41 protein-coding genes, 1 tRNA gene, 2 rRNA genes, 2 pseudogenes and 1 other annotated feature (2 of these 47 running past the window's edge) are annotated in these 57671 nt (G+C 50.5%); of the genes and pseudogenes, 21 read left to right on the plus strand and 25 right to left on the minus strand.

The genetic code is table 11. The features are described from left to right. From FCN51_RS25105 to FCN51_RS25130, 6 genes and pseudogenes are all read left to right on the plus strand, one after another. Nucleotides 1-1711, plus strand: a 23S ribosomal RNA gene (locus tag FCN51_RS25105) (it extends 1032 nt beyond the left edge of the window). A gap of 108 nt (nt 1712-1819) precedes the next feature. Further along, nucleotides 1820-1935: ribosomal RNA gene (rrf, locus tag FCN51_RS25110) — 5S ribosomal RNA — on the plus strand. Between the two features lie 55 nt (nt 1936-1990). After that, nucleotides 1991-2067 (plus strand) — tRNA-Met (locus FCN51_RS25115). A 61-nt stretch (nt 2068-2128) separates the two neighbouring features. Continuing rightward, a complete protein-coding gene (locus FCN51_RS27155) occupies nt 2129-2449 on the plus strand; it encodes a hypothetical protein (RefSeq protein WP_029336036.1) in 321 nt (106 codons plus the stop codon). A gap of 346 nt (nt 2450-2795) precedes the next feature. After that, nucleotides 2796-4006, plus strand: a protein-coding gene (locus FCN51_RS25125; protein ID WP_096884248.1) for an IS3 family transposase whose coding sequence is annotated in 2 segments (ribosomal slippage) — nt 2796-3081 and nt 3081-4006 — 1212 coding nt in all. Because the reading frame shifts where the segments join, the coding sequence is not laid out codon by codon here. Then, nucleotides 3074-3190, plus strand: a sequence feature (AL1L pseudoknot). It overlaps the preceding gene by 117 nt. A gap of 42 nt (nt 4007-4048) precedes the next feature. Continuing rightward, nucleotides 4049-4189, plus strand: a pseudogene (locus tag FCN51_RS25130) (transmembrane phosphoesterase); the annotation flags it as partial. Between the two features lie 69 nt (nt 4190-4258). Here the strand turns inward: FCN51_RS25130 and FCN51_RS25135 are convergent. After that, nucleotides 4259-5173 (minus strand): helix-turn-helix domain-containing protein, encoded by a 915-nt coding sequence (locus tag FCN51_RS25135; RefSeq protein ID WP_310256615.1) that lies wholly within the window; start codon nt 5171-5173, stop codon nt 4259-4261. A gap of 141 nt (nt 5174-5314) precedes the next feature. On the opposite strand from FCN51_RS25135, the pseudogene FCN51_RS25140 reads away from it, so the two are divergent. The 4 genes and pseudogenes from FCN51_RS25140 (at nt 5315) to FCN51_RS25160 (ending at nt 9497) form a co-directional block, all read left to right on the plus strand. After that, a pseudogene (locus tag FCN51_RS25140) lies at nt 5315-6073 on the plus strand (SDR family oxidoreductase). Nucleotides 6074-6167: 94 nt separating this feature from the next. Further along, the gene (locus tag FCN51_RS25145; protein WP_310256618.1) at nt 6168-7241 is read left to right on the plus strand and encodes an alkene reductase; all 1074 of its coding nucleotides are present in this window, start codon (nt 6168-6170) and stop codon (nt 7239-7241) included. A 698-nt stretch (nt 7242-7939) separates the two neighbouring features. Then, nucleotides 7940-9172 carry a GTP-binding protein gene (locus tag FCN51_RS25155; protein ID WP_310256622.1) on the plus strand — a complete coding sequence of 411 codons (1233 nt, stop codon included), beginning with the start codon at nt 7940-7942 and terminating at the stop codon, nt 9170-9172. Next, the gene (locus tag FCN51_RS25160) at nt 9165-9497 is read left to right on the plus strand and encodes a DUF6525 family protein (protein ID WP_310256626.1); all 333 of its coding nucleotides are present in this window, start codon (nt 9165-9167) and stop codon (nt 9495-9497) included. The genes FCN51_RS25155 and FCN51_RS25160 overlap by 8 nt, the downstream gene beginning before the upstream one ends. Before the next feature lie 8 nt (nt 9498-9505). On the opposite strand, the gene FCN51_RS25165 is transcribed toward FCN51_RS25160, so the two are convergent. Continuing rightward, the gene (locus FCN51_RS25165) at nt 9506-10567 is read right to left on the minus strand and encodes an AraC family transcriptional regulator (RefSeq protein ID WP_310256629.1); all 1062 of its coding nucleotides are present in this window, start codon (nt 10565-10567) and stop codon (nt 9506-9508) included. Nucleotides 10568-10734: 167 nt separating this feature from the next. Between FCN51_RS25165 and FCN51_RS25170 the strand changes: the two genes are divergently transcribed. Continuing rightward, nucleotides 10735-12687, plus strand: a complete 1953-nt coding sequence (locus FCN51_RS25170; protein WP_310256631.1) for a primary-amine oxidase — start codon at nt 10735-10737, stop codon at nt 12685-12687. Nucleotides 12688-13053: 366 nt separating this feature from the next. Continuing rightward, entirely contained in the window at nt 13054-14355 is a 1302-nt protein-coding gene (locus FCN51_RS25175; protein ID WP_310256633.1) for an ammonium transporter, read from the plus strand. A 52-nt stretch (nt 14356-14407) separates the two neighbouring features. On the opposite strand, the gene FCN51_RS25180 is transcribed toward FCN51_RS25175, so the two are convergent. The 3 genes from FCN51_RS25180 to FCN51_RS25190 form a co-directional block, all read right to left on the minus strand. After that, nucleotides 14408-15436 carry an alpha/beta fold hydrolase gene (locus FCN51_RS25180; RefSeq protein WP_310256636.1) on the minus strand — a complete coding sequence of 343 codons (1029 nt, stop codon included), beginning with the start codon at nt 15434-15436 and terminating at the stop codon, nt 14408-14410. Further along, complete coding sequence (locus tag FCN51_RS25185; RefSeq protein WP_310256638.1) at nt 15433-16575, minus strand: SMP-30/gluconolactonase/LRE family protein; 1143 nt, start codon at nt 16573-16575, stop codon at nt 15433-15435. Before FCN51_RS25185 ends, FCN51_RS25180 begins: the two co-directional genes overlap by 4 nt. Nucleotides 16576-17117: 542 nt before the next feature. Then, a complete protein-coding gene (locus FCN51_RS25190) occupies nt 17118-17663 on the minus strand; it encodes a DUF4142 domain-containing protein (RefSeq protein ID WP_310256641.1) in 546 nt (181 codons plus the stop codon). Between the two features lie 419 nt (nt 17664-18082). Here FCN51_RS25190 and FCN51_RS25195 point away from each other — a divergent pair, with 419 nt between their 5' ends. Continuing rightward, on the plus strand, nt 18083-18577 hold the full coding sequence (locus FCN51_RS25195; RefSeq protein ID WP_004449792.1) for a hypothetical protein: 495 nt from the start codon (nt 18083-18085) through the stop codon (nt 18575-18577). Nucleotides 18578-18634: 57 nt separating this feature from the next. Here FCN51_RS25195 and FCN51_RS25200 read toward each other — a convergent pair whose 3' ends face one another. Together FCN51_RS25200 and FCN51_RS25205 are read right to left on the minus strand one after the other, a co-directional pair. Next, nucleotides 18635-19015, minus strand: a complete 381-nt coding sequence (locus FCN51_RS25200) for a hypothetical protein (RefSeq protein WP_259330869.1) — start codon at nt 19013-19015, stop codon at nt 18635-18637. Between the two features lie 43 nt (nt 19016-19058). Continuing rightward, nucleotides 19059-20432, minus strand: coding sequence for an Nramp family divalent metal transporter (locus FCN51_RS25205; RefSeq protein ID WP_310256645.1), 1374 nt, complete (start codon nt 20430-20432; stop codon nt 19059-19061). Nucleotides 20433-20624: 192 nt separating this feature from the next. Here FCN51_RS25205 and mntR point away from each other — a divergent pair, with 192 nt between their 5' ends. The 6 genes from mntR (at nt 20625) to FCN51_RS25235 (ending at nt 24843) form a co-directional block, all read left to right on the plus strand. Beyond that, a complete protein-coding gene (mntR, locus tag FCN51_RS25210) occupies nt 20625-21101 on the plus strand; it encodes a manganese-binding transcriptional regulator MntR (RefSeq protein ID WP_310256648.1) in 477 nt (158 codons plus the stop codon). Nucleotides 21102-21286: 185 nt separating this feature from the next. Next, on the plus strand, nt 21287-21655 hold the full coding sequence (locus FCN51_RS25215; protein ID WP_310256650.1) for an antibiotic biosynthesis monooxygenase family protein: 369 nt from the start codon (nt 21287-21289) through the stop codon (nt 21653-21655). Between the two features lie 80 nt (nt 21656-21735). Further along, a complete protein-coding gene (locus tag FCN51_RS25220; RefSeq protein ID WP_374727187.1) occupies nt 21736-22641 on the plus strand; it encodes a heme/hemin ABC transporter substrate-binding protein in 906 nt (301 codons plus the stop codon). Next, on the plus strand, nt 22638-23693 hold the full coding sequence (locus FCN51_RS25225; protein ID WP_310256656.1) for a FecCD family ABC transporter permease: 1056 nt from the start codon (nt 22638-22640) through the stop codon (nt 23691-23693). The genes FCN51_RS25220 and FCN51_RS25225 overlap by 4 nt, the downstream gene beginning before the upstream one ends. Then, nucleotides 23690-24499, plus strand: a complete 810-nt coding sequence (locus FCN51_RS25230; RefSeq protein WP_124306092.1) for an ATP-binding cassette domain-containing protein — start codon at nt 23690-23692, stop codon at nt 24497-24499. Before FCN51_RS25225 ends, FCN51_RS25230 begins: the two co-directional genes overlap by 4 nt. Before the next feature lie 23 nt (nt 24500-24522). Then, nucleotides 24523-24843, plus strand: a complete 321-nt coding sequence (locus FCN51_RS25235; RefSeq protein WP_035365983.1) for an antibiotic biosynthesis monooxygenase family protein — start codon at nt 24523-24525, stop codon at nt 24841-24843. Nucleotides 24844-24915: 72 nt separating this feature from the next. Here FCN51_RS25235 and FCN51_RS25240 read toward each other — a convergent pair whose 3' ends face one another. Continuing rightward, on the minus strand, nt 24916-25482 hold the full coding sequence (locus FCN51_RS25240; protein WP_310256664.1) for a biliverdin-producing heme oxygenase: 567 nt from the start codon (nt 25480-25482) through the stop codon (nt 24916-24918). A 159-nt stretch (nt 25483-25641) separates the two neighbouring features. Here FCN51_RS25240 and FCN51_RS25245 point away from each other — a divergent pair, with 159 nt between their 5' ends. Continuing rightward, nucleotides 25642-27963, plus strand: a complete 2322-nt coding sequence (locus tag FCN51_RS25245; RefSeq protein WP_310256666.1) for a TonB-dependent hemoglobin/transferrin/lactoferrin family receptor — start codon at nt 25642-25644, stop codon at nt 27961-27963. 190 nt (nt 27964-28153) lie between these two features. Here FCN51_RS25245 and FCN51_RS25250 read toward each other — a convergent pair whose 3' ends face one another. The 14 genes from FCN51_RS25250 to FCN51_RS25315 form a co-directional block, all read right to left on the minus strand. Next, nucleotides 28154-29305 (minus strand): acyl-CoA dehydrogenase family protein, encoded by a 1152-nt coding sequence (locus FCN51_RS25250; protein ID WP_310256668.1) that lies wholly within the window; start codon nt 29303-29305, stop codon nt 28154-28156. 337 nt (nt 29306-29642) lie between these two features. Then, complete coding sequence (locus FCN51_RS25255) at nt 29643-35669, minus strand: DUF3320 domain-containing protein (RefSeq protein ID WP_310256669.1); 6027 nt, start codon at nt 35667-35669, stop codon at nt 29643-29645. Between the two features lie 303 nt (nt 35670-35972). Next, nucleotides 35973-36917 carry an alpha/beta hydrolase gene (locus FCN51_RS25260; protein WP_310256672.1) on the minus strand — a complete coding sequence of 315 codons (945 nt, stop codon included), beginning with the start codon at nt 36915-36917 and terminating at the stop codon, nt 35973-35975. 235 nt (nt 36918-37152) lie between these two features. Continuing rightward, complete coding sequence (atzF, locus tag FCN51_RS25265) at nt 37153-38955, minus strand: allophanate hydrolase (protein WP_310256676.1); 1803 nt, start codon at nt 38953-38955, stop codon at nt 37153-37155. Between the two features lie 39 nt (nt 38956-38994). Further along, on the minus strand, nt 38995-42534 hold the full coding sequence (locus tag FCN51_RS25270) for a 5-oxoprolinase/urea amidolyase family protein (RefSeq protein ID WP_310256679.1): 3540 nt from the start codon (nt 42532-42534) through the stop codon (nt 38995-38997). Nucleotides 42535-42552: 18 nt separating this feature from the next. Beyond that, entirely contained in the window at nt 42553-43197 is a 645-nt protein-coding gene (locus FCN51_RS25275; RefSeq protein WP_310256683.1) for an urea amidolyase associated protein UAAP2, read from the minus strand. A 16-nt stretch (nt 43198-43213) separates the two neighbouring features. After that, nucleotides 43214-44017 (minus strand): urea amidolyase associated protein UAAP1, encoded by an 804-nt coding sequence (locus FCN51_RS25280; protein ID WP_310256687.1) that lies wholly within the window; start codon nt 44015-44017, stop codon nt 43214-43216. Nucleotides 44018-44058: 41 nt separating this feature from the next. Beyond that, nucleotides 44059-44538, minus strand: a complete 480-nt coding sequence (locus tag FCN51_RS25285; protein WP_310256691.1) for a CopG family ribbon-helix-helix protein — start codon at nt 44536-44538, stop codon at nt 44059-44061. Between the two features lie 11 nt (nt 44539-44549). Further along, complete coding sequence (locus FCN51_RS25290; RefSeq protein ID WP_310256694.1) at nt 44550-45464, minus strand: ABC transporter ATP-binding protein; 915 nt, start codon at nt 45462-45464, stop codon at nt 44550-44552. Next, the gene (locus FCN51_RS25295; protein WP_310256697.1) at nt 45464-46426 is read right to left on the minus strand and encodes an ABC transporter permease; all 963 of its coding nucleotides are present in this window, start codon (nt 46424-46426) and stop codon (nt 45464-45466) included. Before FCN51_RS25295 ends, FCN51_RS25290 begins: the two co-directional genes overlap by 1 nt. A gap of 20 nt (nt 46427-46446) precedes the next feature. Then, the gene (locus FCN51_RS25300; RefSeq protein WP_003630179.1) at nt 46447-47439 is read right to left on the minus strand and encodes an ABC transporter substrate-binding protein; all 993 of its coding nucleotides are present in this window, start codon (nt 47437-47439) and stop codon (nt 46447-46449) included. Between the two features lie 304 nt (nt 47440-47743). Continuing rightward, nucleotides 47744-49237, minus strand: coding sequence for a CoA-acylating methylmalonate-semialdehyde dehydrogenase (locus tag FCN51_RS25305; protein WP_310256702.1), 1494 nt, complete (start codon nt 49235-49237; stop codon nt 47744-47746). 26 nt (nt 49238-49263) lie between these two features. Further along, on the minus strand, nt 49264-50625 hold the full coding sequence (locus tag FCN51_RS25310) for an MFS transporter (RefSeq protein WP_310256705.1): 1362 nt from the start codon (nt 50623-50625) through the stop codon (nt 49264-49266). Between the two features lie 45 nt (nt 50626-50670). Continuing rightward, nucleotides 50671-51828, minus strand: a complete 1158-nt coding sequence (locus FCN51_RS25315; RefSeq protein ID WP_310256708.1) for an iron-containing alcohol dehydrogenase — start codon at nt 51826-51828, stop codon at nt 50671-50673. A gap of 164 nt (nt 51829-51992) precedes the next feature. Between FCN51_RS25315 and FCN51_RS25320 the strand changes: the two genes are divergently transcribed. Further along, nucleotides 51993-52889: a LysR family transcriptional regulator gene (locus FCN51_RS25320; RefSeq protein WP_310256711.1), complete on the plus strand. Its 897-nt coding sequence runs from the start codon at nt 51993-51995 to the stop codon at nt 52887-52889. 5 nt (nt 52890-52894) lie between these two features. On the opposite strand, the gene FCN51_RS25325 is transcribed toward FCN51_RS25320, so the two are convergent. The 3 genes from FCN51_RS25325 to araD all read right to left on the minus strand — a co-directional run. After that, nucleotides 52895-54784 carry an N-acyl-D-amino-acid deacylase family protein gene (locus FCN51_RS25325; RefSeq protein WP_310256714.1) on the minus strand — a complete coding sequence of 630 codons (1890 nt, stop codon included), beginning with the start codon at nt 54782-54784 and terminating at the stop codon, nt 52895-52897. Between the two features lie 229 nt (nt 54785-55013). Continuing rightward, on the minus strand, nt 55014-55838 hold the full coding sequence (locus tag FCN51_RS25330; protein WP_310256716.1) for an HpcH/HpaI aldolase family protein: 825 nt from the start codon (nt 55836-55838) through the stop codon (nt 55014-55016). Between the two features lie 52 nt (nt 55839-55890). Further along, nucleotides 55891-57671: the 3' portion of an L-arabinonate dehydratase gene (araD, locus tag FCN51_RS25335; RefSeq protein ID WP_310256719.1), read on the minus strand. It continues 7 nt past the right edge of the window; the window shows 1781 of its 1788 coding nt (coding positions 8-1788); its start codon lies beyond the right edge, outside the window; it ends in the stop codon at nt 55891-55893.

A 57671-nucleotide genomic window follows, 5' to 3' on the forward strand; every position in this document is an offset into this window, starting at 1 on the left:
ACCAGGAGGTTGGCTTAGAAGCAGCCATCCTTTAAAGAAAGCGTAATAGCTCACTGGTCTAATAGAAACCCTGCGCCGAAAATGTAACGGGGCTCAAGCCACGTGCCGAAGCTGTGGGTGCATATCTATGATATGCGCGGTAGCGGAGCGTTCCGTAAGTCAGTGAAGGAGACGGGGTGACCCTCTCTGGAGATATCGGAAGTGCGAATGCTGACATGAGTAGCGACAAACAGTGCGAGAAACACTGTCGCCGAAAGTCCAAGGGTTCCTGCGCAAGGTTAATCCACGCAGGGTTAGTCGGCCCCTAAGGCGAGGGCGAGAGCCGTAGTCGATGGGAAACAGGTGAATATTCCTGTACCTGCCAGAAGTGACGAATGCGATATGTTGTCAGGTCTTAACGGATTGATCTGGCTTTTGGAGCATTCCAGGAAATAGCTCTGGCGTATAGACCGTACCCGAAACCGACACAGGTGGACTGGTAGAGAATACCAAGGCGCTTGAGAGAACGATGCTGAAGGAACTAGGCAAATTGCTCGTGTAACTTCGGGATAAGCGAGACCCGTTGGTGGGCAACCATTGGCGGGTGGCACAGACCAGGGGGTAGCGACTGTTTATTAAAAACACAGGACTCTGCGAAGTCGAAAGACGACGTATAGGGTCTGACGCCTGCCCGGTGCCGGAAGGTTAAGAGGAGGTGTGAGAGCACTGAATTGAAGCCCCGGTAAACGGCGGCCGTAACTATAACGGTCCTAAGGTAGCGAAATTCCTTGTCGGGTAAGTTCCGACCTGCACGAATGGCGTAACGACTTCCCCGCTGTCTCCAGCATCGGCTCAGCGAAATTGAATTCCCCGTGAAGATGCGGGGTATCCGCGGTCAGACGGAAAGACCCTATGAACCTTTACTGCAGCTTTACAGTGGCATCAGAGACATTCTGTGTAGGATAGGTGGGAGGCTTTGAAGCAGGGGCGCCAGTTCCTGTGGAGCCATCCTTGAAATACCACCCTGAATTTTTCTGATGTCTAACCGTGGTCAGTTAGCCTGATCCGGGACCCTGTATGGTGGGCAGTTTGACTGGGGCGGTCGCCTCCCAAAGTGTAACGGAGGCGCGCGATGGTGGGCTCAGGCCGGTCGGAAACCGGCTGTTGAGTGCAATGGCATAAGCCCGCCTGACTGCGAGAGTGACAGCTCGAGCAGAGACGAAAGTCGGCCATAGTGATCCGGTGGTCCCGCGTGGAAGGGCCATCGCTCAACGGATAAAAGGTACTCTAGGGATAACAGGCTGATCTCCCCCAAGAGTCCACATCGACGGGGAGGTTTGGCACCTCGATGTCGGCTCATCACATCCTGGGGCTGGAGCAGGTCCCAAGGGTTCGGCTGTTCGCCGATTAAAGTGGTACGTGAGCTGGGTTTAGAACGTCGTGAGACAGTTCGGTCCCTATCTGCCGTGGATGTTGGAGACTTGAGAGGATTTGTCCCTAGTACGAGAGGACCGGGATGAACATACCTCTGGTGCACCGGTTGTCGCGCCAGCGGCACCGCCGGGTAGCTAAGTATGGAAGGGATAACCGCTGAAAGCATCTAAGCGGGAAACCCACCTCAAAACTAGGTCTCCCTGAGGGTCGTGGTAGACCACCACGTTAATAGGCCAGGTGTGAAAGCGCGGTAACGCGTGCAGCTAACTGGTCCTAATCACCCAATAGGCTCACTCTCTTACTGTCCCCTTAAAAGGACAGCCCGTGCACAGAAATCATCCATATATCGCCTACTTCTTCATAACCAACCGTCCTCCACACACCCCTTACAGGGTGGACTGGATGACCTGGTGGCCATGGCGGGGAGAGATCCACCCGATCCCATCCCGAACTCGGCCGTGAAAACCCCCAGCGCCTATGATACTGTGGCTTAAGCCACGGGAAAGTCGGTCGCCGCCAGGTCTTCCAATCCACCCTACCCAAATCTTACCCATACAAATTTCAACACACTTACAACCGCGGGGTGGAGCAGCCCGGTAGCTCGTCAGGCTCATAACCTGAAGGCCGCAGGTTCAAATCCTGCCCCCGCAACCATCTGAACTTGCGATGCGAACGCATCACGAACCCCAGCCCGGAAACGGGCTGGGGTTTTCGTTTGTCCGCTGCCCGACGCCACCGTCAGGATGCCAGCCAGATCGCCCCGGACATCGATCTGGAGGCCTTTGTCGGATGGCGTGAGGATGATGGCCTCGATCAGCGAGCGGATCACCTCGGCCGCCTCCTGGCGTTTCTCGTCCAGCTCGGAATGCAGCATGTCGTGCAGCCGTGCGAGCTGCCGGTGGTAGAACTCCGCCATCTGTGGATGGAGCAGGGGCGGGGGCGCTTCGGCGTTCGCGAGGAAGTCCCTGAGTTCCGCCTTGCGGGCTTCGAGCTTCGATCCGCGCTCTTTGACCGTCTCGATGGAAATCGCTTCTGAAAGGTAGAGATCCATCAGGCGCTGGATGTCGCGCTCGACGCGCTTCAGTTCTGATTCAGCCGCGCCGATGTCGGCGGAAGCCTCCATGCGCAGCCGGTTCATCTCGGTGGTGAAGGCCGTGCAGAACTCGGCGAACAGGTCCGGATCCATCAGGTGGTGACGCAGGGCGTCGAGGACGCGCCGCTCCAGTTCCTCGCGGCGCATATTGGTCCGGTTGTCGCAGGTGCCCTTGTTGCACGCCGTCGAGCAGCCCAGAAGCGCGCCGGAGATCATGGAATAGCCGCCACCACAGTGAATTGCCCCGGGTTTTGTGGAGACAGAAAGACCCGTGAGGTAAGAAGAATTCATGAGCAATAAATCGAAGCGTTTTCCGCCTGAGTTTCGTGACCGTGCAGCCCGCATGGTTCTGGAGGAAGAGAAGAACCATCCTTCGCGGTGGTCTGCAGTGATGATGATAGCGCCAAAGCTGGATATTCATCCTGACACGCTGTCAAAATGGACCCGTCTGCATGAACGTGCCAATGCGCCTGCGGTGAGTGACCTGCCTGATCGAGAGAAGATCAGGCAACTGGAGCGAGAGAACCGCGAATTGCGGCAGGCCAATGAAATCCTGCGTAAGGCGTCGGCATATTTTGCCCAGGCGGAGCTCGACCGCATCTTCAAGCCATGACACGCTTCATTGAGGAGCACCGGCAGACATATGGTGTCGGGTCAATCTGCAGGGTTCTGTCGATTGCACCATCTGCCTATTATGCAACTGTTGCCAGACAGAAAAATCCGTGTGTGCGCAGCCAGAAAGACAAAGAACTGTGCGATGACATCCGTAGAGTGTGGAATAATAATTTCTGCGTCTATGGAGCGCGCAAGGTCTGGCATCAGCTCAGACGTGAAGGCGTGGATGTCGCCCGCTGCACGGTAGAGCGGCTGATGCGCCGGATGGGGCTGAAAGGCGTCATTCGTGGCAAGGGGGTCAGAACCACACGGCCTGATCCGCAACGTCCGTGTCCGCAGGATCTGGTGCAGCGCCAGTTTCATGCTCCTGCCCCCAACAGACTGTGGGTTTCGGATTTCACGTATGTTTCCACTTGGCAGGGCTTTGTTTATGTGGCCTTCATCATTGACGTCTTTGCACGGGTTATTGTGGGTTGGCGTGTCTCCTCAACGGCTCATACCGACTTCGTACTGGATGCCCTTGAGCAGGCTCTGTGCCAGAGGCAGCCTGAGGGAAAAGTGACCCACCATTCCGACCGCGGCTGTCAATATGTGTCCATTCGCTACACGCAAAGACTGGCTGAAGCGGGGCTCGTTGCTTCTGTCGGCAGTGTTGGGGATTCCTATGATAACGCCTTGGCAGAGACCATTAACGGACTTTACAAAACCGAACTCATCTATCGGCAGGGGCCATGGAAAAACAGGGAAGCTGTTGAACTGGCAACACTTAAATGGGTCGACTGGTTCAATAATCGGCGGCTCCTGTCCTCCATTGGAAACATCCCGCCAGCAGAAGCTGAGGCACGCTTTTATGCACAACAGAAATCACATGCATTAGCCGCTTAAATCAGATAAAAAACGTCTCCACAAAACCCGGGGCAATTCAGGAATAACGGATTTGTATCCGGGCGCTACGATGTGAATGGCATGACGCTTTACGTCAGTAACGGTACCGGGCTGTGGCCAGGCTTTGCGCTTCGGCTGGGCATACCGCCTGAGATCACCTGCTTTAGTTTGCGTGCAGGATAATACTGGGGTTTTATCAAGTGTTTCTTATAGCACATCTCGCCGCAACCGTGTTCCTTCTCATTTCTTGAGTTATAGCTTCCTGTAATCACGTGGGCTAACACCTGTTTCCCTGCGAAACACCTGTGCAAAATGGCTCGGGCTCTCATAACCGATGGTCAGGGCGATCTCGATGATGGATTGATCGCTCTGGCACAAAAGTTCCTTCGCATGTTCAACACGTCGCCGCACAAACCAGCGTGACGGGCTTTGTCCCATGGTGTTGTGAAATGATCGGCTGAAATGAAACCGGCCCATCCCGCACAAAGCGGCCAGAACATCCAGATCAAATGGTTCGGCGAGATGTGCCTCCATATGATCAAGTGCCTTGCGAAGTTTCCAAGCTGGGAGCTGTGCAGGTTTGGGCGTACGTGTAACATGTGTATTTGCATAATTGCGCAAAAGGTGGATGGTCAGACTTTCTAAAAGTCCGTTCACAAATAAAGGACTGGCCAACAGAGGCTTCTGTAGCTCAGCCGTCAGACCTGTCAGAACGCCAGATATAAACGTATCCTGAACACCGGAAATATCACGCATACGGAGCCGCAATGGGTTAAGCCCCAAAGATCGGGCAGCGCGGTTCACCAAAGTCAGCCCCAGATAGAGATGCAGGACTTCAAACGGGTATTCCGGACGGGCCTGCCAGCGCATGAGGTAAGGCGCATCGGTTTGTGTCAGGAAGAATGATCCGGTTCTGGCCCCACTTTTCGTCCATTCACCTGTCAGTTCGCGTTCTTCAATTCGCGCATTTCCAGAAATCACCCACACAAGCAAAGGCTCGGCGACGGCAGGAACCAGCACCTCATCTTCCTGCTGCGCCCGGCGGAATATCTGTGCCTCAGCCTCTTTCCAGGCATCCCCCTGGCTTTGCCCGATTTTCCGTCCCGGAATGCGATCCTCCAGGGCATAACTGGCAGCACGAAGGGAAGAATGCTGCGGGTGAAGCATCCGGTTTGCCTTTCAGGCATGTTGCGAGTTAACCCGATTATCTCATGGAAGCGCAAAATCACAATGGTTTCAGCAAAAGGGCGAGAGAAGCCTTCGTCCGTAGTCTCTACATCTTTTCCCTGTCATTTTTAAACGGAACATGTGGAGATTATCATGAGCATCAGAGGTAAGGTTGCCCTTGTTACAGGAGCTTCCAGTGGAATTGGTGCTGCAACAGCACGCAAACTTGCGGCAGAAGGTGTTGTCGTCGGTCTGGCGGCACGGCGCAAGGAGCGTCTCGACGCATTGGCGGCGGAAATTACCGGGGTATGAGGCAAAGCCATTGCTCTTCCAACCGACGTAACGGATCCTGCGTCATGCAAAGCCGCGACTGATGCACTTATCACTCAATTTGGCAGGATTGATGTGCTGGTCAACAATGCGGGCCTGATGCCTTTGTCCAGCGTTGATAGCCTGAAGGTGGACGAATGGAAGCGCATGGTGGACGTCAATATATCAGAAGTTCTCAATGCAACGGCAGCGGTACTCCCACAGATGATCGCACAGCATTCGGGCCATATCTTCAATATGTCTTCAATTGCGGGCCGGAAAGTTTTTACCGGTCTGGCCGTTTACTGCGCTACCAAGGCCGCTGTCACGGCGTTTTCCGATGGGCTCCGGATGGAAATCGGGCCAAAGCACAATATCCGCGTGACCTGTATCCAGCCGGGAGCGGTGAAGTCCGAACTGTACGAGCAGATTACAGATGCCTCCTACCGCAAGCAGATGGATGATCTGGCAGCATCCATGACCTATCTGGATGGTGAGGACATTGCTGACACGATCCTGTTTGCACTGAAAGCCCCTTCTCGGATGGATGTTGCAGAACTGTTCGTTCTGCCCACTGAACAGGGGTGGTGATTACACAAACATGAGCTGCGGGAAGCTTTCTGTTGTAATCGACGAGAGACTTCCCCAATTCATAAGAACCGCGTCTTTATAGGAAGGATCTGTCATGCCCAGCCTGTTTGAGCCGATTAAACTGGGAAGCATTTACGCCAAAAACAGAATTCTTATGGCGCCGCTGACGCGCGGCAGAGCAACCTGTGAGCATGTTCCGACACCTATCATGGCCGAATATTATGCGCAGCGTGCCAGCGCAGGCCTGATTATTTCGGAAGCAACCGGCATCAGCCAGGAAGGTCTTGGATGGCCCTATGCGCCGGGCCTGTGGTCGCAAGACCAGGTGGAAGCCTGGAAGCCAGTTACAGCAGCCGTACATGCAAAGAGCGGAAAGATTGTGGCCCAGCTCTGGCACATGGGGCGCATGGTGCATTCCAGTGTGACGGGCCAGCAACCAGTTTCCTCATCGGCGACAAAAGCGCCTGAGCCATTGCATACTTACGAGGGCAAGCAGGCGCCCGAAATTGCTCGTCCCCTTACCAAGGATGACATCGCGCGTATCCTGAACGATTACGAAAAAGCTGCACGTAATGCGCTTCAGGCTGGCTTTGATGGCGTTCAGATTCATGCAGCCAATGGTTATCTGATTGATGAATTCCTGCGGGACGGCACCAATCATCGTTCCGATGAATATGGTGGGTCTCCTGAAAACCGGATACGCTTCTTGCGTGAAGTTACGGAACGGGTAATCGCCACGATTGGCGCAGACAGAACGTCTGTAAGACTTTCACCAAATGGTGACACACAGGGTTGTATCGACAGTCACCCAGAGCAGGTTTTTGTGCCCGCAGCAAAGCTTCTGAACGATCTCGATATTGCTTTTCTCGAACTGCGTGAACCCGGGCCCAATGGCACATTCGGCAAGACCGATCAGCCGAAGCTGCATGGTCCGATCCGCAAAGTCTTTACGAAACCGCTGGTTCTGAATCAAGATTACACACGGGAGGAAGCGATTGACGCAGTTGCAACCGGTGTGGCTGACGCCATTGCCTTCGGGCGGCCTTTCCTCGCCAATCCCGATCTGGTGCATCGTCTGGAAGATAACCTTCCTCTGAACAAAGATGATATTCGCACTTGGTACACGCAGGGGGCAGAAGGTTATACCGATTATCCACGCGCACCATAACATCCCATCGTTTTCTGAAAGCTCTTTTTATTTAAAAGGAAGCTTTCATTTTTTATGGTGAAAAAGATTTAGAGAGGCGTGATATTTCTCTTGGGCTGGGCAGAATAACCTAAATGGTTCTACTATGTGTCACGAAGTTGAACACTGGGGAGCCTATTTCTGTTCCGCTTCTGACAGTTAATTGGCAGAGTTTAACTAGGGCTTATTAGATCTTGAAATTCCTCCTATATTGTATGGAAGGAAGAAGAAGACGAAACTGACACTTTTACGGACGAGACATGGGCGATTAGGAAACCTCTCATTGAGGTAGTTCGCCCGAGGGGTAAGACGCTGCCACATAATGTGCGGCGCACGATAACAGCAATCTTCTAACATCATGAGAATGGCGCGAAATGGCGGAGTATCCCCGCTGAACTGGGTCCTTAGGGGCGGGCTGTTGCAACAAGATACAAAAAAAACAGCAACGTCTTTCCTCGCGGTTATCCACAATCGCTGCAGCAGCAGGTTGGATCAAGCCCTAACAGGCCCTAAATTGTTGCAAGTTCATTTATCTCAAAGAGCCTAAGTGCTGATTTTAAAGGAAAGGTGCTGGAACGGCAAAAACTGTCAGGGTAATCGGGCCTATCTCATGATAACCTTTTTCAGGTATTGTTATATTATAACATAACATATAGATTTGGCGGATCGTAACCGAATGAATGGTGTCCGTCATGCAAGAAAGACTTCCGGTAACAGTCCTTTCCGGCTTTCTGGGGGCAGGAAAAACAACGCTACTTAACCATGTGCTTAATAACCGCGAAGGCCGGAAAGTCGCGGTGATCGTCAATGACATGAGCGACGTAAATATTGATGCGGATCTGGTGCGTGACGGCAGCGATCTATCCCGCACAAACGAAACACTTGTGGAGATGAGCAATGGCTGCATCTGCTGCACGTTGCGTGATGATCTGTTGCAGGAAGTCCGGCGGCTCGCAGAACAGGGGCGCTTCGATTACCTGCTGATTGAATCGACCGGGATTGCGGAACCTCTTCCGGTTGCGGCGACATTCGAATTTCGTGACGAAGCAGGCGAGAGTTTGTCTGATATTGCACGGCTGGATACGATGGTGACGGTGGTGGATGCCGTTAATCTGTTGAAAGATTATGCATCAACAGATTTTCTGCGTGACCGGGGCGAAACAGCAGGTGAGGGTGACGACAGGGCATTGGTCGATCTGCTGGTGGAGCAGATTGAGTTCGCGGATGTTGTGGTTCTGAACAAGGTTTCCACCGCAACACCTGCGCAGCGTGAGGCTGCGCGGCAGGTTGTTCAGGCTCTTAATGCCGATGCGGACATTATCGAAACGGATCAGGGTATTGTGCCTTGTGCGCGCATTCTGGATACACACCGGTTCGATTATGATCGGGCCCATAAACATCCGCTATGGTACAAAGAGTTATTCGAATTTAAGCAGCATGTTCCCGAGACAGAGGAATATGGCATTCACACTTTTGTCTGGCGTGCCCGCCGCCCACTGGTGCCGGAACGGTTTAAAGCCTTCATAGATTCTATGTGGCCAGGTGTAATCCGGGCGAAGGGGCATTTCTGGCTGGCAACGCGCCCACAATGGGTGGGTGAACTTGGGCAGGCAGGTGCACTGGTGCGCACGCAAGCTATGGGCCGCTGGTGGGTAACTATTCCCAAAAATCAGTGGCCAGATAGTGATGAGTGGCAGGATATGATCCTGTCGAAATGGAACCCTGTTTATGGGGATCGCCGGCAGGAAATTGTGTTTATTGGCACGGCAGAGATGGATGATGTCGCTATTGGCGCAGCCCTGGATGCCTGCCTTGTGCCGGAGTTTGATGAGCAGCAGTTCAATCCATTGCTGTTCGCCCATCTGCCTGACCCATTCCCGGTTTGGGGGCAAGGAGAAATGGCGGATGCGTAAGGTTATGGCCGATAATGAGCGGACATTACGGCATGAGATGTGGAGAAGATATGCAGGTGATGACTGGGCAGCATTTGATGCACTTCCTGCCACTATCCGGGAAAGGGTGGCAGCACATGCCTATGATGCATGGTCAGTTAATGTGATGATGCTCTGGCAGCATTACAAACGACTTTATGGCCGCACAATGCGCGCCGAACGCGCTTTGATAAGATATCTTGATTATTGCGAGAGATTGGAACGTGAGGCATTTTCTTCACGGTATAGTGATGTTTACGGTATGGATTTGCCTCATGATGCAGCGTGCGCCACAGTTTTGAGATAACTTTAGAGTTATTTTTTCCATCTCTTTCGGCTGCGTGATAGGCTGCTTCCATCACTATACCCGATACGGTACGCTAATGTATCTCGGTTCAGCCCATCACGCTGTTCAAAAATATTGGCTAGTTCTTTGCGGGAGGCATCAAGCATACTGCGAAAAGTTGTGTTCTCACGCGCGAGCAGGCGCTGCAATGTGCGTGGGCTGGTGTAAAGCGCACGTGCAACAGATGCCAGAGAAGGATTGCCAGCCAGAATACAACGACGGATTGCCAGCATAACTGTAGAGATGAAAGGCTGGGCAGCATATTCCTCCCCAATCAGGTCACAAACATGGCGTTCTAATATCCGGATCAGATCTGGGTCTGTCATTGTGCGTCGGTCATCAAGGTCCTGTTCATCAAATAAAATGCGGTTATGGGGCTGACGATAGAAAATAGGGCAGCCAATACGCCTGCGGATCATGGCGGCTTTTTTGCCCGGTGCATGCATGAAATCAACCTGTATAGGACGCCATTGGGACCCAAGCCGTTCACGAATCAGGTTAATGAGCAGAGCAAGAGTTAACTCCACATCCTGCTGGCATGGCCAGTGCTGTGGCACATCAAGGCTGTATATTATCTCTGCAATGTCATTGTCCGAGTTCAGGGTTAGAGAAGAATGGCTCTGTACAGCAAAAAGGTAGTTCCCAAACGCCAGCACTGCTTTGCGTAATGTTGGAAGCGCCTGAAAAAGCAATCCAAGTGGTCCAATCTGGCCGGGGGTGCAGGTAAGGCCAAGTTCAAAGCCAAGTGCTTTATTGCCTTCCAGGGCCGAAACTTCCTCAAACAGGTTGAGATAGCGTTCCATTTCAACAACGCTGTATGACTCTTTTGCAATATCCGGATCAATGCCGTTCCGTGCCAGCAACTCTCGCGGGTCTATGCCCGCATCACGCAGGGCATTGATAATAAGCATCAGAATAGACGTGCGCATGACAGGCACAGGGCTGGATGCAATTTCAAAATATTTCGTCAACGGAGGCATGGCAATTTCCTTGCGTGGGTCTTGGCGCAAAATGCCACTGGAATGGCGCATTATGTCATTACCACATCGATACGTTCATCCTTACAGTCATTCCATCGCCGGAAAGACATGCTGCCCTTCAATTTTTGCAACGGAGGGGAAGTTTGCCCGGTTTCCCGCCGGCAATCTGCCCGAGGGACATAACTGTAATAGAACCAGAACAGGGATTTGTGATCATAATGGGCCATTCATCCTGCCAGTCATCATCCAATGAGACTTTCAGTTACCCACTCGACCCGTTGAACCCTGATGAAATTCGCGCTGTCGTTCGTATTGTAAAATCAGATGCACGATTTGGCGAACATGCGCTTTTCGAAACCATGATGATTGTGGAGCCAGATCCGGAAATATTGCGCGCTCTTGCACCCGGTGAAAGCTTGCCACGTCTGGCGCATGTTAATGTCTTCTTCAATAACAAACTGGGGGTAACAAGGGTTACAGTCTCTCTTACTGCCGGTAAAATTGTTGATGTTCGGGCGTTTCCCGATGCACAGCCCATGCTTCAATTAGAGCAATTTGATGCTTTTGAAGATCTGGTTAAAGCTGATCCGGGTTTTATTGATGCCTGCCACAAACGCGGCATTACGGATATGTCTTTGGTTTGTGTGGACCCTTGGTCTCCCGGTCTATTTGCTGATTTTCCCGGCACGGAAGATCGGTTGCTCTGCAATGCATTTGTGTGGGTAAGAGCTTTTCCTGATGACAATTTCTATGCTCACCCCGTAGAAGGGTTGAACGTACTGGCAGACCTACGCACCGGTGAGGTGCTGCGGATTGAAGACCGCAATCCTGTTCCCATTCCGTCTACCTGTATCAATTACGAGGCGCAGTTTATCAAAGAACCACGCCAACCTTTTAAGCCGTTGAACATTGTTCAGCCGGAAGGGGTTTCATTTTCTCTCAAAGGTCATGAACTAGAATGGGACTTGTGGAAAGTTCGTATTGGCTTCAATGCGCGTGAAGCCCTAACCTTGCATGACATAAGCTATAACGGCCGCCCCCTTATAAACCGTGCTTCTATTGTGGAAATGGTGGTGCCTTATGGTTCACCAGATAATTCCCATTTCAAAAAGCATGTTTTTGATATTGGTGAATATGGTGTGGGCAAGCTTGCCAATTCGCTCGAACTGGGCTGCGATTGTCTGGGGGTGATCGAATATCTTGATGGGCACATGAACACCATGTCCGGTGAGGTGATGACCATTAAGAATGCCATCTGCATTCATGAAGAAGACAATGGTTTGCTATGGAAACATACTGATTTCCGTACCAACCATTGCGAAAGCCGCCGTGGGCGTAAATTGGTTATTTCGTGTGTGGCAACAGTGGCCAATTACGATTATTCCTTTAACTGGTATCTCTTTACCGACGGGAACATCGAATTCGAGGCCAAGGCTACTGGTATTATCAATACCAATGGTTGTGAACCAGGCCAGCCCGGAAAATATGCCAATGAGGTCTCACCCGGTGTTGCAGGTCAGATCCACCAGCACATTTTCTGTGCCCGTATGGATATGGCCCTGGATGGCCCTGGAAACAGTGTAACCGAAGTTAATACATATGCAGAACCACAAGGCCCCACAAACCCATACGGTAATGCATTTTATGCAGAAGAAACGGTTCTGAAATCCGAGCTGGAGGCCTGCCGTAAGGCTAATCAGGATACGCACCGTTTCTGGAAAGTGATTAACCCCAATAAACAGAATTCTGTTGGCAAGCCGACAGCCTACAAAATCCTGCCGACACACCCGGTAACGCCTATGGTGCACCCGGACTCTCCATCTGGCAAGCGGGCAAACTATAACCAGAACCATTTGTGGGTGACCGCGCGTGACCCGGAGCAACGTTTCCCCACTGGGGAGTTTGCTAACCGCTCAGACGGAACGGATGGTTTGTCTTCCTTTGTGCTGAAGAACCGGTCATTGGTGAATACCAACCTTGTTGTGTGGCATACCTTTGGCATCAACCACATTGTGCGCACAGAGGATTTTCCCGTTCAGCCTGTTGTAACCTGTGGTTTTATGATGATGCCGACCGGTTTCTTTAACGTAAATCCGGGCATTGATCTTGCACCAGCCAAGAACACAGCAAGCTGTTTGGCAAAAGCAGGCTGCTGCGAAAGCGCTCAATAAAAACACTAAGTAATACATCAGCCTGCCACGCATTGACCTGCGTGGCAGGCTGGGGAGAGACGCATCATGATTTGTTGCTTGCTTGCGTTACTGGGGTGCCTCTTGCCGGCAAAATTTGCACGGCGTTTTTTCAGCCAGTCGTGTCATGCAACGGAACAGAACACATGCGGCCATAGCTTGCGGCGTATGCAACTGCCAGTTTTCTGGCGCAAGGCCGTTTTTACCGTGTTGGTGTGCATTGGCTTGGCAGGGCTGTCGCACATGGCTTTCATGTATTTTACCCCTCAAGAGCACATGCACCATCATATGAGCCAAATGTAACCATCGTTACGCCGCCCTGATACAGGAATGGGAGCATTGATCTTTATGCCTTACATTTTTCTTCTGTCTGTCCTGCTTTGTGGGCTTGTGCCATTTGCCTCCGCGCAGGCTGCTGATGCGGCATCAGCATTGTCTGGCGGAGATAGTGCATGGATATTGGTTTCAACCGTTTTGGTAACGCTTATGTTGCTGCCGGGTGTTATTCTTTTTTACAGTGGCATGATCCGAAAAAAGAATGCTCTGAGCATATCCGTGCAGACCATGACGGGCGGCGCAATATTAAGTATTCTGTGGGTGGTGTGTGGGTATAGTTTAATCTTTACGCCCGGCACACCCTTTATTGGCGGCCTCAGTAAAGTCATGTTGCAGCATGTCAGTGTTACGTCTGTGCTGGACAGTGTTCCCAATATTCCTGAAGTGCTTTTTTGTGTGTTCGAGCTCAGCTTTGCCGCTATTACGCCAGTTTTGGTGCTGGGGGCCTGTGCAGAGCGTATGAAGTTTTCAACAGCTATGTGGTTTACCCCGGCGTGGAGCCTGCTGATTTATATGCCCATTGGGCATATGACATGGGGGCCAGGTGGTCTGTTTGGTACAATGGGCGCCATGGATTTTGCTGGTGGGCTTGTCGTGCATATCACCAGTGGGTTTTCTTCCTTGGTAACGGCGTTGATGGTGGGGCGCAGAAAAGATGATGGCATTACCAGCCTTGCGCCACATAACCTTATCCTCACCCTAAGTGGTGGGTGCCTGTTGTGGGTAGGGTGGTTTGGTTTTAACGGTGGATCTGCACTTGGAGCCAATGCTTCAGCCGCCATGGCAATTCTTAATACGCAAATAGCGGCCTGTGCGGCATTGTGTTCGTGGTTAGTGGTAGAATGGAAAATGTATGGCAAACCAAGTGTGCTTGGAGCCATTTCCGGCGCAATTGCTGGTTTGGTCGCCATTACACCGGGATGTGGATTTGTAACGCCAGCAGGTGCTCTGATTATTGGGGCTTTAGGAGGTGTTGCCTGCCTGTGGGCTGTGAACTGGCCCAAACACCGTTTCCATTTTGACGATGCACTGGATGTATGGGCCATTCATGGGGTAGGTGGCGTACTGGGTGCTATTCTTACGGGTGTATTTGCGGCTTCTTCAGTTGCGGGAGAAGGCAAGGGAGGTGTGCTGGAAGGGAACTGGAAACAGCTTCTTGTTCAAATTGAAGTAACGGTTTTTGTAGCCGTATTCACCATAGTTATGACCCTGATTATTTTAACAATCCTTAAAAAGACTGTTGGGCTATGCGCCTCTGAAAAACAGCAGTTAATTGGTCTTGACCTTACTGAGCATGGGGAGGCCCTGCGGTAGGGCCTATCCTCAGCTAATATGTGGCTTTGATGTATGATGCTACCCCAGCTATTTAATTCAGTGCCTGAAGAAGGAACTTATGAAAGGTGTTTGGATCTTGTAGCTGGGGCGTGTGCCCAACATTAGGAAATTCAACCAGTTTTGCACCAGGAATAGCTGCGGCAGCTAGCTTGCCCAGTTCGGCGTAGTGTCCCAACTTTGCGCGCACATCCGGCGGAGCGCCATCACTTCCGATCGCGGTCACGTCTTTATCTCCAATCATCAATGTTGTTGGGGGCTTGAGGCGTGGCAGATCATAAACAACTGGCTGTGTTGCAATCATGTCGTAAAGTAGAGCAGAATTCCACGCGACAAGATCAGCATCGGGCCCCCGATACATGCCAGCAAGCATCTGGACCCACGGTTCGTAGTCGGGGCGCCATTCATTGGCATAATAGACTTTTCGTTCGTAATCCCGGATCTGCTCGGCCGTTTTGCCCCGTTCACGAGCATACCATGCATCAACTGTTCTATAAGGCACGCCTTTGGCCTGCCAGTCCTCCAACCCAACAGGGTCAACCAAAACCAGCCGGGAAATATCTTGTGGGAACATAAGAGCATAGCGAATGGCCAGCATTCCACCCGTGGAGTGACCAACCATAGAAAACTGCGAGATATTCAGATGTGCCAGTAGGGCACGGGTGTTGCTGGCCAGCTGCCCGAAACTGAACTGATAGGCCCGTGGCTTGCTAGACTTACAAAACCCGATCTGGTCTGGAGCAATAACCCGATACCCCCGGTCCGTCAGAACGTGAATTGTATTTTCCCATGTTGCTGCACAAAAGTTTTTGCCATGCAAAAGCACAACAACCTGCCCATTGGGGTGCGTCGGCCTAACATCCATATAGGCCATGTGTAACGTCTGTTGCTGGGACTGAAAAGAAAATTCCGCAACAGGCCACGGGTAGGAAAAGCTTTGTAATTCAGCCCCATAAATGGGCTCATTCTGTGGCGCTGCTTTGCTATCTGGGCTAAAGAACAAGGTTGCAGCCATTAGAAACACACACAGTGCTGATGAGTGGCCTGACCGAATATTTTTCATCCTTCCACGCCTTCGCCTAGCGAGATTCCGTCCAGACTTTCTGGTAAGGGCATGGAAAGAACCAGAAACGGTGCGTGAACCTCGTTCCGACCGTTGTTCAAAAAAGTGAGCTTCTGTAATTGCGGGCAGGGAATATACAGCCTTCGATGACGGTCTATGAACAATGCATCCGGAGAAATCAGGCGGTCATCCTGCACCAGTGTTGCGCGCTTTCCTTGGGGTGAAAGCACGGTAATCCGGCTGTTTTCTGCATCTGCGAGATAGAAATTTCCGTGCGTATCCATGCAGGTGCCGCCGATACTGGGAATTTCCGCTACAATTTCCACCTTTTGCGCAAGCTGGTTATCTGTCTGGGCCGTATCCAGAAGGTCAGCTACCTTGATGCGTTTAAGGGGGCCTGCGGGAACTGCAAAATAAAACCACGTTCCGCTGGCATCGACTTCAATATCATCACTGGCAGTATCAGGGCGCTTTCCGTTTCCATCTGCCAGAATACGCCCACCTATACCTTTATGGAGATGAATACCATCATTCCGCATAACCTTTTGGCCAGACAGACGCCGCAGTGTTTTTCCGGTTGAAAGGTTATGGATAATCACACCACCAAGGCCGCTATCTGTTACAAATATCAGATTACCATGTATTCTCAGGTCATTGAACCGCGCACCGGGCGGCATGATGGCATCAGAAAAACTGAGCACACGGATAATGCGACCGGTTTTTACATCAAGCTGGACCAGTTTTTGCGCACCCGCTTGTGGCTGGCCGCCTGGGGGGGCTCCCTGATCCACAACCCATAGTGTATTATCGCGAAAAAGATGAATGGCATTCACCATAACAAAGGCCCGAGTGCCATCTTGTCCTTTTTGCCATGTATTCCAGCTTCCTCCGGGAAAAGGTATTGGCTGACCGCTACTATTTACCCGCGCCAAAGAGAAGGTTTTTTCCATACCGGGGAACCGTGGCAAACCAAGAAAAATCTCCCCTTCGTGCGAGACAGCAACGCCGCTGGCAATAAAAGGTGACTGAGCGACCACAAAAAGCTGTTCTTTTGCTTCGACCTTCTCAAAAGGGTAGCTTGCCAAGCCAACGGCTATACCATTCAAGAACAGCCTTCTCGTTATTGAGTGTGATGACATGGGATATTTCCTTGAAGCAAAGTGAGCTGCCTCTCTTCAATTTCAGGGTTTCCCAACAGGAAACGCGTCACGGCAATACTTACCTCAAAACAACATCGTATTATGTATTTTCGTGTAAAAACGACGCTATGAAGCAAACGTTTCCTGCTTCCGGTAAGAAGTCTCAAAAAATCAATGTTTTTAGAATTTTATCGATGGGGCAACTGTGATGCAGATGCCAAAACCACGGTGAGGCACTTCTTTTACAAATTCATACATTCCATTTAGAATGGCATGACGTAATTTTGGTTAATGAACCATAGAAGCCCAACAGGGTGTTTTGTTTCATATTGCAGTTATGGGAGAGGGGGCAGATTGCTTCCAGCGTTCCTGTTACTCTTGCACTGGTGGCGGACAGGGTTGTGCTGACTGCCTTAAAATCTGTTATGATGTAAATATCTTGGCGCAAAGCGCGAAGTAATAGAAAGAATTCCGCCCGACCAGTCATGTCGGGCGGATTGATAGGTTAGGTTGTTACTGTATATTTTATTGCAATAAATTTCTTATTTAATTTGTGATTGATAAGTTGTGATTTTAGTTTTGGTGTCTGTAGCGAGTTTGAACAAGTCTGTATTTTTAGATGTTGTAATTTCTGCCGTAAGGACAGATGTCATCTTGTTTGTGCTGCTCATGAAATAGCGGGAGTAGCTTCTGTCAAACGCTGCGCCATATAGATGCTGTAACCGATCAATGACCTTTTGGTTTTGAGCGGAAGGTTTTGCAGGCAACGTTAAAGTGTGGGCAGTTGCCAATTTGCTAAGCGTATCATGGTTTTCCGTCAAATCTTTTACGATAGTCGGGCTGAGAAGCGCGATATCGCTACGGGCTGAATGGGTTTTGGCAAGGTTTGCCAACGCAATATGGGTGAGATCCATTTCATTAAGCTGTTGTACAAAATTTGCGTCAGTAGATGTAAATGGTGCAGCTTTTGCCAAAGCCGGCAAGGGAGGGGCAGGCGGCTGACCAGGGCTGATACAGGCGCTTAGCGCAAAAAGGCTAACAAGAAGTGGGGAGCACATAAGCGCTTTACGACGAAACAGGGCCAGCATGATCAGCAAATTCTCCTTTGGCCATACAGGCCATTTTGTATGACAGTTTTGCTGCCATACAGCGCTTAGAAAAGCCTATGATGATAGGGAGTGACCAAGAAGGCAAGATAGGAAAAACAGGATTTTCTTATTAATATTATAAAATCAAGTAACAATAGGAAAGATATATTGATAACTCCCGGAACGTAATTTATCAGAAAAGAAATGTTCACACTTTATTTAACATCGTGCATTGTGTGGAGAGCGCGCAGTAAATTAGAATGGCTGCGCTTCTATGTAGAAGTGTTTAGGTAAGTGTGAGGATAGTCGAAGAAATGAAGTGTCGTATTGCGGGTTTGTTCGCGGTTGCCTCACTCTCTGTGAGTTTGAGTGGGTGCGGATATTTTGATTCACGGGCCGCTCATAAAGCGCAGATCACAATGATCGGGATGACCTCTTATGATCTGCAAGCCTGTGCAGGTCTGCCAACGGCAACCAAACAGATTAACGATACGACGCAGATCTTTGTTTACACAGGAACACAGCCACAGCCGAGTTATGGTGGTTCCACCCTTATTCCTATTGGTGATATTGCAACAACAATTGCACAGCTTGGAGGCGGGGGCGGCACAAGTTGTTCTGCGGTCATCCGTCTGGATCATGATCGTGTTTCAGATGTGCATTACACAGGTAATAACGATGAAATGGTTGGAACAGATGGTATCTGTTCCATTATTACACGAGGCTGTGCCCGTCAGCCTGAAGGCACGATGCAGAAATCTGCTGGTGGCATGTTGGGCCCAGTTTCGGCTTTCCATCCGCCACGGACACCGCAACAATCCACAACAGCAACGTATTCTACGCAATCTGGTGCTGCTGTATTGAATACTGATAAAAAATCAACAGATTCAATTATCGTGCCCAGAACACAGTAAGGCATAGGATTAGTTAGATTTGAGAGGAAGCATGGTTTTGACAATGCTTCCTCTTTTTTATTTCTTTGCAGTCGATATATTGTGGGAAGCTTGGTAATAGGCTTTGGCCGTGACCCAATGAAGGGCTGTTTCACCTTCTTTTACGCTCAAAATGCCTTCATCAATGTCCTGTCCTACATTCAAGGATGCCAAGTCTATCTGCAAGAGAAGATTATAATGATCACCCATAGCAGCAGGCCCGTATTGAGAATGTGCCTGATAAATGCAGCTAAAGCGTTTGTAGGCTGTGCCTCTTGCAAGCGGATATTTTGAAAAACAGCTTGAGACGGCAGCATGCATTTCCCCCTTACCTTGGTCATCCGCACATCCTGACAAGAACAGACAGATAGAAGCCGCAACGAAACAATGCTTCTGTATTAAGTTTGCAAAAATTTTCATGGTCCAGAGAAAGATTTTGTAGATAGCAGTACGTGGAGAGATTTTACAAAATAGTATCGTATAAAAGTTTAAAGTTGAGAACCAGAATAAGAGCAGCCACACTCCAAGCAAGAATGGTCGTTTTGCGAGAGATAACAAGTTCCCCCATTTTCTGGCGGTCAGATACAAACAGAATTAAAGGGATAACGGCAAAAGGGAGCTGCATGGACAGGATAACCTGGCTGAGCATCAGCAGTTCTCCCACACCCTTGTTACCATAAAGGGCTGTTACTCCTATAACAGGAAGAATGGCGAGGCTGCGTGTGAGGAGCCGTTGTAGCCAGTGCGGTATTTTTAACCGCAAAAAGCCTTCCATAATAATTTGCCCCGCTAATGTGCCGGTAACAGTCGAGTTGGTTCCGGCTGCCAGAAGGGCAACGGCAAACAGGGTAGAAGCAATACCCAACCCAAGAACGGGAGAAAGCAGGCGGTAGGCATCCTCAATTTCCGCAACATTCTGATGGCCTGTTGTATGAAAAGCAGATGCAGCAACAATCAGAATGGCGGCGTTAATGAACAATGCCAGCACAAGGGCAATTGTACTATCCCATGTAGCCCATCGAATAGCCTCTTTACGGCCAGCTATTGTGTGCTCGAACGCTCGGGTCTGCACGATAGATGAATGAAGATACAGATTATGCGGCATGACTGTCGCGCCAATAATGCCAATTGCAATGTAGAGCATCTGGCTATTGGTCATGATTTCGGGTGAGGGGATAAAGCCTTTCAGCACGTCAGCAACAGGTGGCGCCGCAGCCACAAGCTGCACACCAAAACAGATGGCAATAATGCTCAGCAAGGCAATAACAAACGCTTCCAGGTATCGGAAACCACGGCTCATTAAAAAGAGCACAAGAAAGGCATCAAGAACCGAGATGATGGCACCGCCCAAAAGTGGAATACCAAACAAAAGCTGAAGTGCTACGGCTGTACCAATAACCTCAGCCAGATCACATGCAATAATGGCAAGCTCACATGCCAGCCATAAAACAATATTGATGGCTGGTGGAAAATGATCTCGACATGCCTGAGCCAGATCACGGCCTGTTGCAATACCCAATCTGGCTGAGAGAGCCTGAAGCAGAATGGCCATCAGGTTTGAAAACATGACGACGGCAAGAAGCGTATACCCAAACTGGGCACCGCCTTGTAAATCAGTCGCCCAGTTGCCGGGGTCCATATACCCCACGGAAACCATGTAACCCGGCCCGACAAAAGCCATAAAGCGCTTGAACCACGATGTATTGGCCGCCGGCAATTTAATACTGGCAAAAGATTCCGGCAAACTTTGGCTGCCTGCCTCTGTCGTTTTAGCAAAACGCCATGCAGCTTTTGGGGAAGACAACGGAGGAGCAGGGGCTTGCGAGTCTTGAACCATAAATCCAGACTAAACTGTACCTGATTAAAATATGCAACATGCTATATTACAAAGCATAGGGAAACTTTTGGTTGCAGTGCATTTGCATGATATCCGATGCAAAATATTCCTTTTGGAATACTTTATGCTTCATGGAATAATCTTGGCGGTATGGAGCCATACGCAGCCTTACGGACGTGTTGGAAAGTGAGAATGCAGCAAAGTTTTGATACGGCAGATACGCTACCCGATGCACAAACGCATTCAGAAGGGTTTCGCATCAGCCGTGTAGCCCGGCAACACGCCATAATTGAAGATTATGTGGAACTGATTGCCGATCTTCTGGATGAAGGGCAGGAGGCCCGGCAGGTTGATCTGGCAACCCGGTTAGGGGTCTCGCAACCAACTGTTGCCAAAATGTTGGTGCGCCTGAGCGATGAAGGTTTGGTCGCGCGCAAACCATATCGTGGTATTTTTCTGACACCCGATGGGCGCGAAATGGCAGAAAAAGTGCGCGTACGGCATCGTATTGTTGAAGCATTTCTTCTGGCTCTTGGTGTAAGCCCATGCAACGCACGAATTGATGCAGAAGGGTTGGAGCATTACGTAGGCGTTGAAACACTGGAAGCGTTTCAACTTGCCATGGATGCTGGTCTGGATGCCTTCATGCAAAAAGCCAGAAAAAAATAGAATCTAACCCAATCAGGGTAGATGTTTGCCACGGGCAATATTCTGATTTCATTCAAAAAAATTCTAAAATTTCATAAGCCTTACATATATCTCATAGTTCACGCACAATATGATATTGATTCTCATTATCGTTTATGAAAGGGTGAGTGAGATTTCGTGCGCACAGCCGCGCTGCATTTGTAAAAATGTTGGATCTGAAAGCATTTGGTAGTGTGGAGGGAACAATGTTTATCGCCATGAACCATTTTAAAGTTCGGCCAGAAAAAGAAGCCGAGTTTAAAAACTGTTGGCTTGAGCGGGAGGTTCTGTTGAACACCGCCTCAGGTTTTTTAATGATCCAGTTCATGCGGGGAAATGTTTTTCCGGGTTATGTGGCCTATGCATCCCAAACGGTCTGGACATCCCGTGAGGCGTACGAAGCGTGGCGTAAATCGGAATTGTTTCATGCCGCGCATAAAGGTGTCGGACAGGGGGAGGCTTTAACGCTCGAAAAACGTGCGTTCAGTAGTTATGAGGTGCTTCGCACTGTTATAGGACAGGAGCAGGCAGCCTGATGAAAAACCCATCAATAACAAAAAGGTATTGTGATCAGGTTAGGACTATACCCGTGCTGTCTCGTCGATCTTTAGGAGGTATGCTGGCTTTGGGAATGGCCTCAGTCTACATACCGCGTATCGGGTTGGCTCAGGATACGACAAATGCAGTAATGCCTCGTATTGTAACAGATTGCCGAGGGCGACGTGTGACTGTGCATAGTGCTGCCAGAATAGCCAGTATCGGCGGTACTATTACCGAAACACTGTATGCACTGGGGAAATCAAGTGCGATTTTGGCGGTGGACCAAACCTCCACATATCCTGAGCAAGCGCTAAAAGAGAAAAAAGATCTTGGTTACATGCGCGCTATTTCGTCTGAGGGAGTTTTGTCCCTGCGCCCAGATCTTGTGCTGGCAATGAACGATGCGGGCCCACCCGCAGCTATGGATCAGCTTGTGGCATCGGGTGTTCCTGTCGTGTTTGTAGATGCCACACCATCTCCCGAAGCTATTGAAAAGCGTACCCGCTTTTTAGCTGATATTGTTGGCGCTCAGGCGGAAGGGGAACAACTGTGTGGCACCATTGCTGGGCAGTTCCGACAACTGGAAGCATGGCGTGCTGCGCATACGGTGAAGCCACGCGTCTTGTTTGTCATGCGCATAACAAACAACCGACCTATGGCCGCAGGTAAAGGAACGGCAGCAGATGCCATGATCAGCCTTGCCGGAGGCGTTAACGCTGGCGCTGATATGCAGGGTTACAAGATTGTGGATCAGGAAAATCTGGTCGCCCTTCGGCCTGATATTATTCTGCTTATGGATCAAACTGCCACAACACTTCGATCAGCTTTGCAGGCAGACCCGGGTTTCAAACTTACCCCAGCCGGTCGCAACAATGCCTTTGTAAGTATGGAGGGTGAACGGTTTCTGGGCTTTGGCCCCCGTACACCTCAGGCAGCTTTAGAACTTGCCAGAATGATGGCGGCGGTGAGCCACCCTGTATGATTATGGCGCGGCGGCATGTCGTTCTATTTCTATGCGCTTTGTTGCCATTGCTGATATTGGTTATGGCTGTTTCCCTCAATGTTGGGGCAACAGCCATACATCTTACAGCTTTGTGGCAGAGTGGCGCGGAACAGACAGATAGCTTTGCAGACCGGGTTGTGCTGACCCAGATCCGTGGTCCTCGTGTTGTTATGGCCGGACTTACGGGCGCTGCGCTGGCTGTAGCCGGAGCCATTATGCAGGGGCTTTTCCGCAACCCATTGGCAGATCCGGGGTTGATTGGTGTGTCCTCTGGGGCGGCTTTGGCCACAGCCTGCATGATTGTACTGGGTGGAGCATGGCTCAATTTAGGGGCGGCAGGGCTACAGGCAGAAATTATGAGCACGGCATGGGCTGTTCCGGTGGCAGGCATGCTGGGTAGTTTTGTTGCGGCATGTTTGCTTTACATGTTTGCAACACGCGGGGGCGCCACATCTGTCAGCATGATCTTGTTGGCAGGCGTGGCGTTTAGCGCGTTTTCTGGGGCGTTGACAGGCATCCTCATCTTCCGCGCGAATGATACGGCATTACGTGATCTGACATTTTGGACAATGGGCAGTTTTGCTGGGGCAACATGGTCGCGCATAGGTCTGTTATGTCCATTTTTGTTGGTGGCCACGTGGGTAACGGTGCGTCTGGCTTTGCCTCTGAACGCTCTGTTACTGGGGGAGAGTGATGCACGGCTTATGGGGTATCCTGTAGAGCGTATTAAGCGGCGTGCCATGTTCTCGGTTGCCTGCGCTGTTGGTCCTACGGTTTCCTTTGTTGGAGCAATTGGGTTTGTAGGCGTTGTGGTTCCCCATCTGGTGCGTTTGGTTACGGGGCCAGATCATCGGCTGGTGCTGCCGGGCAGTGCCTTGTTGGGGGCAATCCTGTTAATAGCGGCAGATACGCTGGCGCGCATTATTGCTATGCCCGCAGATGTGCCTGTGGGAATTGTAACCGCAGTTTTAGGCACACCACTCTTTGTCTGGCTCCTTACGCGTACACACGACAGGGAAAGACTGGCATGAAGCTTTGCTTACAAAATGTAGGTTGGCGCGTTCGAGGCAAAGATATTGTGCAGGGAGCCTCTCTGGACTTTGTGCCCGGTCAGATGACAGCCATTGTGGGGCCAAATGGAGCCGGCAAAAGCACATTGCTCCGTCTTGCCAGTGGTTTGTTGCGGGCAACCAGTGGCGATGTATGGCTTGGTGATGCTTCTATTACCACGCTTTCGTCTGCCCAACTGGCGGCTGGCCGGGCCATGTTAATGCAGGACTCTCCGTTGCGGGCTCAGTTTACGTTGAGTGAGTTGGTGGCAATGGGAGGGCAGATTTCCGCCCCATTCATGAGCGCTTCAGTCCGTTTGGAGCTTGCCGGGCTGTTACTGGAGCGCGTTGGTTTGGCTGCTTTTGCTGAGCGTGATGTTATGGGGCTGTCTGGAGGGGAACAGCAGCGGGTTCATCTCGCCCGGGTGCTGATGCAGTTAGAGGCAGCCGTGCATGGCACAGACAGGGCACCAGGATTTTTGTTGCTGGATGAACCAATTTCGGCTCAGGATCTCTCCCGGCAGCATTTGGTGCTTAACCTTGCGCGTGCTCATGCCTCAGGTGGTGGTGGAGTTGTGCTGGTCATTCATGATCTGAATTGGGCCGCAGCCTGTGCAGACCGCATTGTGGTAATGCACGAGGGAACCATTTATGCGCAGGGGTCGCCAGAACAGGTTTTAACCAATGCGTTAGCCAACCGTGTATTTGGGTTGGAAGAGGGGCGTGTGCGCATACATGCAGGTACCGGTAAGCCTTACGTTTTGCCACATGATATAATTTGCCAATAATGGTTGAAGGAAAGAAACAGGCTATGTCTCAATATATTGCCATGAACCGCTTTTTGGTCGCCCCGGAAAATGAAGATGCTTTTCAGAAGCGTTGGCTGGAGCGTGAGGTTTTATTAAAAACTGTTCCAGGTTTTGTGAGTTTTCAGTTCCTTAAAGGTCCAGAAAAGGAAGGGCTCAGGCTTTATGCTTCTCATACTGTGTGGGATTCATACGATGCCTTTGTAGCCTGGACACAATCTGAGCAGTTTCGTCAGGCGCATGCGGGGGCGGGGCAGGGGCGTGCGCTTACTGCTGGGCCTCCAGTGTTTGAAGGGTTTAGCGTTTTGCAGGATGTGACAGTATAATATCTTATATGTGAAATGATTGAGTGACCTGAAACCATTTGGATTTCAGGTCATTTTTGTTTTTTTAGAAAATCAGTTTGCTATGCTGGCAGTCATATAGTTTTTGACACGCATAAAACCAGCCTGAGCTCCGGCTGTAGCCAAAACTGGGTCGAAGCCAGCGCGGTCAATAGCACTCTTGAATGCGTTCCAGGATGGGCCTCGGCCGCCTAGATCTGCCGCTAGGTGGCGCCCGCCAAAATTTTCGGTAAATCCTATTTTTTCAACAAGTTTTATTAAAAAATTTGCACCGAGTTTGGAGCCTTCTGCAACATATAGCCAACCTATGGCTGTAGAAGCATCTTGGATATTTATAGAAGGGCCTTCATTAGAAAGGGGTAAGTCAAGATCCCGCATATCTTGGCATACTTGTGCAAAGCGGTTTCTGGAAGTCAGATCGGGGATGATCTCTACAAGTTGGGCATGATTGTACAGATCATTGATATCCCGGTGAAATAGATACTGAAGCTGCACAAAATTTTTGTATTTATCGGCGCTGGAGAACAGACCATGCGCCATGATGCTTTTGTCCAGATCCTCATGAAGTGTCTGAGTTGCTTCTTTAAGGCAAAGCGAAAGGGGAGCGGACGTTTGGGTCATTTTGTTGGCCTTTACGACATAAACGCATTCTGAGAGATGCGAATGTGTGACTTATTTAACGCAAATGAGAATCATACGCAATAATGAGCTTGATGCCGAGATGTGGGTTATGCATCATAAAATAATAATGATTCTCATTATTAACAATGTGGATGTACAATGATAACGCAGCCTCTTTTCTGCCGGGTTATGCGTTACCGGATGCTGGCAACAACAGCTCTGGCATATGCTTGCGTAACACCGGTTTTTGCCGCCACAACGGAATCTGTTTCTCCCAAGGTAGAAACTTCCACACAGGCAGATGCTCGTAAAAACGCCAGTAAACTGAGCAAAGTTTCTCCCCAAATGGTTATTTTGGGGCCGGTAAAGGTGAGTGGAACAACGGATATTCTGGATTCCATGAAGTTCAACCCAGATCAAGATCATAGCGCGGTGGGTAAGGCCGGCGTGCTGACAACGACCACAACCCTCAAAACATTCCGTGACCGTCAGATAGATAGTTTGGAAGACTACGCGCGCCGAGTAGATGCCTCGGTTAACTATAGTAATGGTAATTCCAGTATCAACATCCGTGGTCTGGACCAAAACCGCATTCTCACCACCATAGATGGTGTGCGTATGCCATGGGCAAATGATGGTGCCTATGCTGGATCTTTCAATTCTGCACAAGGGGGAGTTAACAATTTCGATTTCAACTCCCTGGGCGCAATAGACGTTGTTAAAAGCGCAGATTCCAGTTTTTTTGGCACAGGGGCGTTAGGTGGGGTTATTGCCCTGCGTACGTTAGACCCGGAAGATCTGCTCAAGCCGGGCAAAACATTTGGGGGGCTTACCAAACTTACTTATAATGGGGCAAGCGAAGCAGCATTGCTGAATCAGGCGTTTGCCGCACGCTATAAAAACACGGTCTTTTTGCTTCAGGGGGGGTATCAGGACGGGAGCGAAACTGGCAACCGCGGTGATACTTACGGATATGGCCGAACACGTACCGCAAAAGACCCTGCCTCATATGATCAGGGTAGTTTTTTGGGCAAGGTCCGGCACTACTTTGCAGGTGGTCACAGAATTGGCCTGACAGGCGAATGGTTTGACCGAAATTATAATGAACGAACCAGAACGTCAGAAACAACGGCAACCAATGTCTACCATACGCGGAGTGAGAACCAGCGTTCGCGCGTATCTGCCAACTATGATTATCAGGCAAGCAGCCCAACTGCCCTGTTTAGTGAAGCGCATTTTCTGGCATATTGGCAAAGTATTCAGACCGATACGGATATTACAAACAATGATCCGGCCAGACCAACGGCCTATGTGCACCAACATCTCACTTTGCCTGTAGAATCCTATGGTGTAACAGGTTCAGCCACAAACAACATTTTTACCGGTCCGTTGCATCATGCGCTCACCTATGGTGGAGAAGTTTTTCTGACCGATACTTACCAGACGCAAACTGGCCAGCGTGCTCTGTCAAACGCTTATACTCACGATAACTTTTCGGATATGCCCAAAGTGCATGGTACGGATATGGGAGCGATTGTACAAGACCGTATTGGCATTGGGCGGGGTGAATGGCTACATATTACACCGGGTTTCCGGTTTGATTATTTCCAGCGCGATACGCACAACACGGCTTCTTATATGGCTAATGCCGGTTATGCGGGGCTACCGCATGGGGCGCATGGGTCTCACTTCTCCCCCAAAATTCTGGTAGAAGCACGCGTTGCCAAAGATCTTATTCTGTATGGGCAGTATGCCGAGGCATATCGTGCGCCTTCTGCAACTGAAGAATATCTGAACTACAGTACTCCGCCAGTGTACCAGGTTGTTGGCAACCCAGACCTTAAGCCGGAAAGTAGCCGAGGGTGGGAAGTTGGTATGAAATATGGAAATTCAGAACGAGGTGCCAAACTTTCCTTCTACGATAACCACTACCATAACTTTATAGATATGATGGGTATAAGCGGTTGTACCGGCTACATGCTCTGCTATGGTTATACCAATTTATCGCACGTACGTATTTATGGGGTGGAAGCCAGCGGGAACTGGGCATTTGATGATCACTGGCATATATGGGGGTCATTGGCTTATGCGGATGGGCGTGATCAGGACAGGAACTTCCACCTGAGCTCAGTGGCACCTTTTCGTGGCATTATTGGATTTGGGTATAAGACACAGCGATGGGGCACTGATTTGTCTGGCACATTTGCTTCTGGCCGAGACAATGCCAAGTATCTGACTTCTACCGGTACATTAACCAACCAGTGGAAAACTCCGGGCTATGTTATTTTCGACCTGACAGGTTGGTATAGTCCATCATTTTACAAGCCTCTGCGTGTTCAGGCCGGAATGTACAATATTTTTGATAAAGCTTATTATAATGCAGCTTCTCTGCCTTATGGGCAGTCATCCAGTTCTCTTTCCGAGCGCTATTACACTCAGCCGGGCCGTTCCTTTAAGGTTACCGCTCGAATTGAATTTTAAAAAACATAACCATATGCAATGATAAATCGAAAATGAGTGATTCTATTGTTCATACACACGATTCCTAAATGATGGTGGATGCACTTTCTGCCTATGATTGAACGGTATAAGCCATGACAAAAAGCGTTCCCATTTTGCTGTGCCGCGCAGTTGTCATGGCTTTATTCTTTTGCAAGAAAGGGATGTGAATTTATGAAAGAGCGTGCTGGCCTGCAATACGCCGAAGTAATTCAGCATGTGGTGCATGAATGCGCCCACACAGCGCATCGCGATGCGCCCGTTCTAACGGGTTATGGGCCGATAACCCGGCATTACCAGCCAAACCGAGTAAAGCTGATGTAAAATCTGCCGCAGCATCAACAACACGCGTTTTTATAACCGCCGCATGTGCCTTCAGTTCGTCGGATGGGCGTGCTGCATCAACGTCTGTGGCGTAAAGCCGCAGGAGCATGGCGTTCATGTGCAAGGTAATGGTAAATCCACCCACAGCATCACGCATTGAAGGCAATGTTGCCAGAGGTGCTCCCAGATTGGATGGAACACGGCTTTTCAGGAACTCGCAAAACCATGCCAGCGCAGAGGTTGCAACGCCATTGTACAAGGCACCCAATAGGCCCGTATTCCATGCAATAAGGATATTGCGGCCTGATGGTCGTGCATCAGGAGTATGGAGTTCCAACGCAGCATCAGGCGGTAGGGTAACATCTGTAAATGTAACTTCATGACTGTTACTGGCACGCATGCCTATGTGGTCCCAGTTCTCAATAACACGGATACCATCTGCTTTGGCGGGCACAAGAAATGTACCAACTTGTGCAGGATTATCGTCTGTGCGCGCACGCACCAAAAGCCATGACAGGCCGGGAATGCCTGTTGCATAGGCTTTTCGTCCCGTCAAAACCCATCCGGTGGCTGTGCGGGTAGCAACTGTGCCGGACAATCCACCTTGAGATGCAGAACCAAGATCTGGCTCCGCTAACAGAATATTCAATAACTTATCGTGCTGTGTATCCTCTATCCAGCGGGGCATGTCACCAGATCCGAATTCATGGTGGGCAATTGCAGCACGGACCATGTAATGATTGACCATAACCAGCGCGGTAGATGCATCACCCTGAGCAATCTGCCCAACAATGTCCTGCACCACGCCTAGCGTAAATGGGGTAGGGCGCTCTGGTGTGGATATACGTAAAGATAGCAGCCCTGCCTGACGCAGATCGTCAATATTTTCCTGAGCAAAAATTCCAGTGCGATCATGATGAGCTGCCCGTGAGGCAAGCTGCTGCTTGAGATGTGAAGCGGCCTCAATGGCATCGTGTGCGGTGTGTAGATCAATCGACATGGAATATATATTTCACCATTTTTATGAGGTGGTAATGAAATATAACATTTAGGACGCGAATATGGATGTCAATGAGAGAATTTTATCTTGAGAAAGATATAAATTGGTACGCGAAATTCTGATTCACGGAAAAAACGCATGTGAACCTTATGAAACAGTCTGATCGTCGGATAGCTATCAGTGTCAACAATGGTTTTGGTGATGCGGCGCAGGCATGGCAGCTTGCACGCAATACTAGCAGGCCAGAATGTTGAAGCACGCTCACTGGTAAGGCTGGCATGATGGCGCATCTACCCCGTGAGCGTGATCTAGGTATGACTGTGTTGGTAAAGATATTTCAGAGCAATCTTTCGCCTTGATTATCATTCATCTGACGTGCTGCTTGCAAAGCTTCGGCAAAGCGTGTGCGTGTGGCTTGCCCCATTCGGCTCATGCCGCAGGCATCACGCATACGCGTAATGGCTTCATCATCAGAACAGTCGATCGCAATAGCGCGGCAGGCAAGGTCCACCAGAGCGGGGAGAGGCACCTTGGCGGGATCTATGTTCTTTTCTGATGTGCACGAAGCCAGAGGCAGGCGTGAAGTTACAGGAAGCCGTTCTGACCACAAAAATACACCAACACTTTCTTCCGTGCGGCCAAGTGTGGAGAGAACAGCACTCTGAATACGCTCACGTATCTCTCGACCCACTCGTGCAAAGCCATGATCGCGCGAGAGAGTCTGGATCAGCACATCTTCACGTATAACACCTGCTTCATCCACAATCTGGCAGATCAGTTGCGCTAAAGTGGGGAGATAATCTTCCTGATAAAAGCGTGAGGAATCAATAACCGGTTTTGGAGCGGTGGGTAGAACATCCTCAGTAGGTGCTTTGGCATACAGAGGTTCTGCTGGTGGCGCAGATATTGCCAACACTTCGGATGGTGCTGCCTGTGGATTGGGCTCTTCCTGCGACTCATTGAGAGGGTGAGGTGAAACTTCCTCTATCTCGGGAGGGATTTCGTTAAGGCTGGCAGCCGCCATTGCTGCATCATGTCCTGCCTGTTCAGCGCGCTTTTTGCGAGTTTCTTCCAAAAATTCGTTCAATGCACGGTCAACCCGCTCCACTTCACGTGGTGCATTGGTCCACCAGTCTGTGGACCAGATACGCAGGATGTTCCAACCAAGGTTTTCGAGCACAGCTTGCCGCAATCTATCCCGATCACGGGCTGTGGCACTTCGGTGATAAGTTGCTCCGTCACACTCTATGCCGGCCAGAAAGGTTGTGGGCAGATCAGGGTCGACCACGCCCAGATCAATACGGAAGCCGGATACGCCAACTTGCGTTGTAACGTCCCATCCCTTGGCGCGCAGCATGGTGGCTACTTCAACCTCAAATATGCTGTCATAACCGCCCACGGAGCCTTCATGCGCACCAGCCAGCGCAGTTGCCCCGCGTTCAGCAAACAGCAGGAAGCGGCGTAGATCACGCACACCTGCGGCGCGTGTACGCTCAATGGCAATCTGATCGCCACGGAGCGATCCAAACACAATCAACTGCTCTCGGGCGCGGGTAATGGCAACATTCAGGCGTCGTTCACCACCTTCCCGGTTGAGCGGCCCGAAGTTCATGGAAATCTTGCCAGCAACATCCGGGCCATAAGTCAGGGAGAACAGCATGACATCGCGCTCTTCCCCCTGAATGTTTTCTAGGTTTTTTACAACTAAAGGCTCTGGAGCCGCATCCCCTGTAAATCTTTCAAGACTTGGATCTTTGCGCACTTCTGCTTCCAGCAAATCAACAATCAGTTTTTGCTGTTCACTATTAAAGGTAACAATGCCAACAGACCGTTCCCGCCCATCACGCATGATCTTTACCGCCTCGGCAACCACCATACGTGCTTCTACAGGGTTGGTATGGGATCCGTTACGCCCGGGTTCGTAAATACCTTTAGGCACGAAACGGAATGATACCGCCTGATCTGATGTGACAGGTGAGGGGAAGGTAACGAGGTTGCCGCTATAATATGTCTGGTTAGAGAAAGCGATCAGGCTTTCATGCCGGCTCCGGTAATGCCATTCCAGACTAATGGCGGGAATACCCGCACCAAGACATTCATCCAGAATGGAATCAAGGTCAGTCATTTCATCGGATGTTGCAACATCGTCAGCCGCTTTGCCTGCTATAAAGAAGTCTGTTGGTGGAAGTTGCTTGGGGTCTCCCACAACAATAACCTGTTTTCCCCGGCCAATAGCGCCAATGGCATCCCATGTTGCAATCTGGGAGGCTTCATCAAAAATCACCAGATCAAAAGGTTCTGCATCTGCAGGCAGATATTGTGCCACTGAAAGAGGGCTCATCATCAGGCAAGGCGTTAAAGTCCGCAGGGCGCTGGGCATTTTTCCTGCCAACTGGCGTACCGGGAGATGACGGGTCTTTTTTGCAATTTCGCGGGTTAAGACCTTGTATTCTGGATCATGCTGCCGTTCGGTTTCTCCCGGAATTTTTCCGGCCAAGCGTGCGCGTATCAACCTTATGGCAAGGTTTTTCAGTTTTTCATCGAGTTCACGAAAACGCAGGATACGGCCTTCATGCGTTGCAGCCACAAAACCGCTTAACAGAGCGGAATCGCTGACGGCGTGCATGGTCCACCAACGGGCATAATTTGCTTCAAAAACAGAAAGAACATCTTCCTGCGCAACAAAGCCTTGCTCAATTGCCGTCACCAAAGGTGTTAAGCCCAGTTGTGCTGCATGATGGCAGGCGCGTTGCCATGCGCACCAGTCTCGCAATTCACGCGCAGAATTTTTCCAACTTTGTAGTTTTTCGCTGATTTCGTTAAGCCAATCAGGAGCTTTGGGGCTTACCAGAACGCTGATATTACTGGCACTGCATTCGGTAAGCGTTTTCAGGGTTGCTTCCAGTGCTGAGAAGGCGGCCCGATACTGTGTCAGCGCAGTATGAACACTACCTCCTGGTGCCAGCAGATCTTTCCCTTCGGTCAATAAGGTTTTGAAGTGGGTGCGTGCTGAAAGAAGGGCGGCAGTATCTGCCATACACCCGCCAAGGTGATTTCTGGCTTGCTGGCCCCATTCAAAAACAAGGTTAATCTGGTCAAAATCAGTCTCAAGCCCGCGCCATAGGGCACCAATATGTGCTTTATGCGGCGCTTCTTTTAATCTGCTGGCAATGGTCTGGCGTTCCACCAGTTTTTCCAGATCGCTTTCGCAATCTTCCGGCATGGCTATAGCGTGGTCATTCAACCGTTTGCGAATGGCTTTTTGCCCCATAGAACGGGCTAGTAGCCATTTTTCTTTTGCCGTGCGCCATTCAGCAAGAATGTCAGATACAGGAAGCGTATCAACGCTTTCTTTCCAACGTGTGTTCAGGTCTTCAGTAAGCGCGCGATGTTTGGCAACCTGATCTTTTTCTGCCAGTGCTTGGCTGCAAATATCTTGCGCGTCATCTCCAAACGCCCAACCTGCAGCATGGGGCTGTAGTAAATGTGCGCATAGCGCATCAATCTGGCCAAGGCGGATAAATGATAAATTATCTGCCCCCAATGCAAGCGCCTTGACCACATCATGAGCCGCGTTGCGGAGTTCCCCCAAAGCTGCCAGCGTTGTATTGACTGTATCCAGCAACCGAGCCTCCCATAGTGGAGACCATTCCGTCTGCTCAAGCCCTGCTAGCTGGGGTGATACAACAATATCGCCAATGCGGGCATAAAGTGTGGCCAAGTCTTCGGCCGCCTGTACCAGATTGTCGTAATCTGTTTTTGAATGTGCATCAGCATCGCGCCACACTAGGGGGATGCGTACAATTTTTTCTTCCTGTGCACGTAATGTAATGCCAATACCCCGGTAGGGCGTCCAGCCATTTCGGCGTGGAGCATGGAGTGCGTGAACATAAGCATTCAGTTCATGCCGCAGCGTATCAAGTGCCTGTTTTGTATGTGCGTATTCTTCTTGCTGAAAATCTTCCAGTGCGGCTTGGGCTGTCTGAAATTGCTGGAGCACACCCATTTTACTGGCTTTGGGTGAGAACAGATCCAGACAGAATTCGGCAATACCCAGCTTTTCCAGCCGATTACGTACAACTTCCAGCGCTGTGCGCTTTTCGGCCACAAACAATACGGTGCGGCCTTGCGCAAGCGTATTGGCAATAATGTTGCCGATAGTCTGGCTTTTACCTGTGCCGGGAGGACCAATCAGCACAAAGTTTTCGCCCGCAGCCGCACGTGCCACGGCTTTGAGCTGTGAGGAATCAGCTTCCATCGGGCAGACAAGATCGGCTTCAGCCAAGGCCGTATCAAGGTCCTGAGAAGCACTACACTCACCGGAAGGTGTGGTATTATCCTGCGCGGGTTCTTGAACACCATTTAACAGACGGCTTGCAACATCATTGGTGGCTAGCTTGTCTCGTCGTTCAAGAAGGTCTTTCCACATCAAGAACTTTGAGAAACTTAATGTGGTCAAACTCACATGTTCGCGCACTTCCCAGCCCGGAATGTGGCGTAGGTGAAGCCGAAAGGCTTCAATAATTTTGGGCACATCCAACCCAGACTCATCTTCGGGGAGGTTGTCATGTTCCAGCAGGGGAATACGGATATCATAATCCGCACGCAGCATTTCCAGCAATGTTGTGTTTATGCGGGTTTCATCACTATGCGCCCGCAGCGTAAAGGGGGATTTAATACTGGCGCGTTCCAGAATTACCGGAACAAGAATAAGCGGAGCAAGGTAAGGTTTGCTCTTGTCTTCTGGTGTCCACGCCAAGGCTCCTATGGTCAGAAAGAGCACGTTTGTGCCGCCTTCCTGCTCGGCTGATCTGGCCTGACGATAAATCTCGATAAGGGCGTTCTGGAGATTTTCTTTCTTGCGCGGGACAACAATCTCGCGCCGTGCAAGCGCCTCTATGGCATAGGCGCGTGCAGCATCCTCCTGATGGCGGTCTTGATGAAGAGCTTTGTTACGAGGGTCATCCTCATCCATCAGGTCTGGTGCAGAAATAAAGCGCAAAGGCTTGGGGTTACCGCCTGCGCGCATGCCTGCCAGCATATCCTCCAGCGTTGCAGGCTCTGGGCAATTAATCTCAATCTGCTGACGGTCAGACTTTGGCAAATTGAGCAGGCGGTTGCGGGCCGACATATCCAAAAGGCGATTGCACCAGCGCTGAACACGATCTGCCGGGCGATCTGGTAGCTGTTCTTCCTCCCGTTCCTCGCGCAGAGTTGGTGGGGCTTCAAAGATCGGCTGCTCGGAAGTGTCATCCGAGTTTTCATCAAGCTCGGTATCTGCGCGCAAACCCGGCGTGGAAAGCGGACGAATGCGACGGAGACGTGCGCGATGCACATCAATAATTTCGCGGAACGTATCCTCATCTTCATCGCCGATATCACGCAGATTGGCTTCTCCGCGCTCACAAGCGGTTGCAAAGCTGGGTTTGCGCGCAGCCGTTACCAACGTTGTTTCAAAAATGCGCAGATCATCAAGCTTCAGTCGGTTGCGTATACCCGGCAGATCCTGAACAACGGATGCACCTGCATCCTGTAGGGAAAGCCAGAAACCAGCAAAGGCGTGCCCTTTGGTAAGAACAATCAGGGGGCGCAGGCCGATGGCCTCAAGGCAAGCAGCAAAGAGAACGGTAGTATCCAGACAGGTTGCCAGCCGTTCTTCATACACCTGAGAGGGTAGGCGGATGCGTTGCCCATATTCCACAAACGATGCAGGTGGGTTGATATAGGTGATGTTCAGCCCACAAATGGCACACCAGATTGCCTGTGCCTGCGCCCATACTCTGCCTTTATCGCCCTGATATCCTTCCAGCGAAGGGGTTTGCCCTGCCTGCCGTAAAATATCGGAGGCTGAGCGTAAGATACGGGCAACTGCAGGATCATTCGGTAAAACAAATGCGGCAAGAATATCGGGAATACCACATAGGCCTCCCCATTCATTGCGTGCCAATACGCGCACATCGCGGGTGGTTCTGGTTAACTCCTGCTCTCCAGCGCATGCAGTTACAGTTACTACCGCTTTGGAAGCTTCAGTTTGGGCAGAGAGCAATGCCCCATCAAGTGTGATGTCACGGTCATTCAGCACGCGCAGTTCTTGGGGGCGCACCTGTTGCAACATCCATGAACGTGGCGTGAGAAACGGAGGTTCACTGCTGATGGTAATTTCTACGGCAGGGTATTCAATGTCCGTTGTGTTGTCGAAGGCCAGCTCTTCCAGAATAGGAACACTATTTTCCCATAGGCTTGCATTTACGGCTTCTTGTAGTGCGATTTGCAGAGATGGTGTTTCGATAGGCAAGGGATGATCGGTGTCTTCAGAAATCTGTTTTTGCTCTGTATCCACCGAAAATTCCCCTCTATCTTCCATGTTCGTGCACTCAATAACACAATTCTCTATCGTATTATGACAAAGTTATTCATGTTTCATGAGAAAGAGGAGTGTGTGTAATCGGTAACAGATTTGCAAGTGATGGTAGAATACGGTTCTTGATAAGGACGGTCAGCTTTTAGCTGACATATATACTGGGCAAACCCTCTTACCTTTTGGTTTGATCCGCTTTGAGTGCCAGAACTCCGCAGGCCATTCCCCCGAGAACAGAAGGCCTGCAAGTTGAAAAAGTAGCTCTAGCTGGGGCTTCAGTTTTTTTCGATGTGAACAGACACATGCGTGTCACAATAGGCGGCGAACGGCTTCTAACACATCACGGCGCACACGTTCGCCAAGGGAGGAAGGCAACAGGTCAAAAGCGTGCACCGCATTTGCATAGACGACAAGTTCAGTCGGTACGGCTGCTTTCCATAGGCGCTGCGCAAAAGTTATATCTTCATCACGAAACAGATCCAAAGCGCCAGTAATCACGAATGTTGCCGGTAACCCAGACAGATCTTGCATGAAAGCGGGTGATAGATAGCCAAATCGTGGATCATCCGCCGCCAATTCTCCGCGCACGGCAGACCATGCATGTTGGTTTTGGGCGCGCGTCCAGACGAATTCCCCCGTTGTAGGATCATCAGAAGGGGCATCTGGCCCTCCTGTGCGCAAATCAAGCATTGGGTAAATTAAGACTTGGGCATGTAATTTTACCTTACCGCGATCACGCGCCAGAAGGGTTGTAGCGGCAGCCAGACAACCTCCACCACTGTCCCCCATAACCATGATACGATCGGGGTCAATTTCCAGCTCTTTCGCATGCTTATGTAGCCACACAAGGGCGGTATAAACGTCTTCCAGACCACCAGGAAAAGGCGTTTCCGGCGCAAGCCGGTAATCAACCGAGACAACCAGGGTATTTGTTTCTAAAGCCAGCCGGTTCAGCATACCTGCTTGCATGTCGGGTGTGCCAGCAATCATTCCTCCGCCATGTACATAGAGAATGGCAGACGTTGTTTTCTTGGCCTTAGGTGGCTGAAACAGAATAACACGAACATCGGGGGCTGCATCAGGGGCAGGGATCAATCGTTCCTCATATGTGACCGATCCAGAATTTAAGAGAGCAGTCGAGCCTTCAACGAGGCCACGGCGGAACTCCATGAGATCGTCTTGCTCAGGATCGAAGGATGGAAACGAAGCAATCATGTCGCGCTGTTCGGCATCAACCAAGCCAAGGGTCGTCATTGGGAGAGCACTCCATTCTCTTGAGCAATAACAGGATCATAAAGGGTTGTTGCTCAAGATCACAATGCCTCTACAATAAGTTGAATTATCGCGGTTTTTTGGTGGTTTGTATTCTGTTGGGCTCACATCTATCCACCTTATCGAAAATAAAGTGGATAGACGCCCAAAAACACTAGCCTAGCGTTACATGGCATAGAGAGGGAACATCTACACCAAGTGAGACGCCAAGCGTTGTTTAACGCGTTTGCATGTAATACCGCCAGCCACCTGTTTCTGTAATATCGGTGCCGCTACGTGCCACGGCTTCGCTACAAAGAAAGCCGCAAACTTCCTTTCCATCTTCTAGCGTAATTCGACCAATGGACATGGGTTGCGGAACAGAAGCGACAAAGCGCCCAAAACCTGCGGCATCAAGTTCGTAAACCTCCACTTCTAGTCCGTTACCCTCAAAGCCTTGTTCTCGCACAAGGCCTGGCTTGGGTGGGGTGGCATTGGGCAAGGCAAACAGGCGGTAATCTGGGGCCGTGCGGGTAGTGTTTCGTAAAACAGCATGTTCCTGTTCAAGCTGCCAGTGCAGGGGAAAACCTTTGAGATGTGCTCCAACAACAGCCAGAAGCACACGGTCCTTGGGAACTGTAGTGTCAGCCTCTTTCGATACCGGTTTATCGGTGCGTGTCAGCCCAACAGCTTCGCCTAACGCATGATGAAAACGTCCGGCCAATACTGCCAAATCCTTATCGGTGAAGGCTGGGGCAATAAATGTTACCCCAAATGGGAGACCATCTGGCGCAAACCCGGCAGGCACAGCACAGGCTGCCATATCAAGTAGATTTACAAAATTGGTATAGGCCCCAAGCAAGCTGTTGGCGGCAATGGGTTGCTCTACAACCTCCTGTTTGGTGACAATACGCGGTGCCGTTGGCAGCAGCATAATGTCAAAATCAGCCCACATACGTTGTGCTACCTGCTGGAGGCTATGCTGGCGATAAATGCCTTCGAATACATCTGTTGCTGTATAATTTTTGGCACCGTCAATAATGGCGCCAACTGTTGGATCCATATCTTGGCGATGAGTGTTATAAAAATCCTTTATCGCAGCCAACCGTTCCACCACAAAGGGGCCACTATACAGCAGGGCTGCTGTTTCCTTTAGGGGAGCAAAATCCAGCTCAACGGGTGTGCCACCAATTTGTTCTAGCAGGTGGATGGCACGGGCATAAAGCGCTGCATTTTCTGCGTTGCCATCGAAAAACTGATCTTCTTTTTTCAATACCCCAAAACGAAATGTTGTAAGAGGTAGTGGCCGAATATCTAGCGCGCGCGAGTAGGGGGAGCGTGCATCAGGTGCAGCAGCAATCTGTTCAACTTCCCACGCATCAGCGGTAGAGCCTGCGAAAACAGAGATACAGTCAAGAGATTCACAGGCGGGAACAAGGCCATATGTGCTGAGCACGCCTCGTGATGGTTTGAGTCCCACAATGTTGTTAAATGCGGCTGGCACGCGGCCCGAACCTGCCGTATCTGTGCCAAGCGCAAATGATACCAGACCAGCCGCAACAGCAACAGCAGACCCAGAGCTTGAACCGCCCGAAACATATTCAGGGTTAAACACGCAATGTGGCTGGCCATAAGGAGAACGCATACCAACAAGACCTGTTGCAAACTGGTCAAGGTTGGTTTTGCCAATAAGAATGGCTCCCGCAGCTTCCAAACGCTGCACAACTTCAGCGCTTTCTTGAGGCTCATAGGCAAAAGCCGGACACCCAGCTGTTGTGGGCAGCCCAGCAACATCAATATTATCCTTTACAGCAAACGGAATACCGTAAAGTGGAAGGTCTGTGGCGGCTTGTTTTTCCAGTTCAGAAGCGCGGGCTAAAAGCTTTTCTGCCGGAACCCGGCTGATCCATACAGCCGGGTCTTGGGTGGTATAGGCGTCAATGCGTGCAATAACGTCATGCACCATGTTGGTGGGCGAAAGCGTTCCGGTGCGATAGGCGGAAAGCAGCGGGGTAATCTGCAACATATTGGGCAGGGACATGTTTTTTCCTGTTCTATCAGCGTTAAGGGCACATAAAAATCAGCTTGTGCGGACAACCATGATGCGTTCACCACCCCGCACTTCACGCCCTTTGCGGCAGAGAATTTCAGTCACAACACCGGTGGCTGGTGAGGAAATCTTCATTTCCGTTTTCATGGATTCAATAATAGCCACCGTATCACCTACCTTTACGTGATCCCCCACGTTTACGGGTAGTTGCCATACGTTGCCGGGTACTGGGCTATCCACACCCATATGACCTTCAGGCAGCACAGATTCATCTGCCTGATTGTCATTCGTTTCTTCCTCGAAGGTATCAAGGCCCTTTGCAATCCAGTCTTGCCGTTCAGCTTCAAAGGCAGCTTGTTGCCTAGCTTGGGCAGCGGCAATTTCTTCTTTGTTGGCTTCAAGGAAAGCGCGATATTCCTTTAGACTGAAATGTGATTCCTCAATCTTAACGGAAAAGCGGCCATACGGAAAAGCGGCACGGGCTTCCATCAGCTCATCGTGTGAGACAGGGTAGAAACGGATCTGGTCAAAAAACCTTAAAAGCCACGGCGTGCCTTCATGAAATACATCTGTTGTGCGCCATGTATTCCAAACCTGCGTGGTGCGGCCAAATAGCTGATACCCACCGGGGCCTTCCATGCCATAGATGCACATATAACTTCCGCCAATGCCCACCACGTTATCTGGTGTCCATGTGCGGGCAGGGTTGTATTTGGTGGTTACAAGCCGATGGCGCGGGTCAATAGGGGTGGCAACAGGGGCGCCCAGATAAACATCGCCAAGCCCCATCACAAGGTATGATGCGTTAAAGATGATATCCTTTACAGCCTCAATAGAAGGAAGACCGTTAATGCGCCGAATGAACTCAATGTTAGAAGGGCACCATGGTGCGTTAGGCCGCACAAGTTCCTGATAACGCTGCATGGCCAGTTGTGCCTGCTCATCATTCCATGAGACAGGCAGATGTACGATACGGCTGGGCACGACAATATCATCATCGCCCGAAGGCAGGGCCTGTTCAATGCCGTGTAGGGTTTCTAGCAGAGCGGACAGAGAGATAACGTCGGGGTTGTAATGCACCTGCAGAGAGCGGATGCCGGGTGTGAGGTCTATAATACCACTTATGGCCTCGGCTTTCAGACGTTCCAGCACAAGCTGTGCACGTAGCCGCAATGTAACGTCCAGTTCCGGCGGGCCGAACTCAAGCAGCAGATAGTTTTCGCCTGCACGACGGTAAACAACTGGAATTTCGCCTTCCGAGTGGAAAAGAATAGGGCTGTCACCCATAATGGGTGCTGGTAGAAAAGCTACATGCAACGGTTGCGGCTGCACGCGGCGGAAACGCACTTTGTCTCCGGGGTGCAACTGTCCCATCTTCCATAGTTCATCACGCACAAGCACGGCAGGGCAGACAAAGCCCCCCAAACTGGGGCCATCCGGGCCGAGCAGGATGGGCATGTCCCCCGTAAAGTCGATTGCGCCAATAGCGTAGGCGTTGTCATGAATGTTGGAAGGGTGCAGCCCGGCTTCGCCGCCATCTGTGCGTGCCCAGCGTGGTTTAGGCCCAATCAGCCTTACACCCGTGCGTGCGCTGTTGAAGTGCACCTCATATTCGCTGGAAAATAGTTCAGCAATATCTTCATCACGGAAGAAATCCGGCGCGCCATGTGGCCCATATAGCACGCCCAGTTCCCACGTCTGCGTAAGTTCGGGGCGATCTTCCTGCGCAATGCTGGTAGCAGGTGGGGCATCTGCCTGTGGGGCAGCAAGCCGTAGAACATCACCCGTACGCAGTTGGCCTGTAGCATGGCCACCAAACTGCCCCAGCATGAATGTAGCGCGAGACCCCAGATAAAGCGGCGTATCAATACCACCCCGAATGGCAAGGTATGTGCGATGACCAGCTCCTTTAATCTGCCCTAATGCTAAAATCTGACCGGCCTTGACCTCAACAGGTTCCCAATAAGGTATTTCTTGGCCATCCAGCGTGGCTGGCATAAATGCCCCGGCAAGACCTATGGTGGCAGGTGCGTTAAAGCGCAGAACCGGGCCAGAAACGGTGAACTCCAAAGCCGCCACACCATCCGTATTACCAACAATGCGATTGGCCAGACGAAAGTGACGATCATCCATAGGGCCACTGGGGGGAACACCTACATCCCAGTATCCAATGCGTCCTGGCCAATCCTGTACGGTGGATTGCAAGCCCGGAGAGATGACCTCAATTGTTGTAGGCGTATAGGCAAAGTTATTGAGAAGCCCGGTAAACACGCGCCCTTCCAGCACGGCAGGGGCCGCTGTAATGGCACGTAGGTAATCCAGATTACTTTCCAGCCCACCTATGCGGGAGCTTGAAAGGGCCTCATGCAGTTTACGGAATACCTCTTCCCGCGTGACCCCGTGCGCAATAACCTTTGCCAGCATTGGGTCATAATAAGGGGTAACTTCGGTTCCGGTCTCAATCCATCCATCAACGCGCACGTTCGGTGCAAAACCCACCTCGGTAAGGCGACCAGTTGAAGGACGAAAATTTTCGGCAGGATTTTCGGCGTAAACACGGGCTTCTACTGCCACGCCTTGCGGAATAAGGCTATCCTGCGGAGGTAAGGTCAGGCTGCCATCTGCCTGACGCACCATCCATTCCACAAGGTCAATACCAAATACTTCTTCGGTAACGCAGTGCTCAACCTGCAGACGGGTATTTACTTCAAGAAAATAGAACTCTCCACTTTCGGTGTCGTAAATAAACTCCACCGTACCAGCGGATTCATATGCAACGGCAGCGCCCAATGCGCTGGCTGCTTCACGCAGGCCTTGGCGGGTTGTATCTGACAAGCCGGGAGCGGGGGTTTCTTCAATAACTTTCTGGTTGCGGCGCTGAAGGGAGCAATCGCGCTCACCTAGTGTGAGAATATTGCCTTTGCCGTCTCCAAAAATTTGCACTTCAACGTGGCGTGCGCAGGCAATGAATTTTTCTAGAAAAACACGGGCATCACCAAAATTGTTACCGCCCATGCGTGAGACAGCCGCAAAGCAATCTCGCAATTCTGTCTCGTTATGGCACACTTGCATGCCAATGCCGCCGCCGCCAGCCGTGCTTTTAAGCATGACAGGATAACCTATGCGCGTGGCTTCAAATGCGGCTTCATCGGCTGAATTTAAAATATCAGAGCCGGGCAGGAGCGGTACATTGTTCTGTTTGGCTAGTTCACGCGCTGTGTGCTTAAGGCCAAACATACGCATATGTTCAGGTCGTGGCCCCATAAAGCGAATACCGCGTTCAGCCAGTTTTTCAGCAAATTCAGCACGTTCACTCAGGAACCCATAACCGGGGTGGACAGCCTGTGCCCCCGTAGTAGCACAGGCATCCAGAATGGCATCCATGTTCAGGTAGCTGTCAGTTACTGCGGCCGGGCCGATCAACACGGCTTCATCTGCTTCCAGAACAGGGGGCGTGAAGCGGTCTGATTCTGAACACACCGCTACAGAGGCGATGTTCATACGCCGGAGTGTGCGACTGACACGCCGGACGATTTCTCCACGATTGGCAATGAGAACCTTAGTGAACATAGCTGATCTTTCGGTGCGTCAAATAGAAGCGGGGTCACCAATAACCACGCGAATAGGCGTGGGCGTGAAGCCGTTGCAGGGATTGTTGACCTGAGGGCAGTTTGACAACACAACAAGAGTATCCATTTCGGCACGCAAATCTACAAAACCACCGGGCACGGAAAGGCCATCGTCAATCACCAGTTCACCATTCTGCATAATGGGAACATTCATGAAGAAATTGACGTTGTTGACGATATCACGTTTGCCCATGCCGTATTTTTCTACTTCCAGAAGGAAGTTTTCACGGCATGCATGCATGTATTTCGTTTCATGCCCAAAGCGTACGGTGTTGGATTCACAACTACAGGCACCTGCCAGTGTATCGTGGCGGCCGCAGGTATCTTCCATAACGGTCATGAGCACGTTGCCTTCGTTGGAAAACAGACGGCCACCCTTGCCAATATAGGCAGATCCTTGGTTCAGAAGGGTGTCTTGTGCGCTGTAACGTTCGTAATATGCGTGCGCGTTATAGAACAGGGCATCTACCGCCTGCTGGCTTTCAAGATCAATAATGCGCAAAACCTGCCCCTTGCGCACAACGCCAGACCACGGCACGCGGGCAGGCACAACCTGATCTAGAGTGATGGCAGAGAAAACTTTGCTGATATCATATTCTGGCATGGGTCTGGTTCCTGGATCAGGCAAAGAGGGGATCTGTGTTTTCAAAGCCACGGCGGGCTTCTTCGCAAAATGTCCGGCATAGATCATCTGGCTTAATGGCGGGGGCCTGCCAGCGCACGGCATCAATTGGGGCAGGGGCAAAGGTTTTATCTGGCGCCAACGGGTGCGGACAGTTGGAAACAGCAACAAGCAGGTTCATTTCAGCGCGTAGATCTACATAGGCACCCGGCTGCACATCGCCTTCAATCCAGCGGAAGCTGCCATCTGCCTGCGTGCTGATATGAGAGAAGAAGCTGATGCAGGACGTCACATCATGCTGGGCCATATCGTGCTTGCCAGCAATCAGTCGCAGATTGTTCCGGGTGTTGCGAAGGCCGGCATTACCAAAATTGCGCGCATTGCTTTGCGGCGTGCTGCCACCTACCAATGTATCGCTAAAGCCGCAGGAATCATTGATAATGGAAGCAAGCACACGCCCCATATCAGAGAACAGAACACGCCCTGTTGTAAGGCATGTGGTCCATTGCAGTTTGATGGTGTCACCTGCATTATAACGTTCGCTATGATCATCCGCATTCCAAAGGCCTACGGATACGCCATTATTACCGGAGGTATTGATCAGCCGCAGGGCCTGCCCACGCGGCAGAAGCGTGCTCCAGTACCAGCCTCCCGGTATGGTTTCGCGGTGCAGAATGCTGCTTTCTGTCATCTCAATAGGGGCAGAAGCGGGGCGTGCGCTGCTTTCCTTAAGAAGGGCTTGATCGCGGAGCTGATTGTAGCGGGCGCGATACCATTCGGGTGTCTGTTGATCGATCTGCATGGAACGCTCCTGTATTGTGGAGTGAATTGAAAAAATGCTGCTCAGCACGGAACAGTGTCGAGCTTTGGAGGGCGGCCTTTTTCATGAACAGGCGGGATCAGAGACGCGATCAGATGGAGTTTTCCTGAAATCACCCCAGATTGCGTCATGAACTGATCTGCAATTTCCTGAAGTTTTTTGACCTGCCCCTGCACCAGAAGCACCTCAAGTGTCTGACGGCGCACAAGGTTGACGTGCAGGGAGCTAATAACTTCAGCCAGATTTTCGTATTGCAGTTCAGCCAGCTTTTGAGAAAGCCCCGTTGCGGCATTGTTGTAAAAGAGAATGATGACACCAGCCATCAACTCCTCTGCACAGTCTTTCCGCGACGCCATCAGTTCCTGATGCAGGATGTTCTGTATGGCTTGCGAGCGGCTGGCATAGCCTTTTTTGGCCACCATGGCATCCAGTTCATGCAGGATCCCGGGTGGTAGAGAAACGCTGATACGGCTGACCTGTTCTTTTGTTTCCCGGCTGCTCATAATTGTTATTCCTATTCTGCCTTATCTGTGACGAGGGTGAGGAGAGGGATGTTGAAATCTTCCTCTCCTTCATCCGTTTCTTCGGTGTTATCACCAAAGGAGCGAATGAGTGCCTCTAGATGGGCTTTGGTCGCGAGGAATTCGTCCGAGGTCATTTGCGTAGCTCGGCGGGGGCGGGAAAGAGGCACTTCGATAACTTCTTCCACCCGGCCCGGACGAGGCTTAAGCACAAGTATCCGGTCTGCCAGATAAATGGCTTCGTCCAGATCATGCGTAATAAAGACAATCGTAATGTCTATTTTACGCCAGATCTCCATCAGGTAATTCTGCATTTTCAGGCGTGTCTGGGCATCCAGCGCGCTGAAGGATTCATCCATCAACAATACACGGGGGCGTGCGGCCAATGCGCGTACAATGGCAACACGTTGTTGCATGCCGCCCGAAAGCTGATGCGGAAAAGATGTGGCAAACTGTTCCAGCCCCACAATCTGGAGCCATTGCATGGCTTCGCGGCGTGCTTCCGTTTTGGAGGTTCCGCCCATTTCAATGCCAAACATCACATTGCGGCAAACATCCATCCACGGGAAAAGCGTGTATTTCTGAAACACCATGCCACGATCAGGGCCTGGGCCATTCACGGGCTGTCCATCTACAAGGATACGCCCTGATGTTGTGTCTTCCAGTCCCGCCAGAATGCGGATAAGCGTGGATTTACCGCACCCAGATGGGCCTACAACGCATACAAATTCACGCCGATGGATGTCGAAGTTGATGTCTTCAAGCGCTACGGTCTGGTGACGCTTTTGGGTGAAGACCTTTCCAACATGGTCAATTTTCAACACACATTCGCGCTGTTTGATGTGCGCCATACGCTCGGCCACATCTGGCGGCAGGATGCGGTAGTCAGGGAGAGAATTTTGGGGCATCAGGCGTTCTCCCTTTTCCATGTAAAGAATTTACGTGCCAACAGGCCCAGAACCATGTCCGTACCCAGCCCCACAATGCCGATAAGAGCCATAGCGGCGTAAACATTATCAAAATGCTGGTAGCGGGCTTGTTGTGTGATGAACCATGTAATGCCAGAGGATGTGCCGATCAGTTCCGCCACAATCAGATACGTCCAAGCCCAACCCAGCAGGATGCGCTGATCGCGGTACAGATCGGGCAGAATGCCCGGAATAACCACACGAAAAAGAAGCCTTAACCCTCTTGCACCAAGCGTGCGTGCCGCTTCGATAAGGGCAAAGTCCAGTTTGCGTGTTGTGTTGGCGATAACAAGGATTTGCTGAAACAGCGTGCCAATAACAATAATGGCAATCTTGGGGGCATCATAAATACCCAGAATGGCAACAGCGAGTGCGCCAAAGGCAGGTGCAGGCAAATAGCGAAAAAAATCTACGGAAGGCTCTATAAGACGCGCCATGGCAGGCAAGGCGCCACACAGCACACCCAGCGGCACACCGATGAGTGAAGATATAACAAAACCCCAAAAAATAATCCGAATACTGTGCCCGAAAGCCTGCGTGATGGAGTGCTCTGCGCCAGTTGGTGCCGATGAGGTAAACGCATGCGCAAAGGCTGACAACACTTCTCCGGGGGAGGGGAAGTAAACAGGGTTTGTTGCAATTCCTTGTGGAGCAGGCAGTTTTTTTGCACGCATTTCATCTACAGCACGGTTGAAGTCTGCGCGCTTCATCCGCATGCCGGTTTCAAGATAATCTTCTCCGCCGGGATCTGTAATAAGTATTTGCGGATGCCAGACAAAAGGAAGGTAGCTTACTGCGCTCCATGTCAGCAAAGGCAGGAGAACCGCCAGAATACCGAATACTCCACGAGCCGTTCGGTCTGTCCGACCATACAATCTCCATGAGGCGGCAAGGCTTGGCATAGCGGTCTCCTACCTCAGCCTTATTTCACAACAGCATTTACGAAGGACGGATCAATGTAGCTGTCTACATTTTGCGGGGTTTTGTACACGCCGTAACGCACATTAAAGGCATCTGAAATGGCGGAAGAACCGTAGAGAGAGTCCAGTCCATCTTTTTTTGTAAAGACAGACTTATCATCAGAAAGCGTCAGCAGGTGCGTGCCTTTAAGGAAGCGCTTGTACGTGTCTGGAGAAACCCCAGTGCGGGTTGCCATAATGCGTAGGGCATCAGGCTGCGTTTTGGGGTCATTGATATAAGTTACAACATGATCCCACACCCCCACCAGCCGCTGCCATTGATCACGGTTATCATGCAAAGACTGCGGATCAACAACAATCGTATCATAAATCAGGCCGGGCGCTTCATGCGATGTAAACACCGGGCGAGCACCAGGCACCATGTGTAAGGCTTGCCCTGCATTAGGCTGCCAGGCTGCTACGGCCGCCACTTCACCAGAAGCCAGAACCTGTGGTGTTTCATTGGTTTTGGTGTTGACCAGTTTGACATCTTTCTCGCTCATACCGGCTTTTTCCAAACCCTTGAGCAAAAGGAGATGATCTACCAAGCCTTCTTCAACCGCAACAGATTTGCCCTTAAGGCCCTGCATATCGGTAATTCCCGGCTGGGCTACCACCATATCGTTGCCATCGGAATAGTCTGTCACAAGGATCATCTCGCCCTTGTGGCCATTTGCACCTGTTACGAGTGCATCACCATTGGTTGCCATAACGGCATCAAGTTTGTGCGCAGAAAAGGCATCAAGAGAGGCACTATAATCAAACCACTGGAAGTCGGCATCCACGCCAGCTTCCTTTAACCAGCCTTTATCAATAGCAACTTGCCATGCAACCCAACCGGGCCAGTCGCTATAACCAATTTTCAGTGTTGCAGCAGAGGCAGAGGCTGAAACAAAGGTTGCCGCAGCACAAACACCAGCTAAGAGGGCTTTCCGGAGAGGCGAGAGCAGACGCATGTGAGAACTCCAGTAATACGAATATGGAAAATCGTATTACTCATTCTCTAGCGGAACTGATTTGGTTGCAACATAAAAATGTTCTCAAATCGGAACTAATTTTCAGACCACCATAACTTACTGATTTTATGTATTTTATTTTTCAGAGATAAAATGTTGGCCCGCCAAGTATAGCTGGAAATGGTGCAGATGGAGGGCGTAAGGTGCTCCATGCCCCTATATTTCTGAGTCCGCTTCTGCCTGAAATGTGGCTTGTCGTGTGCGTGGATAGGGAGGCCGGATAAAATCTATCCGGCCCTTTGTTTCATCCGTGTGTGGGCATAATAAACTCAGCACCCGAGCGAATGCCCGCAGGCCAGCGCTGGGTAACGGCTTTCATGCGTGTAAAGAAGCGTACTCCTTCTGGTCCATGCATGTGGTGGTCTCCAAACAGGGAGTCTTTCCACCCACCAAAAGAATGGAACGCCATAGGTACGGGGATAGGCACATTCACCCCAACCATACCTGCTGTTACATTATGCACAAAGGTTCTGGCTGAATCTCCATCTCGCGTAAAAATGGCTGTGCCGTTGCCAAATGGACTTTCATTAATAAGTTTGAGCGCTGTCTCAAAATCTGGAGCACGCATGACACACAGCACCGGGCCAAAAATTTCTTCCCGGTAAATATCCATTTCTGATGTCACGTTATCGAAGAGGGACCCCCCAATAAAAAATCCTTTTTCATACCCGTCTATTTTTATGTTACGGCCATCTACCACAAGTGTTGCTCCTTGGCTTACACCGGAATCAACAAGACCCTTTACGCGGGCGAGGTGCTGCGCCGTAACCAGTGGCCCCATTTCACTGCTGCTATCCGTGCCATTACCAATAGTAATGGTTTTTACCTTTTGAGCGAGTGCCGCTACCAGCGGATCAGCAATCGGGCCCACAGCTACGGCTACTGAAATAGCCATGCAGCGCTCACCGGCAGAGCCATAGGCAGCGCCTATCAGCGCATCAACCGTTTTGTCCAGATCACAATCAGGCATGACAAGTGCGTGGTTTTTGGCGCCGCCTAAAGCCTGCACGCGTTTGCCATGTGCGGTGCCTGTTGCATATATATGCTGTGCAACAGGGGTGGAGCCTACAAAGCTTACTGCTGCAATATCAGGGTGTGCCAAAATGGCATTCACCATATCCTTATCACCATGCACAACCTGAAACACACCATCAGGCAGGCCGGCCTCTTTGAGAATATCAGCCAGCATGACTGAAGCAGAGGGATCTCGTTCTGAAGGTTTCAGAATGAAGCAATTGCCTGTGGCAAGTGCCATAGGGGCCATCCACAGAGGCACCATGACGGGAAAGTTGAATGGTGTGATACCCGCTGCAATGCCTACGGGCTGGCGCATCGTCCACGCATCAATGCCGCGGCCGACTTGTTCTGTATATTCACCTTTCAGCAGCTCTGGCACGCCTGTGGCAAATTCTACAACTTCCAGCCCACGGGTTACTTCCCCTTTGGCATCGGACAGGATTTTTCCGTGTTCCGAGGTGATAATGGCTGCAAGCTCATCCATACGCTGCTCTATGAGATCACGCGCCCGAAACAGAACGCGCGCGCGGGCCAGGGGGGGTGTTTCTGCCCATGCCGGAAAGGCGGCTTTGGCTGCTGCAACGGCTGCATTCAGATCTTCATCTGTGCCGAGCACAACTTTTTTGCTGGATTCACCTGTTGCGGGGTTGAATACATCACCATAACGGGTGCTGTGCCCATTGATATGCTGACCATTGATGACATGATGAATGGTGTTCATTTTTCTTATCCTTTATCAATGATAACTTAGGCTTCGCCTATGACTTCGTGAGAGAGTGAGACCGCCTGCGTATGCTCGCCTTTGCGTACGCTTAATGTTTCTGGCACCCAGAACAGTGTGATGAAAAAACCGATCAGGCAGAGCCCCATAGGGTAAAGCAGTCCGGCGTAGGGATTGCCCGTTTGCGTCACAAGCCAGAGGCTCACCAGCGGCAGGAAACCACCAAAGATGCCGTTTCCGATATGATAAGGGACGGAAATGGAGGTGTAGCGCACATTGGCAGGAAAACTTTCCACAATGAATGCGCCATAAGGGCCGTAAACAGCTGCGGCAATAATCACCAATGCAAATACGCAGGCGGAAATGGTTATAAAGTTGGTATTTTCAGGCGCTATGGCGTGGCGAATGAGAGAAAAAATGGGAATGTAGAACAGGACGGCAGCAGCCATGCCCGCCAAAGAGAGACGTTTGCGCCCAATTTTATCTGACCATGCACCAAACAAAACAAAAAATGGCACCCCAAGAAATGCGCCCGCGGCAACAGATAAAGTTGCAGGCAGAAAGGGTACTTTCATAAAAGTCTGAATGTAATACAGGGCGTAAAACTGGGCTGTGTAAAACGTAACAGCCTGAGCGCAAGCCACCCCAAACAGGAACAGAATAATACGCCGTGCATTGCCGGGAATACGAAAAGCATCCCGCACAGGAGATTTAGACAGCGTTCCCTGTTTGTGCATTTCAACAAACACGGGAGATTCTGCCAACCGAAGGCGAATGCGCAGAGAAACAGCAACCAGCACAATGGAAACTAGGAAAGGGGCACGCCAACCCCACGTGCCAAATGCTTCCTCACCCAGCCATAGGCGCAGGGTTAACACAATGCCCAAAGACAATACAAACCCGGCGGAAGCCATAGCTTGAATGTAGCTGGCCCATTTGCCACGTTCACCGGGCGGTGAATGTTCAGCCACATATGTTGCAGCCCCACCATATTCTCCGCCCAATGCCAAACCTTGAACAATGCGTAGCAAAATCAGCAGGACAGGGGCTATATATCCGGCGGTTGCAAAAGTGGGTAACAAGCCAATAGCCGCTGTGGAACACCCCATGATCAGCAGGGTGATCAGAAAAGTCTTTTTGCGTCCTACGCTATCCCCCATATAACCAAACAGCAGGCTACCCAAAGGCCGCACAGCAAACCCGGTTGCAAAAGTGGCGACACTGATAAGCGTTGCAGCAACATCATTTCCGGGCGGATAAAACAGGCGCGCAAAGAAAATGGCCAGACTGCCGTAGAGAAAAAAATCATACCATTCGATAACGGTGCCAACGCTGGAGGCCATTACCAAAGAACGCATGGATCGTTCTTTTTCTACATGAGGTTTCATGCTTTAGGCTCCTGTCAGGAGTTTTGTTTTTAGTATTGGTTGTGTTCAGGCCCAGACCTTTTGGTACAGAGCAATAATGTCCTCTTCCGTAGGTATGCGTGGGTTGTTATCTGGTGATCCTGAAGCCAAGGCCTGTTCTGCCATAAGAGGCAGCAAAGTGTTCCAGCGGGCTTCTTCCAGTCCGTAGGTAGATGGGGTGGGCACATCCAGTTCATGGTTGCGTTCGCGCAGGGCTGTAACCAACGCTGCGCAGGCTGCACTGTCGTCCATACCAGATGGGGCAATACCCATCACACGGGCACAGGTTGCATAACGTGCCTGTGCACCCGCCACAGACCACGCCGTGATTTCAGGCAACAGCATGGCGTTGGAAAGCCCATGAGCCACATGAAAATGTGCACCAATAGGGCGGCTCATACCGTGTACAAGGGCAACGGATGCATTGGAAAATGCCATTCCGGCTTCAAATGCACCCTGCATGACCTGTTCACGCGCTGTTTTGTTGGAGGGTTCGGCACATGCAATGGGGAGAGCATGCCAGATACGTTTCATGGCAGAAAGTGCCAGGGCATCTGTAAATGGAGAGGCCCGTTTGGAAACATAGGCCTCAATCGCATGAGTTAAGGCATCTATGCCGGTATCTGCCGTTAAACGGCGTGGCATGGTTAAAGTAAGTTCGTAGTCAACAATGGCAATGTGCGGTAGGTAGGCATAACCTGCGCACAGCATTTTCTCATCTGTTTTTTCATCTGTAATCACGGTTACACGTGTGGCTTCTGAGCCCGTACCCGCAGTGGTGGGAATGGCAATAATGGGCAGGCCTACTTCATCTTGCACATGCGGCACTTTTAGTTGCGCGGGAGATCCCCCATGTTTTGCCAGAACGGCTACCATTTTGGCCGTGTCTATCGGGCTGCCACCACCTAGGCCAATTACACAATCATATGTCTGGCTTTTTAGCGCTGTAAGCGCGGTCTCTACAGAGGTAACGGTAGGGTCTGGCACGGCATCCTGAAATGCACCAGATTGGAAACCGGCATTTTCAAGCAGTGTTTGCACTCGACCGAGCAGACCAGTTTTTACCATGAAATTATCTGTAATAATAAACGGTTTAGAAAGGCCTGCCTGCTTTAGCGCTGCAGGAAGTTCGTTTAATGCCCCTCCACCAATACGTATCAAAGAGGGCAGATAAAGTGCTGTCATAGCCTTATCTCCTGGGAAAGGTTCTGGCACGGGCCGTTCCTTTCCTGATGTTGTTCTTGCCTGAATATTCAACGCGCAAAAACCCTCACAAGAAAATCAGGAGATTTCGCTCAAGAGCTGTGCAATCCTGCACAATACCAGAAAAAACAGAGATATTTTACCTCATGAAACGCACCCTGGACTGGAGAAATCTGCAGTTTTTTGTGGCAGTCGCACGGTCTGGTTCTTTATCGGAAGCGGGGCGGTTGCTTGGGGTTGATCACGCAACTGTGGGGCGGCACATCGTTGCTTTGGAAAGATCGGTGGGGAAAATTCTGTTTGAGCGGCATCCACGAGGCTATGCGCTGACCCGCTATGGTGAAGATTTGTTCGTTACAGCAGAGGCCATGGACCGTGAGGCCACGCAGGTGGAAGCCAGTAGCCCTGCCCATGGCTTGACTGGCACCGTGCGTATTAGTGCTTTGGAAGGGGTTGCCAATTTCTTTCTGGCATCACGCATTGGCCCGCTATTGGCAGATAATCCTGCCCTTACAGTTGAAATTCTTACAATCCAGCAGATAATTGCGCTTTCTCGCAGGCAGGCAGATATTGCTATTACCGTTACACCTGCAGTTGATGATCGGTTTTTGTGTGAAAAACTGACGCCGTATTACCTATGTGTTTATGCAACGCATGAGTATTTAGCGCGTGAACCAGCGATAAAAAAACGTGAGGATTTTTCATCTCACTTGTTTTCCGGCTACGTGGATGAAATGATTTTCATGCGTGAACTGGATTATCTGGAAGATCTGGGGGTTTCCCGCAAAATGGTACGGATTCAGAATTCCAGCGTACAAGCGCAGATGGAAGCAGCGTGTTCTGGTTTGTGTATGGCAGTTTTACCAACTTTTGTTGCAGCCACGCGGCCGGAACTGGTGCCTGTATTACCCGAAGAAACACGGCTTGAGCGCCACTATTGGCTAATTACACGCGCAGAAGAACAGAAAACCCCACGTATAGACAGGGTATGTGATTTTATACGGGAAGAAGTATTAAAAAACGTGCAGTTGTTCAATTTGTAGCTGCATTACATTTTGCCCTGTTCCAATGGATGATCTTTTGCTCTGATAACCCTGCCAGATGCAGTTTTTCCAAAATCTTCGGAATAAATGCCGTTATCCCATACCATCTTTCCGCCGATAATGACGTTTCGCACAACTGCATCGGGACGATTAACAATCTGCCTGCATCCGAATTGGCTGCGATGTATGAAATGATAGGTTTTTTCAGGATCCCACTTTTCAAGAGCTACAGGGTCAATAATGCAAAGGTCGGCCTGCGCACCGAGGCGTACTAATCCTGCATTGATCCCAAAGAATTTCGCTGGGAGTTCTGTCAGGCGATGAACCATCCGAGAGACCTGTTGTAATCCTTCTTGCTGTGCAATTTTTAATGCACGTAGGTTTCCATCATAAAAACCAATATTGGCAAGGTGTGCACCGCTATCGTTAAAACCCGGTAGCGTCTGCTTATGGAACAAGAGCTTTGTAAGTGTTTTGGCATTGCGGTTTGCAAAGGTTGTTTCCCAACGCAAATCCGTATCCCATGCTTGCATTAAATGTAGGAAAAATGCCGCATCATCTTTGATAGGGTTGGGAAAACTTGAGAAAAAGGTCGTTTCTTCATCATAAAGAGAGGGATTATGAGAACTTGAGGTCTGATACTTAAGAAGCCTACGATAAGGGGCTTCCAGCGTTTCTCCAACCCAACTGGCTAACGGACACTCTGCTACAATCATATCGTCTAGCTGGCGGGTGAGTACAACATCCTCTAGACGCAGCCGCCGTAATATACTGGCAAGAGACCAGCCCTTTTTCCCCTTGAGCCACATTTTTCGGAATGCTTTGACCCATTGAGGGTTGTTTAGAATACGAGCGCGACCTGAGCGATCATCCAGTTCCAATTCATTGAGAACTCGAAATTCTGGCACTTCATCTGCAATGGGGTTGATGGCACCATCGCTCCAGATACGAAAAGAAGATGACAAGGCCTGAAAGCGCAACTGTCCTTTCAACATTCGGGAATTCAGAATTGCAGAGAGAAGCAGGCAAAGATACATGGCAACGCGATTGGTTTGCAGGTCAATCGACGCCAATACTGTTGTTTTGAGCGGATGCTTGTAAAGGCGTCCGCTGGTCAGCATAAAACTGCGTACAGCAGTAAAAATATTGTCTTTGGGAGGAGTGGCCTGCCAAACGCGATTATAACGCCGCACAATGTTTGTAAGCCGCGATAATTCTGGAAAGCCAGCATATTGTGTTGGGATTTTTTTCTTTTTGTTTGGTGAGTTGGCAAGGAAATGGAAAGGCAATGCATCGGTTGAGAACCCCGCATAACCTTGAGACATACCCGCTTCCAGAAGTTGCTCCATACGGGCAAGTTCCCGCCTTGTTGGCTTTCTGCTTATAGAGGCAGCTAACCCCATAACCTCAATCCGAAGCATGGAGTGAGGTATCAGTGGCACTACATTAGGCCCTAGAGGCAGGCTTTCCAGATGATGAAGATAGCCCTGTGAATCTGACCATGTGCAGCTATCAGCAACCCGGCTGAGAACAGACTTTGGCATGTTCTCAACCCGTGCAAAGCAATCAACAATAGGGTCTTCGCCATTGCGGCGCTGGTGACCATACGTTACGCCAATAGAGCAGTTGCTTATAACAACAGTTGTGGTTCCATGGCGCACCACTTCAGGTAATTCAGGAGCGAGTTCGAGTTCCAGATCAAGATGTGTATGAATATCCAGCAATCCTGGCATAAGCCATAAACCCTGGCAGTCTATCTCGGTAGCACCATGTATGCCGTCAAGCTGACTGCCGATTGCCGTAATTTTACCATCGGTAATGGCAACATCTGCGATGATGGGGAATTTTCCGGAGCCATCAAACAAAATGCTGTTTCGGCAAATAATATCAGCCATATATATCTCCGAAAGCGGTGCAGGGAGACATGAAAAACATCCGATGGCCGTTCTCCAACTGCCACTTATTTAATAACAACAGATTTGAAGAATATTGGTTTCTGAATAGATGAATTTATATGCAAAAACAGATTATTTATAATATATGCGGATAAATAACATTAAATTTTATACGTTATTGAGCGAAGCAGATAAGAGAAGGGCGAATATTGATAAAATATTTGTACAGTTAGTATCCTGTCGCATTGCCTGTAGTAAGGCTTATATGTGTGTCACCAACGCATTTGCGAAATTCAACAACAGAATTCTGTGCGGCTTGAGCAAGTAGGCGCACATCGTTGGATACTGTTACCAGGTCAGCACCCCAGCTTACGCCCTGTGCAGCATAAGCAGCGGAGCCATTATGTAACCCCAAGCGAATACCTGCCTTATGTGCTGCAGTGATAATGCGTTTTATGGCTTCGACCATTTCAGGTTCTTCACGGTCAAACCCTGTGCGATAGCGTTTTCCGGTAAGGCCTAACGTAAGATCTGCCGGGCCGATATAAACACCATCCAGACCAGGCGTACTTACAATTTCATCTAAATTGGCCATGGCTTCAGCAGTTTCAATCATGGCAAAACACACTACTTCATCATCGGCAAATGTGGCGTAGTCACTACCAAGTGCAAAGTTGGCTCGTGTAGGGCCAAAGCTACGCGTGCCATTAGGGGGATATCTTACGTAGGATACCAAGCGTTCTGCATCTGCCCGGGTGTTAATCATTGGGCAGATAACCCCCCATGCACCGGCATCCAGAATTTTCATAATAGAACCAGCATCCAGCCAGCTTGCCCGCGCTAGCGTTGCAACGCCCGATGCCCTTACGGCCTGAAGCATAGGAAGCATGCCGGTGTAATCAACAGCCCCGTGCTGTAAGTCTATAGTGATACAATCATAACCAGCAGAGGCCATGATTTCAGCAGAGAAGGGGCTGCTGATAGAGAGCCAGCCATTCAGCACGGCACGTCCTTCTGCCCAAATACGGCGTATGGGGTTTTTATGGGGGCTCATAGTTATGCTTCCATCACTGCTTGTTTTTGGCATGTGCGTACGGCGTTAGGGGTTAGTAAATAACGGGTTCGGAAACAGGGGGGCCAAAATCTGTTTGCAGGAAATCGAAGTCACACCCTTTATCCGCTTGAACAATATGGTGAGCTGCCATCCAGCCATATCCGCGTCCATAACGGGCAGGAGGGGCTTTCCATGCCTTTCTGCGGCGTTCCATTTCCTCTTCAGAAATCTCTACGGAGACAGAGCGTGCTTCTACGTCTACTGAAATAATATCGCCCGTTTTAAGCAGTGCCAGCGGGCCGCCAATGTAAGCCTCTGGCGCGACATGAAGAATGCAGGCCCCATAACTTGTGCCGCTCATCCGTGCATCAGAAAGGCGTAGCATATCCCTCACACCCTGTTTGATGAGCTTTTTGGGGATCGGCAGCATTCCCCATTCAGGCATGCCGGGTCCGCCTAAAGGCCCTGCATTGCGTAATACGAGAACATGATTTTCTGTTACGTCCAGATTTTCATCATCAATGGCTTTTTTCATAGATGGATAATCATCGAAGACGAGGGCGGGGCCGCTATGTTTGTGGAATTTTGGATCACAACATGCGGGTTTCATCACACAGCCATCTGGTGCGATATTTCCGCGCAGAACCGTTAAGGCGCCACCGGCTTCACCAGTAAACATTGGCTTATCAAGCGGGCGAATAACATCATCATTATATACTTCTGCGTTTGCGGTGTTCTCGCCAATGGTTTTTCCCGTAACAGTCAGGCAGGAGATATCCAGGAAATTCGAAATGCGCTTTATCAGGGCAGCAAGCCCACCGGCATAATAAAAATCTTCCATCAAATAGGTTGTGCCGGTAGGGCGGACATTGGCAATAACGGGCACTATGCGGCTGGATCGGTCAAAATCATCAAGGCTGATATCAATGCCAGCACGGCGTGCCATGGCAATAACGTGAATGATGGCATTGGTTGAACAACCCATGGCCATAGCTACGGCAATGGCGTTCAGAAATGCGGCGCGCGTTAGAATTTTTGAGGGTTTCAGGTCTTCCCAAACCATTTCCACAATGCGACGGCCAGAACTCTTAGCCATGCGAATATGATTGGAATCCACAGCAGGAATAGAACTTGCTCCAGGTAGTGACAGGCCAAGGGCCTCGGCAATAGCTGTCATGGTGCTGGCGGTGCCCATGGTCATGCAGGTGCCTGCACTTCGGGCTATGCCTTCTTCAACGCCTTGCCAGTCTTCCTGTGTAATTTTACCTGCGCGCAGTTCATCCCAGTATTTCCATGAATCCGCGCCAGACCCCAGCAACTTTCCGTGCCAGTTGCCTCGTAACATTGGGCCAGCCGGAACATAAATTGCCGGGATATCCATACTAATTGCGCCGAGCAGCAAACCGGGGGTGGTTTTGTCACACCCGCCCATAAGTACTGCGCCATCTGCGGGATAGGCACGGAGCAATTCTTCCGCTTCCATTGCCAACATGTTGCGATACAACATGGTTGTTGGCTTCATGAAATTTTCAGATAGAGAAATGACCGGAAGCTCCATGGGAAAGCCTCCAGCTTCTAGAATACCGTGCTTTACATCCTCAACCCTCTGTCGGAAGTGCATATGGCAAGGGTTTATGTCTGACCACGTATTGAGAATGGCAATAACAGGTTTGCCTTCCCAATCTTTGGCATCATAACCCATCTGCATGGCACGAGAGCGATGCCCGAAGCTTCGCAAATCAGCCGGGCCAAACCAACGTTCACTCCGCAGCTTGCGTCTGCCTGCTTGCTCCGGGGTTACGGCAGCAGAGCTGATTCTGTCATCTTCCGTCA

This window comes from Acetobacter pasteurianus, from assembly GCF_009914215.2.
Taxonomy (GTDB): domain Bacteria; phylum Pseudomonadota; class Alphaproteobacteria; order Acetobacterales; family Acetobacteraceae; genus Acetobacter; species Acetobacter pasteurianus.

What these genes read in the sequence shown, in the direction of transcription:
- FCN51_RS25135 (WP_310256615.1), bottom strand. Translation starts at nt 5,173, where the DNA reads ATGCTTCACCCGCAGCATTCTTCCCTTCGTGCTGCCAGTTATGCCCTG.
- FCN51_RS25145 (WP_310256618.1), top strand. Translation starts at nt 6,168, where the DNA reads ATGCCCAGCCTGTTTGAGCCGATTAAACTGGGAAGCATTTACGCCAAA.
- FCN51_RS25155 (WP_310256622.1), top strand. Translation starts at nt 7,940, where the DNA reads ATGGTGTCCGTCATGCAAGAAAGACTTCCGGTAACAGTCCTTTCCGGC.
- FCN51_RS25160 (WP_310256626.1), top strand. Translation starts at nt 9,165, where the DNA reads ATGCGTAAGGTTATGGCCGATAATGAGCGGACATTACGGCATGAGATG.
- FCN51_RS25165 (WP_310256629.1), bottom strand. Translation starts at nt 10,567, where the DNA reads ATGCGCCATTCCAGTGGCATTTTGCGCCAAGACCCACGCAAGGAAATT.
- FCN51_RS25170 (WP_310256631.1), top strand. Translation starts at nt 10,735, where the DNA reads ATGGGCCATTCATCCTGCCAGTCATCATCCAATGAGACTTTCAGTTAC.
- FCN51_RS25175 (WP_310256633.1), top strand. Translation starts at nt 13,054, where the DNA reads ATGCCTTACATTTTTCTTCTGTCTGTCCTGCTTTGTGGGCTTGTGCCA.
- FCN51_RS25180 (WP_310256636.1), bottom strand. Translation starts at nt 15,436, where the DNA reads ATGAAAAATATTCGGTCAGGCCACTCATCAGCACTGTGTGTGTTTCTA.
- FCN51_RS25185 (WP_310256638.1), bottom strand. Translation starts at nt 16,575, where the DNA reads ATGTCATCACACTCAATAACGAGAAGGCTGTTCTTGAATGGTATAGCC.
- FCN51_RS25190 (WP_310256641.1), bottom strand. Translation starts at nt 17,663, where the DNA reads ATGCTGGCCCTGTTTCGTCGTAAAGCGCTTATGTGCTCCCCACTTCTT.
- FCN51_RS25195 (WP_004449792.1), top strand. Translation starts at nt 18,083, where the DNA reads ATGATCGGGATGACCTCTTATGATCTGCAAGCCTGTGCAGGTCTGCCA.
- FCN51_RS25200 (WP_259330869.1), bottom strand. Translation starts at nt 19,015, where the DNA reads ATGAAAATTTTTGCAAACTTAATACAGAAGCATTGTTTCGTTGCGGCT.
- FCN51_RS25205 (WP_310256645.1), bottom strand. Translation starts at nt 20,432, where the DNA reads ATGGTTCAAGACTCGCAAGCCCCTGCTCCTCCGTTGTCTTCCCCAAAA.
- mntR (WP_310256648.1), top strand. Translation starts at nt 20,625, where the DNA reads ATGCAGCAAAGTTTTGATACGGCAGATACGCTACCCGATGCACAAACG.
- FCN51_RS25215 (WP_310256650.1), top strand. Translation starts at nt 21,287, where the DNA reads ATGTTGGATCTGAAAGCATTTGGTAGTGTGGAGGGAACAATGTTTATC.
- FCN51_RS25220 (WP_374727187.1), top strand. Translation starts at nt 21,736, where the DNA reads ATGCTGGCTTTGGGAATGGCCTCAGTCTACATACCGCGTATCGGGTTG.
- FCN51_RS25225 (WP_310256656.1), top strand. Translation starts at nt 22,638, where the DNA reads ATGATTATGGCGCGGCGGCATGTCGTTCTATTTCTATGCGCTTTGTTG.
- FCN51_RS25230 (WP_124306092.1), top strand. Translation starts at nt 23,690, where the DNA reads ATGAAGCTTTGCTTACAAAATGTAGGTTGGCGCGTTCGAGGCAAAGAT.
- FCN51_RS25235 (WP_035365983.1), top strand. Translation starts at nt 24,523, where the DNA reads ATGTCTCAATATATTGCCATGAACCGCTTTTTGGTCGCCCCGGAAAAT.
- FCN51_RS25240 (WP_310256664.1), bottom strand. Translation starts at nt 25,482, where the DNA reads ATGACCCAAACGTCCGCTCCCCTTTCGCTTTGCCTTAAAGAAGCAACT.
- FCN51_RS25245 (WP_310256666.1), top strand. Translation starts at nt 25,642, where the DNA reads ATGATAACGCAGCCTCTTTTCTGCCGGGTTATGCGTTACCGGATGCTG.
- FCN51_RS25250 (WP_310256668.1), bottom strand. Translation starts at nt 29,305, where the DNA reads ATGTCGATTGATCTACACACCGCACACGATGCCATTGAGGCCGCTTCA.
- FCN51_RS25255 (WP_310256669.1), bottom strand. Translation starts at nt 35,669, where the DNA reads ATGGAAGATAGAGGGGAATTTTCGGTGGATACAGAGCAAAAACAGATT.
- FCN51_RS25260 (WP_310256672.1), bottom strand. Translation starts at nt 36,917, where the DNA reads ATGACGACCCTTGGCTTGGTTGATGCCGAACAGCGCGACATGATTGCT.
- atzF (WP_310256676.1), bottom strand. Translation starts at nt 38,955, where the DNA reads ATGTCCCTGCCCAATATGTTGCAGATTACCCCGCTGCTTTCCGCCTAT.
- FCN51_RS25270 (WP_310256679.1), bottom strand. Translation starts at nt 42,534, where the DNA reads ATGTTCACTAAGGTTCTCATTGCCAATCGTGGAGAAATCGTCCGGCGT.
- FCN51_RS25275 (WP_310256683.1), bottom strand. Translation starts at nt 43,197, where the DNA reads ATGCCAGAATATGATATCAGCAAAGTTTTCTCTGCCATCACTCTAGAT.
- FCN51_RS25280 (WP_310256687.1), bottom strand. Translation starts at nt 44,017, where the DNA reads ATGCAGATCGATCAACAGACACCCGAATGGTATCGCGCCCGCTACAAT.
- FCN51_RS25285 (WP_310256691.1), bottom strand. Translation starts at nt 44,538, where the DNA reads ATGAGCAGCCGGGAAACAAAAGAACAGGTCAGCCGTATCAGCGTTTCT.
- FCN51_RS25290 (WP_310256694.1), bottom strand. Translation starts at nt 45,464, where the DNA reads ATGCCCCAAAATTCTCTCCCTGACTACCGCATCCTGCCGCCAGATGTG.
- FCN51_RS25295 (WP_310256697.1), bottom strand. Translation starts at nt 46,426, where the DNA reads ATGCCAAGCCTTGCCGCCTCATGGAGATTGTATGGTCGGACAGACCGA.
- FCN51_RS25300 (WP_003630179.1), bottom strand. Translation starts at nt 47,439, where the DNA reads ATGCGTCTGCTCTCGCCTCTCCGGAAAGCCCTCTTAGCTGGTGTTTGT.
- FCN51_RS25305 (WP_310256702.1), bottom strand. Translation starts at nt 49,237, where the DNA reads ATGAACACCATTCATCATGTCATCAATGGTCAGCATATCAATGGGCAC.
- FCN51_RS25310 (WP_310256705.1), bottom strand. Translation starts at nt 50,625, where the DNA reads ATGAAACCTCATGTAGAAAAAGAACGATCCATGCGTTCTTTGGTAATG.
- FCN51_RS25315 (WP_310256708.1), bottom strand. Translation starts at nt 51,828, where the DNA reads ATGACAGCACTTTATCTGCCCTCTTTGATACGTATTGGTGGAGGGGCA.
- FCN51_RS25320 (WP_310256711.1), top strand. Translation starts at nt 51,993, where the DNA reads ATGAAACGCACCCTGGACTGGAGAAATCTGCAGTTTTTTGTGGCAGTC.
- FCN51_RS25325 (WP_310256714.1), bottom strand. Translation starts at nt 54,784, where the DNA reads ATGGCTGATATTATTTGCCGAAACAGCATTTTGTTTGATGGCTCCGGA.
- FCN51_RS25330 (WP_310256716.1), bottom strand. Translation starts at nt 55,838, where the DNA reads ATGAGCCCCCATAAAAACCCCATACGCCGTATTTGGGCAGAAGGACGT.